This is a genomic window from Sporolituus thermophilus DSM 23256 (assembly GCF_900102435.1).
In the GTDB taxonomy this organism is placed as follows: Bacteria; Bacillota; Negativicutes; order Sporomusales; family Thermosinaceae; genus Thermosinus; species Thermosinus thermophilus.
This window is the reverse complement of the sequence record NZ_FNBU01000007.1, coordinates 1-57,671: the sequence shown is the minus strand read 5'-3', so window position 1 is coordinate 57,671 and position 57,671 is coordinate 1. Positions and strand designations below refer to the sequence as shown.

Sequence of the window (57,671 nt, the reverse complement as noted above, 5' to 3'; positions counted from 1 at the left end):
TGAAATACATCTACTACTTACTACTTTCCGCGTTCCGCTTACCACTATCAGGAGGTGACTGTATGGCCAAATTTAACGTCTATGTAACCCGCCGGATACCGGATAAGGCGCTGGAAATTTTACGCCAGCGCTGCCAGGTGGAAGTCAATCCCGAGGACCGCGTCCTGACGCGTGACGAGTTGTTAGCCAAGGTGGCCGGCCGGGATGCAGTACTATGTCTGCTTACCGATACGATCGATGACGCCGTACTGGCGGCGGCCGGCAAACAGTGCCGCATTTTTGCCAATTATGCCGTCGGGTACAATAACATTGACGTGGCGGCCGCCACCAAGCGGGGCATTTTTATCAGCAACACCCCTGATGTTCTTACCGCCGCCACAGCTGACATGGCCTGGGCGCTCCTCTTCGCCGTAGCGCGGCGGGTCGTGGAGGGCGACAAGTTTACCCGGGCCGGTAAATTCCACGGTTGGGGGCCGCTCTTGATGCTTGGGCAGGAGGTAACAGGCAAGACGGTGGGTATTATTGGCGCCGGCCGGATTGGCGCCGCCTTTGCCCGGCGGGCCAAAGGTTTTGACATGAAGATTTTGTACACCGGCCGCTCCCGCAAGCCGGACTTTGAACGGGAAACAGGCGCTACTTACGTTGACTTCGATACTCTGCTGCGGGAAGCCGATTTTATCTCGCTCCATGTGCCGCTTACGCCCGAGACGCACCATTTGATTGGCGAGCGGGAGCTCAAGCTGATGAAGTCTACGGCCATCCTCATTAATACGGCAAGGGGGCCGGTGGTCGACGAAAAAGCGCTGGTGGCGGCGCTGCGGCAAGGTGAGATTTGGGGAGCCGGTCTTGATGTCTTTGAAAACGAGCCTGCGTTGGCGGAGGGCCTGGCTGAGCTCGACAACGTCGTCATCCCGCCGCATTTAGGCAGTGCTACTCTAGAAACGCGCACCAAGATGGGGCTCGTCGCGGTGGAAAACATTCTTGCCGCTCTGGACGGCCGGATGCCGCCCAATTGTCTTAATCCCGAAGCAAGAAATTTCCAGTAAAAATTTTGTCCTTCGCCCTCTTGCATTTTTGACGGAGATGTCATATAATACATTATGTCGTTGTTCCTCGATAGCTCAATGGTAGAGCACTCGGCTGTTAACCGAGTGGTTGCAGGTTCGAGTCCTGCTCGAGGAGCCAATTAGGGCCCGTTGGTCAAGTGGTTAAGACACCGCCCTTTCACGGCGGTATCAGGGGTTCGAATCCCCTACGGGTCACCACTATATGGGCGATTAGCTCAGCTGGGAGAGCGCCTGCCTTACAAGCAGGATGTCGGCAGTTCGATCCTGTCATCGCCCACCAAAAAGAAAGCGCTGGACGTGTGTCCAGCGCTTTCTTTTTGGTAGACTTGCCTGCTGCAATGGGTAATGTCCCTCAGGGCATAATAAATACTATGTGCGAAAAAACGATTCATGGCAGGTAATTTGAGAATATTGGCGAAATATGTCAATTAAAGGAAGTGTTAACTGCCATGAATATCCGCTCCTGGGATTTTTGGGCTCGCATATTGACGATTGTGGTCGTCACCGCAATTATCGTTGGTCTAGGTGCCGCCTATTTTACCGCCAAGTACCGGGCGTTGGTGGCCGAGCAGCGCAGCAGCACGCGGCAGGTGGCGAATGATTTGGAACTCAACTTCAATGGCCGCTTGCTGGCGCTTAATTTATTGGCAACCGATCCCGACATCCGCAGCCTGGATCCGAACCGGGTTAGGCCCAAACTAGGTCAGGCCATGCAGGTTCTAGAATTTTGTCGTATGGGCCTAGCAGATTTGCATGGGAATGTGATAGTCGATGGGCGTGACGCCCCGATTCGCATCCCTGATCCGGTCAGTTTTTCTGCTGCTGCACAAGGTAGGCTCGTTATTTCTGACCGTATAACTGTTAATGGCTTAGAAGACGCGTTTGTCAGCTTGCGTGTCCCGGTTTTTGACGATAATGGCCACGTCATAGCAGTATTGCTGGCCGGTGTTGCGCTGGATGAAGTGGCGAAAATCGCGGGGATTGCGCCGGTTAAATCCCAACATTATATTTTTGTCATCGACAGTGCCGGGCGTTTTTTGTATCATCCCCGCATCAAAGAAATTTACCCGGAAAAACATGAATTAACCATTAGCGGCCAGCGTTTTTTTGTCCCGGGTGACGGTTATGTTGTTGCCAGTTCTTATTTGGATGATCTGGAAAAACTATTTGTGTTTACGACTGTCAAAAATACCGGTTGGCGCGTGGTGATGGCGACGCCGATTGCGGAGGTATATGCCATTCTTTTACGGGATTCCCTGCCGACCATAGGCGTATTGTGTCTGATCGGGGTGTCGCTGGGGCTGATTTACGGCCGCGTGCGCCAGGCGCGGCGCTACCGAGAACTGGTGGAAGCGATGCGGCTTGAGCGGCTAGCCAGTGTCGGCCAGCTTGCCGCCGGTATCGCCCATGAAATCCGCAATCCGCTTACATCGGTTAAGGGCTTTATCCAGTTAATTATGGTAAGGGGCGAACGGCCTGTTCCCCGCGAGCATCTGGAAATTATTCAGGTCGAGATTGAGCGCATCGAAAAGCTTATCCGAGAATTTCACCTATTGGCCCGCCCGCCGCAGGTGCCGCAATTTGCGGCAGTGAATTTACGGAGTGTTTTAAATAACGTGATACTGCTGATGGAAAGCCTGGCGTTGGGCAAGAATGTTGCCCTGGAGTTTATGCCCGGCGAGGATGTGGCGGTTTGCGGCGACGTCTCGCAGCTCAAGCAGGTATGGATAAATCTGGTGCGCAATGCTATCGAGGCGGCCCCTAAAGGCGGCAGCGTCTATATCGCCCTCCGCACTGACGGAGACCGGGCCGTCGTTAGTGTGACCGACAACGGTCCTGGTATCCCGGAAGATATTTTGCCGCATCTTGGCACTCCTTTTTTTACGACGAAAGCGGAGGGCACCGGTTTAGGCCTGTCGGTATGTTACTCTATCGTCCAACGCCACGGCGGGAGCATCCGGGTCGACAGCCGGCCGGGCGAAGGCGCTACTTTCACTGTGCAGCTGCCGCTTGCAAACAATACGGCCTGCATATGAGCCGCGACCGGCAGGGAATTTAAGGGCGGTGTGGCGAAATAAAAAACCGCACGGAAAGCGTGCGGTTTTTTCGCGCTTAGAACCCGAGCTCTTCGCCGATGATAACGATGTTGATGTCAGTGAGGCTTGGTTTTTTGCGCAGCACGGTAGTAATATTGCAGATGCGGGTCGGGCCTTGGCAGTCCATGCAAGTACCGGTTTGAACGCACGGATTGGGCCGGTTGAGACGTTTATTGTTAGGCGGAGCGGCGTAAAGTTTGATCCGGCTTTCCGCCTCTTGCACGTCGCGGACGATTTTGTTTACACCGGCGATGACGATGACTTTTTTAGGGCCAAACATCATGGCGGCTACGCGGTTGCCGGTGCCGTCCACATTGACGAGTTGGCCGTCCAGGGTCAGTGCATTGGTGCTGGTGAAGAAGACGTCGCATGTGAGTTCTTTCCGTCTGAGCTCTAGCGACACTTCCGGACTGAGACCGGGCTTATTATGATTATAGACGGTATGGCCGCGCTGTTCCAGCATGTCGTCGAGGCCCAATTCCCGGATTGTCCAGGAGCCGCCGATACCGACGGTAGCTTCGGCCGGCACGAGGGACAGAATGTAGTTGATGGCTTCCTGCCGGTTCGGAAAATAAACGGCATTGAAGTTATTCTTTTTGAGGGCTTCCACTACCCTGGCCGCCAGGGTGTCGTGATGCCAAGTTTTGAACTCTTTCATTCGGACTTACCTCCTTACTGTCTTGTATAATTCATTTTCTTCGACACAGACTAAATTTTACCTTTTTGCTAAGGATGAGGTGACGGCGATGGATGCAAAAACGCGGCGGGAAAAATTATTGACCATGCTAAAACAGGCGGCGGCGCCGGTGACGGGAACGGCTCTGTCCAGGGAACTTGGCGTTAGCCGGCAGGTAATCGTAGGGGATATTGCCATTTTACGCGCCGCGGGACAGGAAATTTATGCCACGCCGCAAGGCTATCTTGTTCCGGTGGCCAATCCGCGGTCGGCAGTGACGGCCAAACTGGCCTGCCGGCACGGCCGGGACAGCCTGGCGGAGGAACTGGCCATCATTATCGACCATGGCGGCAAGGTGCTGGATGTTATCGTCGAACATCCTTTGTATGGTGAGATTCGGGCGAATCTGATGCTGGCGTCGCGGCGTGATTTGGCGGAGTTTTTGCGGAAGTTGGAGGAAAGCGGCGCCAAGCCGCTGTCGGTGGTTACCGGCGGGGTGCATCTGCACACGGTCGAGGCGCCGTCGCCCCAGGTGTTGGCGGAGATTGAAGGCGCCCTCAGGCAGCAGGGAATATTGCTTAGTTAGGAAGGAGATTTGTCGTTTATGGAACTGGAAACAGGGACGGCGGCCGGCGGCGTCAGCCGGCGTATAGTAGCCGATCTGTCGCTGCTTTTTGTTACTTTGATCTGGGGAACTACTTTCGTGGTAGTAAAGAACGCGTTGGCCGATATTGGCCCTTTTTGGTTTGTAGGCATCCGGTTCGGCCTGGCTTTTTTGTTTTTGGCGGTACTGTATCACCGGCGGCTGCTGGCCGCCTGGCGGAGTCACGCCCGCCTCGCCGGTCTTATCGGTTTGGTTCTGTTTGGCGGCTTTGCGCTGCAGACGATCGGTCTAGAGTACACGACAGCAGCTAATTCAGGTTTTATCACCGGTCTTTCCGTTATCCTTGTTCCCGTTATTGGCCGCTTCTGGGGGCAAAAGGGCCCCGGACCGGCGACCGTGGCGGGGATTATCAGCGCTGTTTTAGGTTTGGGGCTGCTCACGCTCAGCAGCGATTTCCGGTTTAATGTCGGCGACGTCCTTACTTTGCTGGCCGCCGTGGCATTCGGCGCCCATATCGTCATGGTCGGGCAATATGCGCCGCGCGGGGACGCCGTTGTTTTGGCCATTCTCCAGATCGGCGCCGTTGCTGCCGCCGGGCTGGCCGGCGGTTTTGCTTTCGAGCCGGTCCCGGCCGTTTTCAGCCGCAAGGTATGGGTTGCCCTGGCGGTAACGGCCATTCCCGCTACGGCGGTGGCGCTCGTGGTGCAGAATACCATGCAGCGCTTTACCACCGCCACCCGGACGGCGATTATTTTTGCCATGGAGCCCGTTTTTGCCGGTTTGGCCGCCTATCTTCTGTTGGGGGAAATACTGACCGTGAAACAGATTATCGGCTGCGTTCTCATCGTAGCCGGCATGATTATCAGCGAATTAGGCTAGGCGGGTTAAGCGGGAGTAGCAGCGGGTTACGTGAATACAAGCTCTTTTGCCTGGGAAATAGGCCACCTCCTAATTTTTTACCAATATAGAAGTACTTTACTATAGCGTACCCCTCTTGTTACTTTACGGAATAAGGTTTATAATAATTACAACTGTCAAGACAGATGTAATTACAAATGGAGGGGTCACTGTGGATATTGTCAGCCGTCTCGAACAAGTGCCTGTTAGCAAGTTTCATTATAAGCTGCTGGTAGCGACCGGCCTCGGCTGGATGTTCGACGCCATGGATACCGGTCTTATCGCTTTTGTTTTGCCGGCGCTCGCTAAGGCCTGGGGGTTGTCGCCGGCCCAGATGGGTTATATCGGGAGCGCCGGGCTGGTTGGGATGGCCGTAGGGGCAGTGCTATCCGGCTTTGCCGCCGACCGGTACGGCCGCAAAAAAGTTTTTGCCGTGACACTGCTAATTTATAGCATTGCCACCGGGCTGTGCGGTCTGGCCTGGGATTTTACATCGCTGCTGGTTTTTCGTTTTTTGGTTGGTTTTGGTCTGGGCGGCGAATTGCCGGTGGCGGCGACGCTGATGACCGAATACTCGCCGCCGGCGGCGCGGGGTAAGTTCATCGTTTTGCTGGAAAGTTTCTGGGGACTGGGGTGGCTGGCGGCGGCGCTGATTGCTTATCTGTTTATTCCCTTTTACGGTTGGCAGGCTGCATTTTTCATCGGTGCCTTGCCCGCCTTGTATGTTTTTGTTATCCGTTTGGCCGTGCCGGAATCGGTGCGGTATCTCCTGGACAAGGGACGGCTGGACGAAGCTCATGCCATCGTCAGTGGCCTTGAAGCGGCGGCCGGCGTGACAACGGCCTTTGCCCCGACGGCGCCGAAAGCGCAGACGGTTCGGCAAGTAATGTTTGCCGAACTGTGGGCGCCGCCCTTCTTACGGCGTACTGCCATGCTTTGGCTGCTGTGGTTCGGTATTGTTTACTCATATTATGGCATTTTTACCTGGCTGCCATCGCTGATGACGGCCCAGGGATTTACCATTATCAAAAGTTTTGAGTATGTGCTGATAATGACCCTGGCCCAGCTGCCAGGCTATTTCAGCGCCGCTTATTTGGTGGATCGTATCGGCCGCAAGGCGACACTGGCGTTGTATTTGGCGGCCAGCGCCGCCGCCGCTTTTGGTTTTGGTTATGCCAATACTCCCTGGGCGCTCATTGTGTGGGGGAGCCTGATGTCTTTCTTCAATTTGGGCGCATGGGGAGTAGTATATACTTATACGCCGGAGCTTTATCCAACCCGCATTCGCGCGTTTGGCTCGGGCTGGGCGGCGGCCGTGGGCCGGTTTGGCGGTATCCTGGCACCCACCATTGTCGGTTATATGCTGGGAGGAGGCGCCGCTTTCGCCGGAGTGTTCACGATGTTCACGGCTACCATGCTGTTTATTGCCACTATTGTTTTAGTGTTGGGCGAAGAAACGCGCCGAAAATCGCTTGATGAAATTAGTGGTTAAAAACGTCAGAATTTGCATCTGTTATTAAGAACAAGTAATAAAATTAGGGATAAGTCCCAAATTTTTTTACTTGAAATTATCTTTAAATTCTGATAAAATGAAACCACAAACGACGTGAGAGGGTGGTGCAAAACATGAATGTTACGCTCAAAGATGTGGGGAGTTTGCTGATTTACAGTATCGGCACCGCCTTGGTGCTAACCCTGGCCGTTATGAGCCTGCACTAAAACAACGCTAGCTGCTGGCCGCGTCGCTGGACGTGGCTTTTCTATTGGGCCTTGTTTATTGATTTTGCTTGACTGGAAATGTTATAATATTAATGTATATACTCCGAAAGGAGCCGTTTGGGTGATTACGACTATTTCGTTTATCATTGGTTTTATTGCTGCTTATTGGGTGTATAACGACGCCAGAAGCCGCGGTCATGAATTAGGCACGGCCTTGTTGTGGTCCCTGGGAACGCTGGCTATGCTTATTGTCTTCCTCCCGTTATACCTGCTCATTGGCCGAAGGCAAGTCATGAAAACTACCAAGCGCCAAGAGCCGGTCATTGATGTGGAGGCTACACCGGTAAACGACCAGATCCATTGTCCGATGTGCGGCGCCAAGGTCAAGGAAGATTATAAGGTTTGTCCTTACTGCAGTTATACACTAAAGCCCAAGTGTGAGGCATGCGGCCGTGAACTCAGCCGTGAATGGCGCACTTGCCCCTATTGTCAGACTCCGGCTGCGCCTAAGTAATCTACTCCCAAAAGTTTACACAAAAAAGTTACAAAAAAACATTAGACAATACCGGTTATTTATGATATAATCATTTCTGTCGCTGAACACAACACCATGCGCCCGTAGCTCAGGGGATAGAGCGCCGGCCTCCGGAGCCGGGTGCGCAGGTTCGATTCCTGCCGGGCGCACCAGAAAGCGCATAAATACTGGGTTGGAAGGCATTCCAACCCAGTATTTTGTTTTTCTAGGCATTCAGCTTCTTTTCATTACTTTCGATAATCCATTGGTTAACTAATTGTATTGCATGTATATGTGTGTACATTGCAAATAAATACAAAAAGGTTGCTTGCAAATTACATAGGAAGTGGCAGGAGAACGTTTTCTTTCGGTTTGAATTAATGACTGGACTCCGGCAGTAGCTAAAAGCAGCGGCCAATCCGCATCAGCGCCAGGAAGCTTTTTTCCGACATTAGATAACGCACCTCGTTGTTCATAGTGACATTTTATCAAGATAATCTACAAGGTGACATATCACAAGATAATCACATTTTAATAATCCGGCTATTGACATTTGTTTCAATATATCCTATAATCTGCTCAATTACAAAAATATAAGGCATACACCTCTTATCCAGAGTGGTCGAGGGACTGGCCCGATGACGCCCGGCAACCGGCTTTTATAAGCAGTGGTGCTAATTCCAGCAGGAGAAATCCTGGAAGATGAGAGGAAAGGTGCGCGTGTACAAAACCCCCTTTCCTCTGGAAAGGGGGTTTTTGTATGCCGGTGAAAGGAGAAGAAGGAAATGCATTTGCCAGACAACCTGAAAATTGCCACTTTGGCCGTTCATGGCGGCCAGACTCCCGATCCCGCCACCGGGGCCCGGGCTGTGCCTATCTATCAGTCGACTTCTTACAATTTCCGCGACAGTGATCACGCCGCCGCTTTGTTTGCCTTGAAAGAAACGGGCAATATTTATACGCGGATAATGAACCCTACAACCGACGTATTGGAAAAGCGTATGGCCGCGTTGGAAGGCGGGGTGGGCGCGCTGGCTTTCGCCTCCGGTCATGCGGCGATCGCTGCCACTATTTTGAACATTGCTAAAGCCGGCGACGAAATTGTTAGTTCCTCCGCTCTTTACGGCGGAACGTATAACCTTTTTCTGTATACTCTGCCCAGGCTGGGTATAACTGTTAAATTGGTAGACCCTAGCGACCCGGAAAATTTCCGGAAAGCCATCACACCAAGGACTAAAGCTGTCTATGGGGAAATTATCGGCAATCCCGGGCTTGGGGTACTGGATATTGAAAAAGTCGCCGCTATAGCCCATGAGAATACCATACCGCTGATTATCGATAATACTTTTGCCACTCCTTATTTATGCCGGCCTTTCGATTTCGGTGCCGATATCGTAGTCCATTCGGCAACGAAATTTATCGGCGGTCATGGTACGACGATGGGCGGTATCGTCGTCGACGGCGGTAAGTTTAACTGGGCCGCAGGCAACTTTCCGTTATTGAATGAGCCTGATCCCAGTTATCATAACTTGCGCTATTCTCAGGAGTTTGGCCCCATGGCCTTTATTATTCGCCTGCGGGTGCAAGTTTTACGCGACCTTGGCGCCTGCATCAGCCCTTTTAACAGTTTTCTGCTGCTTCAGGGACTGGAAACGCTGCACTTACGGATGGCCCGTCACAGTGAGAATGCCCAGACTGTGGCAGAATACCTTGCCGCACATGATCAGGTAGCGTGGGTCAACTATCCCGGTCTTCCTAGCCACCCGCAGCATGACTTGGCGCAAAAGTACCTGGCAAAGGGTGCGGGAGCCATCCTGACGTTCGGCATAAAAGGCGGTCTTGCGGCCGGCAAAAAGTTTATTGACAGCCTTAAGTTGCTTTCCTTGCTCGCTAACGTTGGCGATGCCAAATCACTGGTTATTCATCCCGCCAGCACCACTCATTCGCAGCTTACATCAGAGCAGCGCGCCAGTGCGGGAGTGCCGGATGACATGATCCGTCTTTCCATAGGAATTGAAGATGTAAGCGACATAATTTACGACCTTGAGCAGGCCCTGGCGGCGGTCCAAGCGCTTTAGATGGGGAGAGTTTGCTCTATCCTTATAGTTGGCGGTAGGAGGTGGATGGTGTTTTGCGTCCATTTCTTAAGTATGCGAAAGTGGCTGACCCGGACAATCCTCTCGTACTGACCATGGGTGGAACACTAACCGATGTTACCGTGGCTTATGAAACTTACGGGACACTATCGCCCAACCGGGACAACGTAATTTTGGTGGCCCACGCCCTGACTGGCGACAGCCATGTGGCGGCCCACGACGACAAGGACGAAAAAGGTTGGTGGGACGCATTGGTAGGACCGGGACGGCCGATAGACACCAACCGTTTCTTCGTTATTTGTTCCAATGTTCTGGGTGGATGCCGGGGAACGACGGGGCCGTCCTCGCCGGACCCGGCGACCGGGCGGCCGTACGGCATGCGGTTTCCCGCCATTACCATACGGGACATGGTCCATGTCCAGAAACGGCTGTTAGAGCAACTTGACATTTACCGGCTGGCCTTGGTAATCGGAGGATCCATGGGCGGGATGCAGGCTTTGGAATGGGGGGTCACTTATCCCGGATTTATGGATGGTATAATAGCCATTGCGGCTCCCGGTTATTCTTCCGCCCAGTCCATAGCCTACAATAAAGTGGCGAGGGAAGCGGTGATGCTCGACCCGGCCTGGCGGCAGGGTGATTATTATGGTGGCGCCGGCCCGCAAATCGGCCTGTCGATCGCCCGCGCCCTGGGAATGATTACCTACCAAAGCGAGCCGTCAATGGCCGCTAAGTTTGGCAGGAGAATGCGCGGCGGTCAGTTCGAAGTGGAAAACTACCTTGACTACCAGGGGATTAGCCTGGTACGCCGGTTTGACGCCAACTCCTACCTTTATTTGCTAAGAGCCCTTGACCTTCATGACCTTGGTGCCGGTTATGCGTCTTATGAGGCAGCCCTGGCCAGGATTGAAGCTCGTGTCTTAATCGTAGGGGTAAGTTCCGACATTTTGTATCCGGCTTATCAGCAACAGGAGCTGGTTGAAGTCCTACGCCGCCTCGGCAAGGCTGCGCGGTATGCCCAGATTGACAGTCCCCATGGACATGACGGGTTTTTGATTGATTTTGACGCGTTAAGCCCAGTTTTGTCGGACTTTATCAATACGATAGCGCCGCCGGTCCGCTTGCCCTGGGCACAGTCTTTTTTCCGGGCATCAAGTCTGGCCTATTTTGGCGCCCGGCTGGTTCCCGAGTTTTAAATTCCTAAAAATTATAGAATTGCTTTAAACTGCTCGATTAATAATTCTATTCTTTTTTCAGTATTAAGAACAAGCGGCGACCATGCAAGACGTGGCTTCGGCCAGTAGCACTCTGGCGCAAATGGCGTAAGAATTGCAGCAAGCGGTACGGGTAAGATAGAAGACGGCAGATTGGTCGGCCCTGTAATCGGGGTTGGCCAATCTGCCGCTTTGCTTTGGGGTGCCCGGCAGGGATAAAAAACAGCCGTACCGGTAAGTACGGCCGCTGTTTACTGAATTGGGATGTTGCTCCTTCTTCTCTCGTTCTTGTCTTTCTTAGGCAGCGTAACGGTAAGGACACCGTCGGTAAATTTAGCGCTTATTTGGTCTTCAATTACATTATCGACATAGAAGCTCCGCTGGAGCTGGCCAAACCGTCGTTCTTTCCGCACATAGTTTTCTTCTTTTACTTCCTGGGTTTCATTGCGTTGGGCCGCGATGGTCAAATAATTATTTTCATAACGCAGGGTAATATCTTCCTTCTTAACCCCTGGTAAGTCCGCCTCGATGATGTATTCGTTTTCCGTTTCCCGAAGGTCGACGCGAAAAGAGCCTGTCAGGGCAGCAATGTTTTCAAAAGGCGCCAAAAAGTCATGGTCAAAGAAGCTCCGCATAATTTGATTAAAATAGTCGCGTGGGGCGGCAGGCAAATTGCCATTGCGATGCGGTAACCCAAACATAGCTTTATCCCCTTTCTTTAGAGTTTACTATTTTAAGGATGTACACCGGCCGGCAATTTTAAACATATTAATTATCTGTTCCGGCATAGGTATGGGAGGATGTCTGGCTGCGCCGGCGTGTAAATACGCCGAAAAAGTTGCCGATAAAAGGGTAAACCGGCACTAAGGGTAAAGAAAGTAGAAAAATAAAGTGTCAGAAATGGAGGTTAGTTTTGACAAAAAGACAAAAGAAAAGTACAATAAATTAGAGCATTACAGGCATGTTAAGAGCGCATGCCGCAAAACGCTTTTACGGTGATTGCCTTGGATAATGCGGAATGGGCGGCTCAGGTACGGCAGGTTAAGCGACGCCGCTGGATTATTTGGGCGCCGTTGGCATTGGCCTTTTTAATCGTATATTTTCACCGGGTGGCGACAGGCGTTGTTTCCGACAGCCTGATGCGCGATTTTAATATTGCCCGCGCATCAGAGCTGGGCGTGCTTTCGTCCATCTATTTTTATACTTATGCGGCACTGCAGGTACCGGCCGGAATTGCGGCGGACCGTTTCGGTCCACGCCGGACAATTACCATTTCGGCGGCGGTAATGGCTTGTGGCGCTTTTGCTTTTGGCTGGGCACCCGACCTGCCTTTTTTATATGTGGCCCGGTTTATTATCGGGTTAGGCGTTTCGTTTGTTTATATTAACATTGTAAAGTTTTACGCTGATTGGTTCCGGACTTGCGAGTTTGGCACCATGTCCGGGCTGTCGGCCTTTATCGGCATGGCCGGGTCGCTATTGGCAGCGACGCCGCTGGCCCTAATGGTGGAAGCGGTAGGATGGCGAACTTCCTTTTATATTATTGGCGCCGCTACCGCCGTAGTGGCGGTTTACTGCTGGATAGTGGTGCGGGATCGGCCTACGGAGCTGGGGTGGCCGTCGCTTGCCGAAATAGAAAGCCGTGAGGGCACTGTTACACCGGGGAATAACGCGCCGTGCGCCAGTGTTACTGAAAGTCTGCGGACGGTGTGGGTAAACTGGTATACTTGGCCGCCGTTTCTGGCTTCGGCCTGCATGTATGGCGTTTTTATGGCGCTGGCCGGCGTATGGGGCGTTCCTTATTTTATGCAAGTTTATGGCATGACGCGGGTCACAGCCGCCAATTATGCAGCAGCCCTGTCCTTGGGATACATGCTGACCGGACCGCTGCTTGGCTACCTGTCTGACCGCTGGCGTTGCCGCCGCTTGCCCTATGTGCTCGGCGCCGTCCTTATTTTTACCGGCTGCCTGGGTATCGCCGTCTGGAACGGTGGCCGCCCGCCCGGATGGGCTCTCTTTCCCATTCTGTTTATTATCGGCGCCGGCGCTTCCGCCGTCAGCCTGACTTTAGCCTGCGCCAAAGAAGTTAATCCGCCGGACATGACCGGGATGGCCACCGGCACGGCTAATGTCGGCGCCTTTGTCGGGGCGGCGCTGATTCAGCCGCTGTTCGGCTGGATGCTTGACCGTCGCTGGCAGGGAATTATCGAGGACGGCGTAAAAGTATATCCCCTCGAAGCTTACCAGGGCGCCTTCTGGCTTTGTGTTGCCATACTGGCTGCCGGTCTGGTCTTCGCGGTTTTAATTAAAGAAACGCACTGCGCCAATATTGCCCACCGGGTCATTGTCCGGCGCAGTGTTATATAGAAAGGAGATGAGTATGCGCATAGCGGTAGTGGACGGCATGGGCGGCGGCCTTGGCGTCCAGCTTGTCACGCACATCACATCCCAGCTGGGGGATAAAGCGGAAGTAATTGCCCTCGGCACCAATGCCCTGGCTACCAATAACATGGTACGGGCCGGCGCAGCCCGCGGGGCAACCGGCGAAAATGCGGTCAGGGTTACCTTGCGCAAGGCCGATATTGTCGTCGGCCCGATCGGGATTGTCATTCCCAATGCTCTTCTGGGGGAAATAACTCCCGGTATCGCCGAAGCGGTCGCGTCCTGCGATGCGCGCAAAATTTTAATTCCCGTTAGTCAAAACCACTTTGATATCGTCGGCCTGGAAAACCGTCCGCTGGTAACCCTGATTAAGGAAGCGGCGGCCAAGGTGTGCGAATTGGTACAGGAGAAAGAGGAAGTCTGATGGTCACGGTACGAGATAAGGTAAGGTTTGTGGAAACAGATATGATGGGAGTTGTCCACCACTCGAACTATTTCCGCTGGTTTGAGATGGGGCGGGTGGAATATCTGCGCCAGGTAGGCATTTACCTGCTCGACCTTATGGACCAAGGCATCCTGTTTCCAATTACCGATGTCAGTTGTCAATACCGCGCCTCGGCCCGGTTTGACGATTACATACTTGTTGAAACGGATCTCATTGAGGTTTCCCGTGTCAAGATGGTCTTTGCGTATCGGGTCGTGCGCGAAGCAGACGGGGTGCTGCTGGCGACTGGCCGTACGCAAAACGTTTTTACCGACCAAAACGGTAAAATTATCCGCTTGCCGCATTCGATTTACGCCAAGTTGGCGCAAGCGGCCCAGCGCTACATAGAATGATATAAATTGCGGAGAGAATATTGCTGATAGTGTAAGGAGGCGGCGCTATGGGAGACAATCGGCCGATTGGCGTATGTGATTCCGGAATTGGCGGGCTGACGGTAGTCAAAGAGTTATTGGAACTGATGCCTGACGAGCACTTTATCTATTTCGGCGATACGGCCCGCATACCCTACGGTGATCGTCCGCCGACGGAAATCTTGACCTTTATGCGGCAAATTTTGCGGTTCTTTACGGAACAAAAGGTAAAAATGGTGGTAGTAGCCTGCAATACTATGACCGCGGTTGGCCTCGATATGGCTCGGCGCGAGTTTCCCTTTCCGGTGGTGGGGGTCAATACCGGCATACGGTCGGCGTTAGCGGCCAGCCGGAGCGGACGGATCGGCGTCATCGCCACCCAGGCGACGGTGGCCAGCGGCCTGCACGAGCGGACGGCCAGGGCGATTGATGCGAAGGCCGTTGTCGCTCTTCAAGCCTGTCCCAAGCTGGTGCCGTTAATCGAACGGGAACAACTGGAAGGTCCGGCAGTGGAAGCGGCAGTGGCCGAGTATCTTCGGCCGCTCCGGGATGCAGGCGTGGATGCGCTTATTCTTGGCTGTACCCATTATCCGTTTATTAACCCTGTTATTAGCCGCTATCTGGGACCGGCGGTAACCATTGTCAACCCGGCCCGGGAAACGGCTTTGGACGCGGCCAGCTTGCTGGCCGGGCATGACCTTTGGGGTGAAGGGCCGGGTTCGGTGCGGTTTTGTTTTTCCGCTGACCTGGAGCGGGCCAAGCGGCTGACGGCCCGCATTATCCCCGGGCCGCTTCCTGCCTTTGAAAAAGTTGACATGACGAGCATGCCAGACGTCTAACGACGTCTGGCTGTGGCAACAATGGCAATGACCTTTTTGCTTGGCGCTTTGGCACCGGCGGGCGGCGGAGCGCAATATTGGAAGATGGAGGAGTGACAAGTGGAGTTTCTCACCTGGCTTTTGGTTATAGCCGGTATCGTTATCCTCGCCGTGTGGCTATACATTGTCCGGCAGGGCGATGCGGAGTTTGAGTTCCTCGTTGACCAGCGCACTGATTTTGTTTTGGACAAGCTTAGCACCGACAAGGCTATTTTTTCCTGCAAAGTTCCTTTTGTCAACAAAGGAACGCAGGACGGCACCATCATGGATGCGTATCCTCGGCATTTGCTGCCCTATGAGCAGTACGACCTGGCAGAAGTGCAATCGCGGCTGACCCTTGAGGCCAACCCTCGTACCGACGGTTACTGGGAAGCCGTTATCATTCCCAAAACGACCGGCGGCGCGATAATTCTCACCGTGCAGTTCACGGCCAAAAATGGCGATATCCGGGATGCCCTCAGGCAGATGGTAGACATGCCGATCGACATCGTTTACCAGGTAGTGGCCCGTTCTGACTGGTATATCCAGAAAACGCGTCTGGTGATGACGGCCGACGAAATTAAGCGGGCCCTGGCGGCAGGCGTGGCAGCATAGGAGGTAAACATTATGGCGGAGCTAAAGTTGGAGCCGGTGCGCACGCGCATTTTGACTCCCAAAGATAATATTGTGGATATCATTGAAGAATATGCTAAAGACCGGGTTGGACCGGGCGATGTTGTTTCCGTGGCCGAAAGCGTCGTCGCCATTACCCAAGGGCGGATTATCCGGCCGGAAGAACTTAAACCGGGCTTTTTGGCGCGGATTATGTGCCGGTTTGTGCCGCAGAAGGGAAGCCTGTCCAGTATTTATGGCATGCAGGCGGCCATGAACCATGAAGGGGAGTGGCGCATGTTTTTTGCCATGATTATCGGCATGCTGGCCAAACTGGTCGGCAAGAGCGGTGTTTTCTACGAGCTGGCCGGCGAGCAGGCGGCGCTGATTGATGATGTCACCGGTACCATGCCGCCCTTTGACAAACATATTGTGTATGGGCCGGCCAATCCGAGCGGGGTAGCGGAAGAGATTAAAAAGCGGCTGGGCTGCTATGGCGCGGCGGTCGCCGATGTCAACGACCTGAAACGAGCGGCCGTGCTGGGCGTTACCGAAGGGCTCGACCCCAAGCGCCTGGCGCAGATTCTTATTGATAATCCCTTTGGCAACGCGTCGGAACAGACGCCGATCGTGATTATCAAAAACTATGCCGAGGTAGAGGCCCGCACGCCGGCGGCAGGTTAAAGCCATCCACAGGAGGATAGACTACAACTATCCTCCTTTTTTGTCTGCGCCGGACTTTTTCGGACCGGTGGCCAAGCCCGCTGCCAAGCCGCTTTTTGCATGAGATTTCCAGGCGCTTAGGGAGGATTGCCTGGGCCTACGGTGAATATTGAAACAAGCGGAGCAAGCGGAAAGAAGGGATGATGTATGTTACTGGGGATCGATGTGGGCGGGACGTTTACGGACGCCGTTATCGTTGAGGGCGGCCAGGTCGTTGCCCAGGCCAAACGCCCTACTACCCACGGTGAGCTTCTGGCCGGAATTCTCGCCGCGATGGATGCCGCTTTGGCCGGACTTACGGCCGACAGCATCGAACGGGTGGCGCTGTCGACGACGATTGTTACCAACGCCCTGGTGGAAAATAAGACCGACCAAGTCGGCCTTATAATCATTCCCGGGCCGGGACTGGACATCACCGGTATGGTGCCGGAAGAACCGGTAGTGCTGTCCGGCTATATTGATCATCGGGGACGGGAAGTGGCGGCGCCCACCCAAGCGGAGGTAACCGCGGCCTGCCGCCGGTTTGCCGGCCGGCGCGTTTTTGCCGTTTCCGGTAAATTTGCCGTACGCAATCCGGCCCATGAGCTGACCGTGGCCCAGTGGGTCGAACAGGCGGCCCGGCCGGAACATATTACGCTGGCTTCTCAAGTTTGCGGGTCGCTCAATTTTTGGCGGCGGACCAATTCAGCCTACTATAACGCCGCCGTGTGGCGCCGGTTTGCCGCTTTTGCCGATGCGGTCGAACAGGCGTTGGCCGAGCGCGGCATTACCGCGCCGGTATATATTCTCAAAGCCGACGGCGGGACACTGCCCCTGCCGGCCGCCAGGCGCCAACCCGTGGAAGCCGTGTTCACCGGTCCGGCGGCCAGTGTCCTGGGCATCATGGCTTTGACCGACGTGGCCGATGAAGCTGTATCGCTGGATATTGGCGGCACCACTACCGACATTGCTTTATGGCAGAGCGGCGCGCCGCTTTTTGCCGCCCGGGGCGCCAGCATCAACGGCTATCCGACGGCAGTAAGGGCCTTTTGGCTTAAATCGGTAGGGGTTGGCGGCGACAGCTTTGTACGCCGGGAAGGAGACTCTATTGCCGTTGGCCCTGAGCGGCGCGGCCCGGCCATGGCCGCCGGCGGTCCTGTGCCGACGGTTGCGGATGCCATGATTGTTGCCGGCATAGCCAGTTTTGGCGACCGCGAACAGGCACTGGCGGCGATGCGCCAGCTCGACCCGGCTAGGCATGCGGAGGAAACGGCCCGCACCGTTTTGGACGCGGCCGCCGCGACGATTTGTCGGGCCATTGCCGCTATGTTGGCGGAACATCACAACCGGCCGGTTTATAAGGTGGATGACATTGTTCATAGCCTACAGTTTACTCCCCGCCGCATCGTTGCCGTCGGCGGCGCCGCCGCCCTGGCGACGGTAGTGGCAACTAAATTGGGCCTGCCGGTGCACGTTCCTGATCGGGCGGTAGTGGCTAATGCCATCGGTGCGGCTGTTGCCCGGCCGACGCTTACCGTAACGGTACGGGCTGATACGGCCCAGGGGTATTATACGGTCGCAGAACAGTCCTTACGCGCACCGCTCGCGCGGCGGCAGCTCCGGCTGGCGGACATGCGCGACTTGGCCGGCCGTCACTTGGCCGAGCGGGCGGCGCAGCTTGGCATTCCGGTCGGTGAAGCGGAAACGGTTTATGAGGAAGAGTTCAATCTGGTACGCGGTTTTAGTACGACCGGCAAAATTTTAACTTGTCAGCAGCAAATTCGGCCAGGGGTTGTTACCGCCTGGCGTGAAGGGAGGGGCAGCGATGCCAGGTAAACCGCTCGGTTTAGTCTTTTTTCCGGCTTTTGACTGGGCAATTACCCCGACCCATCCCGAACGGGAGGAACGGCTACTTTATACCCGCGACCAAATTGTCGAGGAAGGCATCCTTGATCTGGCTAATATCCGCGAGTATAAACCACGCCTGGCGGCGCTGCATGATGTCGAGGCCGTCCACATTGGCGTGCCCGATATCGCTTCCCTGATTACCGATGCCCATCTTGTTTCGGCCGGCGGCGCTATGACGGCCGCCGACGCCGTTATGACCGGGGAAGTGGCGCGGGCCTTTGCACTTGTGCGGCCTCCCGGACATCATGCCATGCGTGTTGTTCATGGGACCAGGGGCTTTTGCACTATCAATATCGAGGCCATTATGGTAGAATATTTGCGCCGCCGCTATGGAGTGGGCCGGGTGGCTATTGTCGATACCGATGTGCATCACGGCGACGGTACGCAGGATATTTTTTACCATGACCCCGACACCTTGTTTATTTCTTTTCACCAAGACGGGCGCACCCTGTATCCTGGCACCGGGTTTACGGACGAGACGGGCAGCCCGGGAGCGTTTGCCACCACGATAAATCTGCCGCTGCCGCCGGGGACGACCGACGAAGGGCTGCACTATGTGCTGGACAACTTAATTTTGCCGGTTTTGGAAGAGTTTCGGCCCGACATCGTGATCAACTCGGCCGGACAGGATAATCATTATAGCGACCCGCTGGCCAATATGGCGATTACCGCCCAGGGCTACGCCCGGCTGGCGGACAAACTAAAGGCCAATATTGCCGTCCTGGAAGGCGGCTATTCAATTGAGGACGCATTGCCCTATGTCAATACCGGCATTATTTTGGCAATGGCCGGGCTAGACTACAGCAAGGTGGTAGAGCCCGATTTCGACCAGTCTGTCCGCCACCAATCAGCGGCGACTACGGCCTATATCCGCCGCTTGGTGCAGGATTGGCGGGAAACATGGGCGCGGCGGGATGAACTGCGCCGCCGGGCGGTGGCGCAGGCCGGCGATTTCTGGCAGCGCCGGCGGGGGATTTATTATGATGACAGTGGCATCCGTGAGCACCAGGTGGAAACAGTGCGGCAGTGCCCGTGCTGTCACGGCTACATAACCATCGCGACCGAAGCCGAAGGGTACGGGTTCGGCTACAAGTCGGCCTTTATCGGTATCATTCCCCGGAATAGCTGCCCACGCTGCCGGCAGGGGGCGGTCGAAGCTGTACAGGCCGCCGCCAAGCAAGGTAAGTTCCAGCATTATTTCTTGCAAGACCAGGAGCAGTATACTTTAACCAGAGTTTAGGAGGCGTTTGCATGAGAATTGACGGCCGGCAGGCTGCTGATCTGCGTCCCATTTCTATTACCCGCCATTATTTAAAGCATGCCGAAGGTTCGGTTTTGATTGAAGTAGGCGACACCAAAGTCATTTGCGCCGCCACGATCGAAGAGAAGGTGCCGCCCTTTCTCAAAGGCACCGGCGAGGGCTGGATTACGGCCGAATATTCGCTGCTGCCCCGCTCTACCCAGACGCGTAATATCCGGGAAGCGGCCAAAGGCCGCCTGACCGGCCGGACCCACGAAATTCAGCGGCTCATCGGGCGGGCGCTGCGCAGTGTTGTAGACCTTAAAGCCCTGGGTGAACGAACGGTTTGGATCGACTGCGACGTCATCCAGGCTGACGGCGGCACCCGCACCGCTTCTATTACCGGGGCGTTCGTCGCCCTGGTAGACGCCGTCAACACCATTTATACCGACCCCGAAAAGCCCTTTCCGATTAAAGATTTTCTCGCTGCCGTCAGCGTGGGGGTCGTTGACGGGACAGCCGTCCTCGACTTGTGTTACGCCGAGGATTCAGCCGCCATCGTGGATATGAATATCGTTATGACCGGCAACGGCGATTTGGTGGAAGTGCAGGGCACCGGGGAAAAACACCCCTTTACCAAGGCGCAGCTCGCCGAGATGTTGACTCTTGGCGAACGGGGCATTGCCGAACTGATTGACTATCAAAAAGAAGTATTGGGTGAATTGTCGTGGAAAGTGGGGCGGGTGCCGTGAAAGAGATTGTCGTAGCTACTCGCAATGCCGGCAAAGTTGCGGAAATTGCCGCCGCCCTGGCCGATTTGCCTGTTAATTTGCGGTCGCTGCGCGATTTCGGTGCTATCCCCGATGCCGTGGAAGACGGCGATACTTTTGCGGCCAATGCTGTATTAAAGGCGAAACATTATGCCCGCTATACCGGTATGGCCTGTTTAGCCGACGATTCGGGGCTGGAAGTAGATGCTTTGGGCGGTGCACCTGGCGTTTTTTCTGCCCGCTATGCCGGGGAGGGAGCGGGCGATGCGGCCAACAACGCCAAGCTGCTGTGCGAACTGGCCGGCGTACCGATTCAGCGGCGATCGGCGCGTTTCCGCTGCGTCCTCGCCTTTCTTGATGAAGACGGTACACTGCTGGTAACCGAAGGCGCCTGCGAGGGAATTATTTTAGAGCAGCCGCGCGGGACTGGCGGCTTTGGCTATGACCCCCTCCTCTATCTACCTGAGCTGGGGAAGACGGTGGCCGAACTGACTATTACCGAAAAAAACGCGGTCAGCCATCGGGGCAAGGCTTTACGGCAAATGGCTGCGATGCTTGCGGAGCGGCAGCGATGAGGATTGGCGTTATCAGCGATACCCATGGCGATGCGGCCGCCATCCGGCGGGCCATTTTTGCCGGCGGACCGGTAGACTTGTGGCTTCACGCCGGTGACTACAGTCAGGACGCTAATTTGCTTGCCGAACTCAGCGGGCTCAAGGTGATTGCCGCCGCCGGCAACTGCGACGGCTTGACTGCGGCCAAAATCGACGAATTTGTTGATGCTGGCGGCAAGAAAATCTGGCTGACTCACGGCCATCGCTACCAGGCCCGCGTAAGGTTTAACGAGCTGGTGTGGTGGGGCGAAAAGTACGAGGTGGATATTGTGGTATTTGGTCATACGCATGTTCCGTATCTCGCCCGCCACGGCAGGCTCATTATTTTCAATCCCGGCAGCGCGGCCCGTCCCCGCGGCGGTAGCAGGCCCAGTATTGGCATCTTGACCATTACGGCTGACGGGCAGGTTGAGGCGGAATTTATCGATATTGCCGGGAAATAACTTAATGGAGATTGATGGCTTGGCTTCAACGAACAAGCCGAGGTAAGGGTGAGCCTGATGTTTTTGCAGCGAGTAGGCATCCCGATTTATTTGCAAGTGAAAAACTTCATCCTGGAAAAAATAAAAAGCGGCGAGTACAAGCCGGGGGACAAACTGCCGACCGAACGTGAACTATCCGCCGAACTCGGCATAAGTCGCAATACGGTTAGCGCCGCCTACAAGGAGCTGCTGCTGGAGGGCATTCTGGAAGCGCGCCAGGGTCGGGGCACGTTTGTCCGTGCGGCCGAAACTCAAAGCGACGATTTTGACGTTATTGCCGGCAGCCGGCGGGAACGGCTATTGCGCATCATTGACGATGCCATGGCCAAAGTGCTGGACTTAGGCTTTACGGTCGAACAGTTTGCCGCCTTTGTCGCCATTCGCGCCAAAGAAAAAGCCGAGGCGGTACGCCAGCTGCGGGTTGCCGTCGTAGAATGTACCGTCGAATTTACCCGCCGTTTTATCCGGCAGATTGACCAAGTTGCCAACGTTCATTTTGAAACAGTGCTGCTTGACGAACTGGAAAGCGGGAAGGTGCCGGTTCAGCTTCTTCACGCCTGCGACTTAGTGGTGACAACAATGGAGCATCAGGCGGTCGTCAGCAAACTTATGGGGCCAAGTCCGAAACTGATCGCCGCGGCCACGGTGCCCAGCCTGGAGGCTGTTATAAGGCTGGCACGGTTGCCGGCTGGCAACAGTATTGGCGTGATCGCCCTGACCGACCGGTTTGTGGAAGCCCTTAAACGGCTACTGGTGCGGGTTAACATTACCGGCGTGGATTTGGATGTAACTCTTTCCGGCGACCGGGATGAACTGCGGCGGTTTATTGCCACCCACCGTGTTCTCCTGGTCTGTGAGGAGCGGGAGCACCTGGTACGGCATTTGGCGATGGATAGCCAGGAGATAATCGTTTTTTACTATGAAATTGACCAGGGGTCACTGCACCAAATTGTCGCCAAACTGGTGGCCCAGACGCTATAACTGTAGGTATTATAAATATATGCTTGCCGGCCATGACGGCCGAAATAATCGACCTGTAGGACGGTTTTAGTCCTACAGGTTTTTGTCTTTTTCTTTACAAGTAATCCGTAGTAGTTTAAGCTTAAAATGACGGTAATTTTCGAAAAATCGAAAAAGGGGGGGCGCCGTTTTGCTGGTTAAAGAGCTTGCTTGGCAGTTTCGGCCGTTTCTCTGTGTTGATATGGATACGGACGCTGCGCTTAAGGTATTTGCCCAAGTCCCGTATGCGGCATTGCCTGTAGTCGGCAAAAACAATACATACTTGGGGATCGTGCGGCTGCGGGATCTGATTGGGCAAAATGCGGCCGCATTGGAGGGATATATAGTAAAGACTGTCTTGCTCGGTGAGGATGACGAACTGGATGAGGCTTTATTAGCTGCTTTTGAAGACATTTTGGTGGTGGGAAACAAACAAAGGGGCTGTTTGCGAGGGTTTATCGCCAAAAATGATATTTTAAAGTTCTTAGCGGCAGAAAACAAGGAGCTTAGGCAGGCCAAAATGTTGGCCAACGAATTTGAAGCGATTTTTGAGTCATCTTATGACGGACTGTATATTTGTGACCATAATGCGCGGATCATCAGGGTCAATTCGTCATGGGAAAGAATTTGCGGATTTTCCCGCGAGGAGGTACGGGGCAGGACACCCTACGAACTGGTAGCTGCCGGTTTATATAGCAATTCGGCGGCTATTGAAGCAATAACTAAAAAACAGTCGTGCACTGTAATGCTGGAAATCACTCAAGGGCCGAAAAAAGGGACAAAAATAATGGCTACCGGTACACCGGTTTTGGGAGACAATGGGCAAATAAGGTTAGTGGTAGTCAACGTTCGAGACATAACCGTGCTGATGAAGCTTAAAGAAGAGTTGAAAACTACGGTTGAAATTAAAAAACGTTATGAAGATGAAATCCGGCGGCAACAGCTGGCTAGCCATGACATCGTGGCGCAAAGTCCGACGATGCAGCGGATTTTGGAACTGGCAAGCCGGGTGGCGCAGGTGGACTCGACCGTGTTAATTACCGGCGAATCTGGGGTGGGAAAAGAAGTAGTAGCCTCAAAAATTCATTATCTCAGTTCGCGGTGTGACAAACCGTTAATAAAAATTAATTGTGGTGCCATACCGGAGAACTTGCTCGAGTCTGAATTGTTTGGATACCAAGGAGGGGCTTTTACCGGGGCCAAGCGCGAAGGCAAGCCGGGAATGTTCGAATTGGCTGCCAGCGGTACGTTGTTTTTGGACGAAATCGGCGAGCTGCCTGTCAACCTGCAGGTCAAACTACTCAGGGCTATTCAGGACAAAGAAATTACCAGGGTGGGCGGCGTTAAGCCAATCCCGGTTGATGTGCGGATTATTGCCGCTACCAACCGGGACCTGGCCATGATGGTAAAAAAAGGCGAGTTTCGTGACGATTTGTTTTACCGCCTGAATGTCATAAATATAGAAATTCCCCCCTTGCGGGAACGGCGGGAAGACTTGCCGGCTTTGCTGCACTTTTTTTTGCAAAAGTTTAATCGCAAACACGGTAAAACAAAAGCGCTTGCCCCCGAGGTCGTTGAGCAGTTGATGCGCTACGATTGGCCCGGCAATGTCCGCGAGGTAGAAAATATTATTGAACGTCTGATAGTCCTGGTCAATGAACCGATAATTGAAATGCGACACCTGCCGGATTTTTTGCAGGATGAGCTTCGTTGTCCCGCCCAAGCAGTTAAGCTCAATACCATTGTGCCTTGGCGGCAGGCAATTTCGCAGCTTGAACGCCAGCTGATCTGCCGGGCGATGGCTAAGTACGGCACAACCCGCAAGGCGGCCCAGGCCTTAGGGGTGAACCAATCGACAATTGTCCGCAAACTTAAAGAATACCGGACAACACTGAGTGATGATTCGGTGCATCAACACGATGCATGGGAGCATCGCGTGCACATATAATATAAACAATATAGTTAAAATCATTCGCCAAAATACTTGATGCTTTACCGCATCAAGTATTTTTTTTGGGCCGCAGATTTTTGTTGATTTTTAATCTTGTGAATTTTGGCACGAAAATTGCAACATAGAAGAGAGGAACCGTAAGACCGGTCGTGGTTTTTAAAAGTGCGAGGGGGTGGATAAGTTGAACAAAGTAATGACCGCAGAAGAGGCGGTCCGACTGATAAAGCCGGGCGATACGGTAGCTATAAGCGGCTTTATCGGCATGGGACATCCGGAAGAAATTTCCAAAGCGGTAGAAGCAAGTTTTTTGAAGACAGGTACGCCGCACAGTCTCACGCTGGCGTACGGCGCTTCGCAAAACGACGGCAAGTCCAACTGGGGACTTAACCGGTGGTGCAAAGAAGGGCTGATCAAACGGATTATTGCCGGACATTTTAATCTCCAACCGGACATGGTGCGGCTGATTAATGAGGAAAAAGTCGAAGCCTATGCCGTGCCGCAGGGAGTAATGATGCACCTTTTCCGCGCCATTGCGGGGAAAAAGCCGGGCGTTATTACCCATGTGGGGCTCAAGACTTTTGCCGATCCGCGGGAAACGGGCGGGCGCCTGAACAGTATCTCCAAGGCGGAAATCGTTAAGCTGATTGAACTGGAAGGGCAGGAATATCTTTGGTATAAGGCTTTCCCGATTAACGTCGCCATAATCCGGGGGACGACGGCTGATCTAAAAGGCAACGTTACTATCGAAAAGGAGGCCATCCGGCTGGAATTTCTTGCCTTAGCCATGGCGGCCAAAAACTCGGGAGGCAAGGTTATCGTGCAGGTCGAGCGCCTGGCGCAAACCGGCACGTTAGACCCGCGGATGGTGGTCGTGCCCGGCATATTGGTGGATGCCATTGTGGTCGCCAAACCGGAAAATCATTGGCAAAGCATGGTCGAGCAGTACAATCCGGCTTTGACCGGTGAAATAAAGGCGCCGCTAAGCAGCATCGAGCCGATACCGCTGGATGACCGAAAGATCATCTGCCGCCGGGCGGCTATGGAGCTTAGCCCGGACAGTGTGATCAACTTGGGCATCGGCATGCCGGAAGGCGTGTCGGCGGTAGCGGCCGAGGAAGGTATCATTGATCTTTTAACAGCAACCATTGAGCCCGGTCTCATCGGTGGGGTTCCGACCTCGGGCCTAAGGTTTGGCTGTTCGATTAATCCGGAAGCCATCCTTGACCATCCCAGTCAGTTCGATTTCTACGACGGCGGCGGTTTGGACCTGGCCTGTCTCGGGATGGCCGAACTTGATGTTTACGGTAATGTCAATGTCAGCAAATTCGGGCCGCGGATTGCCGGTCCCGGCGGCTTTGTCAACATTACCCAGAACGCCAAAAAGGTAGTATTCTGCGGCACCATGACTGCCGGCGGCTTGAAAGTGGCGACCGGCAACGGCAAATTGACGATCGTTGAGGAAGGAAAAGCTAAAAAACTGGTGCCCAAAGTGGGACACATCACATTTAGCGGCGAGTACGCCCGCGAAAAAGGGCAAAAGGTGCTTTACGTCACCGAGCGGGCGGTCTTTGAGATGCGGCCGGAAGGGCTGACCTTAACGGAAGTTGCGCCTGGCGTAGACCTGGAAAAAGATATTTTCGGCCAGATGTTGTTTAAACCGCACGTGGCCAGCGACCTTAAGCTGATGGACCGGCGGATTTTTACAGACAAACCGATGGGCCTCAAAGACGAAATCCTGTCCAAAAAAGCTTAACAACCATGCTGGTTGTAAGGCTTTAGTTATACCAAACTATTTGAAAAGGAGTGGTCAGTATGTTGATGAACGGCGAACAGTACAAAGAAAGTCTGAGAAAGCTGCGTCCCAACATTTATAAATGGGGTGAACTCATCGAGGACGTAACGAGTCATCCCGCGACCCGGCTTCATGTCCAATCGGTGGCGCAGTCTTACGACGCGGCCTTCGATCCGGAAAAGGCACCGATCTTTACCGCCAAGTCCCATTTGACCGGCGAAACGGCCCACCGCTGGAATACCCTGATGAACAGTGCCGAGGCGGTCATGGGCAATTCGCTGATGAAGCGCGCGCAATACCGGGTTACCGGGACCTGCCAGGGCGCAACCTGCGCCGGCTGGACCGGGATCAACGTGCTGTGGGCGGTTACTTATGAAATGGATAAAGAACTGGGGACCAACTATCATGAACGGGTGAAGAAGTATTTCCGTTACGTTGAAGACAATGCGTTTGCCCTGGCCGGCGCGATTACCGACGCCAAAGGCAACCGCAGCCTCAAACCTTCCCAGCAGCCGAACAAAGACAGCAACTTGCACGTCAAAGAAGTCCGGCCGGACGGCATCGTTATTCGCGGTTACAAGGCGCAAATCTGCGGGGTCGCTGCTGCCCATGAGATTATTATCCTGCCGGGCAGCGGTTACGGCGAATCGGAGAAAGACTTCTGCGTGGCCGCCGCCGTGCCGCGTGACGCCGAAGGCTTGACCATCGTGGAAACCCGTCGTCCCAGCGACACCCGTGATGAGGAAGAGGGTTGGGATGCGCCGAAGGCCGGCAACATTACGCAAGCCTTCCTGATTTTCGACGATGTTTTTGTGCCGAACGACCGGGTATTTTTGTGCGGTGAGTTCAAATACACCGGCAAGATTATCAGCTACTTCACGGCGATTTACCGCGCTGCTATCGGCGCCTGCGTCGCCGGGCAAGGGGACATTATGATCGGCGCCGCCATGAATATGGCCCGCGCTAACGGCTTGTCCTCGAAAGTTTTCCAAGAAAAGCTAAATCAAATGGCGATTAATAACGAAATTACTTATGGGTTGGGCCTGGGCGCCATGATGGCCGGCAAGGCACACCCGTCCGGTCTCTGGATTCCTGACCTCTTACTGGCCCATGTTAATAAGACCCAGGTCGCTAAGCTGCCATACGAAACAAAGGTTATTGCTCAGGATATCAGCGGCGGCATTGCTGAGACCGGCTGTTTCCCGTCCTACAAAGACTTCCAGTCGCCGCTGTATGGGGAAACGCTGTATAAGATGCTGGCGGCCGGTTCTGACGGTGAAACCCGTGCCCGTGCTGCCCGTCTGGTAGAATGGCTGACGGTCGGCGGCGGCATACCGGGCTGCATGCACGGCGGCGGTTCGCCTGACGGCGCCCGGTTGGTCGTAAGAGCGATGGAGCCGTGGGAAAAATTTGCGGCTGATGCCAAGCGCATCGCCGGTATTACCGCTGATTTGGCTGATCCGGCGCCGGCTAAGAAATAGAAGGTCTGAAAGGTCTTTTGGCGGCCCCCTACCCGTTGTTGGTTATTGCTTGTTGGGAGGGGGACCGCCCTTATATAAAGATGCAAGGCTATGGTCGTTTTAGGGCAAAATCCGAATTTTACCGATGGAGGTGCATGTGAATGAATTTTACGCTTACCCCTGAGCAAGAAGACATTCGCAAAATGGTGCGGGAGTTTGCGGAGAAAGTGATTGCCCCCAGCGCAGCCGAGCGGGATGAAAAAGAAATTTTCCCGCGGGAAATTTTCGACGAAATGGGCAAGTTGGGGATTATGGGTTTGCCTTATCCGGAAAAGTATGGCGGTGCCGGAAGCGATTTTGTCGCTTACGCCATTGCGGTTGAAGAAATTTCCCGGGTGTGCGCGTCTACCGGTATTGGTCTGTCCGTCCATGTATCGCTCTGTTCCTGGCCGATTTACAAATACGGCACGGAAGAGCAAAAACAAAAATTCCTCCGTCCGTTGGCCGAAGGGGTAAAACTGGGCGCGTTTGGCCTCACCGAGCCCAATGCCGGCACCGATGCCGCGGCCGGCTCGACCACGGCCGTGCGCGACGGCGATTACTACATTCTTAACGGCACGAAAGTATTCAATACCAATGGCGGGGAAGCGGAAATCGAGGTTATCTTTGCCGCTACCGATAAAGCCGCCGGTCCTAAGGGAATGAGCGCCTTTATTGTGGAAAAAGGCACCCCGGGACTGTCGTTCGGCAAAAAAGAAATTAAGATGGGGATCCGGTCATCGGTGCAGCGCGAGGTTATTCTCGACAACTGCCGCGTGCCTGCTGCCAACCTGCTCGGCAAGGAAGGCGAGGGCTTCAAGATTGCCATGACGACCCTTGACGGCGGCCGCATCGGCGTTGCCGCCCAGTCGGTAGGCATTGCCCAGGCGGCATTGGAGGCGGCTATCAAGTACTCGAAAGAACGGGTACAATTCGGCAAGCCGATTGCCAATAACCAGGCAATCAGCTTCATGCTGGCGGATATGGCGACCAAGGTGGAGGCGGCCCGGCTCTTGACCTACCGGGCGGCGTACAATAAATCCAACAACCTGCCCTATGCCAAAGAAGCGGCAATGGCCAAGATGTTTGCTTCCGACGCCGCGATGGCGGTTACGACCGATGCCGTCCAGATCTTCGGCGGTTACGGCTACAGCCGCGAGTATCCCGTTGAGCGTTTCATGCGCGACGCCAAGATCACGCAGATTTACGAAGGGACCAACCAGGCGCAGCGCATGGTCATTGCCGGTAATATCTTACGGTAAATTGGAGCGGGTCTTACCGTCAAAACCGTTCAAGGTTTTGACGGTTTTTTCTTTTTTTATATTGCGAAATTTGTTGAACTTTAGACAAACTTATGCCATAATATTAAACAGGACTAGATTTGGATTAATGGATTAATCCAATTTAAAAGGAGTGATTACATACTGCGGCGCCGCCGGGGAATTTTTATTTTGCTAAGTGAAAAATTACATAATGAACAAAATAAGAGTGGCTGATTGCCGCCGCGCAGCTGTTGCCAACCCAACGGAGCTGTCAGGTATTAGCCGCAAATTGGCAAGATTAACGGTCATAACCATCTAAGTTGGCTGCAGGCCAAAACACGTTAGAAAAGGAGTAAGGGGACATGCAAAAAGACAAAGTGAAAATTATTTTAGGTGTCATTGGCGCCGACTGCCATGCGGTGGGCAATAAAATTCTCGATCATGCCCTTACCGCCGCCGGCTTCGACGTTGTTAATCTCGGCGTGTTGGTACCGCAGAAAGACTTTGTCAACGCCGCCATTGAGACCGATGCCAAAGCGATTCTGGTGGCGTCGCTCTACGGGCACGGCGAAATCGACTGCCGCGGCCTGCGTGATATGTGCCGTGAAGCGGGGATTGGTGACATCCTGCTCTATGTAGGCGGCAACCTTGTTGTCGGCAAGACCGACTTTGCCGCCGTTGAAGCCAAATTCAAGGAAATGGGGTACGATCGCGTGTATGCGCCCGGCACCCTGCCGGATAAGGTCATTGCCGACCTAAAGCATGATTTGGCGCAAAGGGGCCTTCTCCATGGCTAATGTGTTGCTGATCGATTTTGGCAGCACCTATACCAAGATTACAGCAATAGACGTGGAGCGGGAGGTTATCTTAGGCACCGCTCGCGGGATTACTACCGTCGAAACCGACATAATGGAAGGCCTCAACCAGGCGTTGGACAAGCTTTTTGCCACAACGGGGCGCCTTGAGTTTGCCAAGGTGCTCGGCTGCTCCAGCGCCGCCGGCGGACTGAAGATGGTGGCCATTGGGCTGGTGCCGGAGCTTACGGCCGAGGCGGCCAAACGGGCGGCGCTCGGCGCCGGCGCCAAGGTACTGGGCGTGTACTGTCATGAACTCAGCGACTATGAACTTGAGGAAATCGTTGGGCTAAAACCGGAAATTATCTTGCTGGCCGGCGGCACTGACGGCGGCAATAAGGAGGTAATTCTCCACAACGCCAAGATGCTGGCCGCATCTGGCCTGAACGTGCCGGTCGTGGTCGCCGGCAATAAATCGGTCGCGCCGGCGGTGGTCAAGATGCTGGCCGCGACCATGACGGACGTCTATCATACCGAAAATGTCATGCCCCGCTTAAATGAACTTAATATTGAACCGGCCCGGGCCACCATCCGCGATGTGTTCTTGAAACGCATCGTTGAGGCCAAGGGCCTGAATAAGGCCAATAAGTTTGTCGACCGCATGGTAATGCCGACGCCGGCAGCCGTGCTGCGGGCGGCCGAACTGTTAAGCCGCGGCACGGACAATGAGCCTGGCCTGGGTGATCTCATGGTCGTCGACATTGGCGGCGCTACTACCGACGTCTATTCCATCGGCAAAGGCGAACCGTCCAAACCGGCCGTAGCCTTGCGTGGCTTGCCCGAACCGTTTGCCAAACGGACGGTAGAAGGCGATTTGGGCATGCGTTACAGCGCCGGGGCGCTTTTAAAAGCGGCAGGGGCGCGCTTGATCGGTAGCTATGCGGAGACCAGCGAGGAAGCAGTGGTTGCCTATGTGGCCAAAGTAGAGGCCAATATTGAATACTTGCCGCAAACGGCGGAAGAAGAGCGCATCGAAATCGCCATGGGCCGCGCGTGTACCAAACTAAGCGCCGACCGGCATGTCGGCCAGCTCGAAACTTATTTTACCCCCTTCGGCTCGACCTTTGTCCAGACCGGTAAAGATTTGACCGGCGTAACCACCGTCGTCGGCACCGGCGGCGTCATCATCAACAATCCGCACCCGGAAGCCATACTCCGGGGAATTGTATTTGAAGAAGCCAATCCCCATATTCTCAAACCGCAGCAACCGGAGTTTCTGATCGACCGGCAGTACATCATGGCGGCCATGGGGCTGCTGGGGGAAGACTATCCTGATACGGCTGTGCGCATGCTGAAAAAATACATTGTTCGGAGGGACAGTCATGGAACTGAAAAATAAGAAATGGACGCATGACGAATTTTATGCCGTCCGGGCCGAAGTGCTCAAGCAATGGCCTACCGGCCAGGACGTGGACTTTGACGAGGCGATAAAGTACCACGAAAATATTCCGGCCAACCGGCAGTTTGCCAAGCGGCTGGTCAAGGCCAAACAGAACGGCGAAACGTTGACCCAGCCCCGCGCCGGTGTTGCCCTGATCGACGACCATATCGAACTCTTGAATTTCCTCAAAAAAGAGGGGGAAGCCGACCTCCTGCCGACCACTATCGACAGCTATACCCGCCAGAACCAGTATAAGGAAGCGCAACACGGTATCGAGGAAAGCCTGCGGGCTGGCCGTTCCCTCCTTAATGGCTTTCCGGCCGTTAACCACGGCGTGGCCGGAGTGCGCAAAGTGGTGGAAAACGTGGATGCCCCCCTGCAGGTACGGCATGGCACGCCTGATGCCCGCCTCCTTGCCGAAATTACGCTGGCCGGCGGCTTTACTTCCTACGAAGGCGGCGGCATTTCGTACAATATCCCCTATGCCAAAAGCGTTTCCCTGGAAAAAACCATTCTTGACTGGCAGTACTGCGACCGCCTGGTCGGCATTTATGCGGAACACGGCATCGAAATCAACCGCGAACCCTTCGGTCCCCTGACCGGTACGCTTGTTCCGCCCAGTATTTCCCACGCGGTGGCCATTATTGAAGGCATCCTCGCGGCCGAGCAGGGCGTTAAAAATATTACCCTCGGCTACGGCCAGTGCGGCAACCTTATCCAGGACGTGGCCGCAATCAAAGCCCTCGAAGCCCTGGCTGAGGAGTATTTTGCCAAGCACGGCTATACCGATTGCGTGCTGACAACGGTATTCCATCAATGGATGGGCGGTTTCCCGCAGGATGAGGCCAAAGCTTTTGCCGTTATCTCCTGGGGCGCTGCGGCCGCTGCGCTGGCCAAGGCGACCAAAGTTATCGTCAAGACGCCGCACGAGGCGCTGGGCATCCCGACCAAGGAAGCTAACGCCCAGGGCCTCAGGGCAACCAAACAAATGATTAACATGCTGCGGGACCAGCCCTTCCCCCTGACCAAGGAAGTGGAGGCCGAGATAGAGATCATTAAGGCCGAGACGCGCTGCCTGCTGGACAAAGTCTTTGAACTGGGCGGCGGCGACTACGCCGTCGGCACGGTGCGGGCCTTTGCCGCCGGCGTCCTGGACGTTCCGTTTGCCCCCAGCAAGTTCAATCTTAACAAAATCCTGCCGGCTCGCGACAACAACGGCGCCGTTCGCCTCTTTGACGTAGGCAACCTGCCCTTTACCCAGGACATTATCGACTTCCACCGCGCTAAAATTGAGGAGCGGGGCAAGGCCGAAGGCCGCAGCCCGAGCTTCCAGATGGTGATTGACGATATCTACGCCATTTCCAATGGCCGCCTGGTCGGCAGACCGCGCTAAATCGTAAACTGAAAAAACATGAACGGAGAGGTAGCTTATGAAAATAATCGACGTAGTGTGCGCTAAAGGGATGACAGGCTTCTATTTTGACGACCAGCGGGCGATTAAAGCCGGCGCCGCCCATGACGGCTTTACCTATTTGGGCGATCCTATCACTCCCGGCTTTACCGCAGTACGCCAGGCCGGAGAGGCAGTTTCGGTTATGCTGGTCCTGGAAGACGGTCAGGTTGCCTACGGCGACTGTGCCGCGGTGCAGTACAGCGGCGCCGGCGGCCGTGATCCCCTGTTCCTCGCCAACGACTTTATTCCCCTGATTGAAGAGTACATCAAGCCCCGGCTGGTGGGCCGCGAACTCACCTCTTTCAAGGCCCTGGCCGAGGAAATCGACAGCTTAAGCGACCCCGCTACCGGCAAACGGATTCACACCGCCCTGCGCTATGGCGTTACCCAGGCCATCCTCGACGCCGTGGCCAAAGCGAAGAAAAAATTGATGTGCGAAGTCATCGCCGAGGAATACAATACCCAGGTCAGCGACCAGGAAATCCCAATCTTCACCCAGTCGGGCGATGACCGCTATGACAACGCCGACAAAATGATTATTAAGCAGGCGCAAGTTTTACCCCATGGCCTTATTAATAATGTGAAGGAAAAACTGGGGGAGAACGGCGAAAAACTCTTAGAGTATGTCCAGTGGCTGAAAAACCGGGTTATGAAACTGCGCACCCGCGACGATTATAACCCGGTGCTGCACATCGACACCTACGGCACTATTGGCCTGGCGTTCAACAATGACCTGGACAAAATCGTCGAATACTTCGGCCGGCTGGAAAAGGCGGCCGCCCCGCTCAAACTGCGCATCGAGGGCCCGATTGACATTGAGGACCGCGACAAACAGATCGACATTCTGGCCGACCTGACCGCCCGCCTGCATGCGGCCGGCATCGGCGTGGAAGTAGTGGCCGACGAGTGGTGCAACACTTATGAGGACATCAAACTGTTCGCCGACCGTCGTGCCGGTGACATGCTACAGATTAAGACCCCCGATCTTGGCGGCATCAATAATATCATCGAGTCCATCCTCTATTGCAAACAAAAAGGGGTCGGCGCTTACCAGGGCGGCACCTGCAATGAGACCGACCGCTCCGCCCAGGTGTGCGTGCACATCGCCATGGCCACCCAGCCGGCGCAGATGCTGGCTAAGCCGGGCATGGGCGTGGACGAAGGCTATATGATTGTTTATAACGAAATGCAGCGCATCCTGGCCCTCCGCCGGGCGCGCAAGCAGTAAACCATTGCCGTGTAACAAACGGGAGGCAGTTTATGAAGTCGCTGATTGGCGAGCAGCTCATGTATGCCAGCTATTTTGCCCCGCGGGGCCGCAACCGGATGTATATTCTGGGTGAACAACTCGGCGAGCGTTATCTGTCGCCATTGGACCGGCTGATCGGTATCATCGGTGATGCCGGGGCAGGCAAGTCATCCCTGGTGAAAGGCATGTTTCCCGGCCTGGAACTGACGAATGACGACGACGGCGTCAATATCCGGCCGTTGCCGCTCCTCAAAAACGTTGACAAAGGCTTTTTTTCCAGCCATACTTATCACGTCGACATACGGTTTGAAATGGCCTTTACACAGCTGCATGTCCTGGCGGAGGCGGTGCAAAAGGCCCTGGCCCATGGCAAGCGGGTAATCGTTGAGCATTTTGACCTATTATATCCGCTGCTCGAGCGCAACGCCGACGTGCTGATCGGTGTCGGCGGCGAAGTTATTGTTGTGCGGCCCACCGTCTTTGGACCTTTTCCTAAAGAAATTTTTAATGTCGTCACCAAAACGCTACGGTACCGTAAGATGGCCCATACGGCGGAAGATTTGACAACCCGGGTACTGGTCAATGATTATGGCGCCATTCTGGAGTTCGGGCACCGCGACGTCCACCACGGCTTTGTGTTGGAGTACCCGATGCTGCTTGACGTGGACTTGCGCGAAGTGGAAAAGAAGGTCAAGGCCATTATTGCCGAAGGGTTGGACGTTTGTTACAGCGACGAGGGGCATATTCGCATCGGTAGCGACATATGGGTTTGCTCCGGACCACGGACGCATGTGCGCAATACCCAAGAGATTGAAGGGTTCCGTTTGTTACACGAATATAAATACGATCCCAAGTCGAAAACCTATCTAATAATTGGCGTCGTCGGCCCTCATACCGACAACCTGGACGGTTTTGCCGGGTTTTGTTTGGCCACGACCTAAAGAGTAACGGCTGCCTTCTTTCAAAGAAGGCAGCATCCTTATATTAAGGAGGGAATAATATATGGTACAGGTTGTAAAGACCGGCCAGGCCGGCACGCTGGAGTCAAGCGACATTATAGTCGCCGTCGCTCCCGCTGCGCCGGGCAGCGGTATTACCATTGAACTGGAAAGCATTGTCTTAGCCCAATATGGTGACGCCATCCGCCATACAATTGCCAGTGTAGTGCGGGAAGCGGGCGTGACCGATGCTTACATTAAAGCCATTGACCGCGGGGCCTTGGACTATACCATCCGGGCGCGCACGTTGGCGGCGCTGGTCCGCGCGGGCGTAGGGCTACGGGAGGAGATGGTATGATGCAGCTGCGGCGAACGATGCTGTTTATTCCCGGGAATAATCCCGGTATGCTGCAAAACGGCGGCGTTTTTGGCGCCGATGCGGTCATTCTTGACCTGGAGGACGCGGTCGCGCCCCAAGAGAAAGATGCGGCCCGGCTGCTGGTGGCGCATGCGCTCAAATATGTGGACTACGCGGGCAGTGAACGGGTGGTCCGGATTAACACCCTTGACACCTTCGGTTTGGCCGACATCCGGGCGATTGTGCCCTGCGGCCCCGATGCTTTGTTGGTGCCCAAGGTGCAGTGCGCGGCCGACATTGAGGCTGCGGCTAAAGCGGTGGCGCTAGCCGAACGGCCGGGGCAGAAACCGGTCAACTTAATCGCGTTGATTGAAACGCCGCGCGGGCTGGCCGAAGCGTATGCAATCGCCACGGCCGATAAGCGCGTCGTCGCTCTGGCACTGGGGGCCGAGGACTATACGGCCGCCATCGGTGCGCAGCGCACGCCGGAAGGCAGTGAAATTCTAACCGCCCGCACCCTGCTCGTCAATGCCGCGGCGGCCGCCGGCATCCAGGCCATCGACACTCCCTATACCGACGCGAATGATGAAGCCGGCCTGGAGCGCGACACCGCCTTTGCCAAACACCTTGGTTTTCGTGGCAAACTGACGATCAACCCCCGCCAGATCGACATTATTCACCGTGTCTTCAATCCCAGTACTAAAGAAATAGACTGGGCCCGGCGCGTCGTTGAGGCTATCCGCCAGGCTGAGGCTGAAGGCTCGGGGGTGGCGTCGCTGGACGGCAAGATGGTAGATGCCCCTATCGTCAACCGGGCCGAACGCATTCTGCAGCTGGCCAAGTTGCTTGGGCTGAGGGAGGAGGAAGGACAATGATCAATGCAATCGGACGGGAAATTCCCGAAACTATCGATGGTTATGGTCCGGTCAAACCCTTCGCCGGCGCCTTTAAGGCCGTGCCGGATATGTGCCGCAGGGCGCCGCGGGTAAAGACCGTGCGGCCCGGCGAGTCGAAGGTGCTGCCCAGTCTGGAAGAGGCCTTCCGCCGCGCCGGCGTTCGTGACGGCATGACCTTATCTTTCCACCACCATTTTCGTAACGGTGACGGTGTCGTCAACATGGTGCTGGCGACGGCGGCGAAATTGGGGTTAAAAAATTTAAAAGTAGCCTTAAGCTCCGTTTTTCCCGTCCACGCTCCCATGATCGAACACTTTAAGAGCGGCGTCGTAACCGCCCTCGATACTAACTATATGTCAGGGCCCGTTGCCCAGGCCATTTCCCGCGGCGTACTGGCGCAGCCCGTTATTCTCCGTACCCACGGCGGGCGGGCCCGGGCCATTGAGTGCGGTGAGCTGAAAATTGACGTGGCCTTCATCGCCGCGCCGGCTGCCGACGACTACGGCAATATTAGCGGCGTCCTGGGACCGGCTGCCTGCGGCTCGCTTGGCTACGCTTTTCCTGATGCCGAATATGCCGATTGCGTTGTGGCGGTAACAGATCATCTGGTGGAATATCCGCTTGCGCCGGTGTCGATACCGCAGACACGGGTAGATTATGTAGTAAAAGTGGACAGTGTTGGCGACCCGAAAGGGATTGTTTCCGGGACGACCCGCATTACGAAAGACCCGGTAGGCCTAAAAATGGCCGAAACGGCAGCCCGCGTCATCGAAGCGGCCGGACTTATCAAAGACGGATTCGCTTTCCAGACGGGCGCCGGCGGGGCGACACTGGCAACTGCCCACTTCGTGCGGCAAAAGATGCTTCAGGCCGGCGTTACCGGCAGTTTCGTGCTCGGCGGTATTACCGCTTATCTGGTCGATATGCTGGAGAAGGGGCTGTTTAAAAAGATAATTGACGTGCAGGGGTTCGACCTGGAGGCCGTGCGTTCCATCGCCACCAACCCCAACCATCTGGAGGTGGGCGCTAACTTTTATGCTAATCCTTTTAACGCCGGCTGCGCGGTAAATAAATTGGATGCCGTAATCCTGGGAGCGACCGAGATCGACACCGACTTCAACGTCAATGTTGTCACCGGATCGGACGGTATGATCATGGGCGGTTCCGGCGGCCACAGCGACGCCGCCGCCGGGGCGAAAGTAACCATTGTCGTCGCCAACCTGCTGCGGGGGCGCTTGCCGATCATTGTCGACAAAGTGCTCACCGCTACGACGCCGGGCGAGACGGTTGACGTCCTGGTAACCGAACGGGGCGTGGCCGTTAATCCGCGGCGGACTGATTTGCGCGATAAACTCTTAGCCGCCGGCCTGCCGGTGAAAGAGATTGACGAACTGAAGGCGCTGGCCGAAAAAATTGCGGGTATTCCGACGAAAATCAAGACCGGTGAGCGGATTGTCGCCGTCGTTGAGTACCGTGATGGCACCATCATTGATGTGGTGCGGCAAGTGGAGGGGTGAGCATGCTGTGGGCTGATGCGGAGCTACGGGTCGTCAACTTGGCAAACTTGCGCGAAGTGGCCGAAGTGCGCGATTTTCTGGCGCGATTTGACTTAACCTTTGATGAGACCGTGGAATATACAGTCGGGCTCTACCGTCAAGACCGGTTGGTGGCAACCGGCTCGCTGGCCGGGGAAGTGCTGCGCAACTTTGCCGTTGATGAGGCGCTGCAGGGCGAGGGTCTGGCGGCCACCGTCGTCAGCCACTTGATGCAGGAAGCCGCGCGGCGCGGCCGGTTCCACTATTTTGTCTTCACCCGCCCCAACAAAGCTCATTTATTCGCTTCCTTAGGCTTTAAGGAAATTGCCCGGGCCGAGCCGTATGCCGCCCTGCTCGAAGCCGGCATCGGCTCCATTGACGGTTACTGCCGGGAACTGGCCCAGGCAGCGGCTGCCTTGCCGGCAGGGCCGCGGGCGGCCTTGGTGGTTAACTGTAACCCCTTTACTTTAGGCCATAAGGCGGTCATTACCAAAGCGGCCCGGGAAAATGCTGCCGTCGTTGTACTGGTCGTGAGCGAGGATCGCTCCCTTTTCCCTTTCGATGTACGGTTGCGTTTGGTGCGGGAGGGCTTGGCCGACTACCATAATATCCTTGTGCTGCCAGGGGGCAAATATATTGTCTCGGCGGCGACCTTCCCCGGCTACTTTACCCGCGGCGAAGAGACGGTAGCCGCCCAGACGCGGCTGGATGCCACCGTTTTTGCCCGGTACATCGCTCCGGCCCTGGGGGTAACAGTCCGCTATGTGGGCGATGAGCCTTACTGTCCGGTTACCCGCGCCTATAACGAGGCAATGGCGGAAATTTTGCCGCTGTATGGCATCGACCTAAAGATTATGTCACGCATTACCGCTGACGGCGAGATCGTCTCTGCCTCGCGGGTGCGCGAACTTATACGCCGGGATAACTGGGACGAGATCAGGAAGCTGGTGCCGGAGACTACTTACCGATATTTGCTGTCACCGGAAGCGGCGCCGGTAATTGCGCGGATCAGAAGCAGCCATTCCCGTCATTAATTTAGGTGTTGTCTTAACAGGGTAAGCTGTCTTACAATGGTAGTGGTATCCAATTTTTTTACTATGCTGTATTAATGAGGGGGATTGAAATTATGAATGTCCGCGAAGAAGCGATGAAACTCCACCGGGAATACCAGGGCAAGCTGGGCGTGGCCAGCAAGGTGCCGCTCCGCGACAAGCGCGATTTGAGCATCGCCTATACCCCTGGCGTCGCCGAGCCGTGTAAAGAGATTAAGGGAAACAAGGACTTGTCCTTCGAACTGACCTGCCGGGGCAATATGGTGGCCGTGGTTACCGACGGCACCCGCGTCCTGGGCTTGGGTGACATCGGTCCGGAAGCGGCCATGCCGGTCATGGAAGGAAAATGCGTTCTGTTCAAGGTCTTCGGCGACGTGGACGCCGTACCAATTTGTCTGGACACCAAAGACCCGGACAAAATCATTGAGACGGTAAAACTGCTGCAGCCCAGTTTCGCCGGGATCAACCTGGAGGATCTTTCGTCGCCGAAGTGTTACGACATCGAAGATAAACTGAAAGAACAGCTAGACATCCCCGTTTTTCATGACGACCAGCATGGCACGGCCATTGCCGCCTTGTCCGCGCTTATCGGCGCGTTGCGTTTTGTGAAAAAAGACCTGAAAACAGCCAAAATCGTCGTTAACGGTGTAGGCGCCGCCGGCAGCGCCATCGGCCGCCTGCTTGTCAACGCCGGCGCCGAAAACGTGATTATGGTGGATGTGAATGGCGCGCTGTATGACGGGATGCCGGGTCTGAACCGCATCCAGCAGCAGCTTGCCCGTACGACGAATAAGCAGGGCCTGCGCGGCAATTTGGCCGAAGTGGCCAAAGGTGCCGATGCGCTGATCGGCGTGTCCGCTCCCGGCGCCTTTACTCCAGAGATCATTCAGAGCATGGCGAAAGACCCGATCGTTTTTGCCATGGCTAACCCGGTGCCGGAAATTATGTACGACGAGGCCAAGGCGGCCGGCGCGAAAGTGGCCGGGACCGGCCGGTCGGACGCTCCCAACCAGGTTAACAACGTGACCGTCTTTCCCGGTATTTTCCGCGGCGCTCTCGACGTGCGCGCCCGTCAGATCAACGAAGAGATGAAGATCGCCGCCGCCTACGCTATTGCCGACCTGATTAGCGAAGATGAACTGCGGGAAGATTATGTTGTTCCTGACGCTTTCGATCCGCGGGTCGCTCCGGCCGTTGCCGCCGCTGTTGCCCGCGTCGCAATGGAGACTGGGGTGGCCCGCGTTAAAGTCGACCCCGAAGAAGTGCGGGCCAAGACGGCCGCCCGGGTTAAATTGGGGAAATAACTAAGGAGGAGTATCATTGCGCACCATTGAGGCTGCCCAGATCACCGCGGCGGTAGCCAAACTCGCCGTGGAAGCCAACTATAACTTGTCGCCGGATATTTATGACGCTTTGGTAGCAGGGCGCGAAAAAGAAGAATCGCCGTTGGGCAAAGAAATTCTCGGTCAGCTGGTGACCAACGCCTGTATCGCCCGGGAAGAGGCCATGCCGATTTGCCAGGATACGGGCATGGCGGTCGTGTTCGTCGAACTGGGCCAGGATGTCCACATCACCGGCGGCAGTCTGGCCGATGCGGTCAATGCCGGTGTAGCCAAAGGGTATACTGAAGGGTATCTGCGCAAATCAGTAGTGGACGATCCGCTGTTTGACCGCAAGAATACGCAGGATAACACGCCGGCCATACTGCATGTTGAACTGGTACCGGGCGACAAGCTGAAAATTATGCTCGCGCCGAAGGGATTTGGCAGCGAAAACATGAGCGCGCTCAAAATGTTCAAGCCTGCCGAAGGCGTGGCCGGCGTGAAAAAGTTTGTTGTCGACACCGTTTTTAACGCCGGTTCTAATCCGTGCCCGCCCATTGTCGTCGGGGTGGGCATCGGCGGTACCATGGAAAAAGCGGCGCTGCTGGCGAAAAAAGCGCTGCTCAGGCCCATAAATCGGCGTAATGCCAATCCGGTTTACGCTAAATTTGAGGAAGAACTCCTTGAACTTATTAACGAAACAGGCGTAGGGCCCCAGGGGCTTGGCGGGCGGGTGACCGCGCTGGCCGTCAATATTGAATATTTCCCCACCCATATCGCCGGCCTGCCGGTGGCCATTAACATTAATTGTCACGCTACCCGGCACGCCGAAATTGAACTATAGGGGGGAAGGCTAATGACAGAGCCAATTCGTATCACCACGCCGTTGACCGAAGAAAAGGCCCGCAGCCTGAAAGCCGGTGACAGTGTTTTGATCAGCGGGATCATCTATACCGCCCGCGACGCCGCCCATAAACGAATGGTAGAAGCCCTCGACCGCGGGGAATCACTCCCGGTCGATTTGCGGGACCAAATCATCTACTATGTTGGTCCCACACCGGCCAAACCCGGCTACCCGATCGGTTCGGCCGGACCAACCACCAGCGGCCGCATGGACGCCTATACGCCCCGGATGCTTGAGCAGGGCCTAAGGGGCATGATTGGCAAAGGGTATCGCCAGAGCGAAGTGGTGGAAGCAATGAAGAAATACGGCGCCGTCTATTTCGCCGCTACCGGCGGCGCTGCGGCGCTTATCGCCAAGACCATTAAAAAATATGAAGTAGTGGCCTATGAAGACCTCGGGACCGAGGCGATCGCGCGGCTGACGGTTGAGGATTTTCCAGCCATTGTGGTCATTGACAGCGAAGGCCGCAACTTCTATTTGGAAGGCCAAAAGCAGTACCGGAAATATCAGGGATAGGATTGGCAGCAGCTGGAGCGCATTGCCGCTCCGGCTGCTGCGCTTGTCTCGGGATAGCCAGGGGCGTACCGCTCTTGACAGGATAGAGCGAGCTGGTGTATAATATCTGTTGTTACTGACGGGGCGTGGCTCAGCTTGGTAGAGCGCTGCGCTTGGGACGCAGAGGTCGCAGGTTCAAATCCTGCCGCTCCGACCAAATAGATGCGGGTGTAGCTCAATGGTAGAGCCCCAGCCTTCCAAGCTGGTTGCGTGGGTTCGATTCCCATCACCCGCTCCATTTTTTATCCGGAATAAAAAGCGACTCATCGCGGAAGATGAGTCGCTTTTCTGCTATTTGATGATTTTAGCTCAGGCCAAGCGCTTTGCGCTTCTTCATAATATGGGCTTCAATACCGTTGGCGGCTTCAACCGGGTCGTCGGTAACAGCAACCTTGCCGCCGGTCAGTTCTTCCACATCTTCGGTTAGCAGCTTAACAAGACGCGGCGCGCCGGTGATACTGGGCGGCGGCGCCAGGTGAGTGTAAGCGCCATAAGCTATGGCGAAAATGCCGTCGATGGTCGCCTTTTGCTCCAGCCACTGCGGCGCCGTAACGGCGATGGGCAGCTGCGGCACATCCACATCGAGATGATCGGCCAGCGCAGTTACGAGCATGCTGATGCGGCCCGTATCGGTGCAGGTGCCGAAGGGCAGAACAGGCGGGATACCGAGAGCGCGGCCCACTTCCTGCAAGCCGCTGCCTGCCAGGGAAAGGGCGTCAGGGTTGGCCAAACCGGCCACTTCCAGAGCGTGACAGCCGCAGCCGCCGGCTACGATCAGGATATCGCGCTTAATCAGCTCTTTTGCCAAGTTGACCGTTACATAGTCCTGCGGGCCGTTCTTAAGGGAGGTGCAGTTGACGAGGGCAACGACACCCTTGATCTTACCGGCGGCAATGACGTCCACCAGCGGATCGAGTTTACCGCCGAGCGCTTTCAGCACTGCTTCGGTAGAAAAGCCGGCAATGGCTTTCTGCTTATATTTGGGCACAGTGGGCTGCACTTTTTGCCGACGGTGTTTGAAGTTATCAATGCCAAGTTCGATTAATTTCTGAGCAATGAAGGCCGCTTCCGGCGGCTTGTAGTCAAAGGCGAATTTAAGGTCAGGAATACGGACAATGTCATTAACGCTGACCAGTGTAACCTGATACTTTTCCGCATAGGGAGCCAGATTAGGTGGACAGCAGTTTTCGTCCATGGCAAATACGTCGACCGTACCGGTAGCCAAAAGCGGCTCGATATGCAGCCAGTTGCCGGTCAGGCCGCCAAAGACTTCACTCATTTCCGCGCGCTGAAGGAGTTCCTGGCCGGTTTCGATAGAACCGATGACTTTGATGCCTTTGGCGCCGGCCGCCTTGGCAGCGTTTTTCCATTTTTCTTCACTCGCCAGTTTCATGGTTGCAAAACCGGTCCACGGCTGGTGGCCGTTGAAAACGATATTGACATAGTCAGGATCCATGATGCCCAGGTCAACTTCGACTTCATGCGGCATGGGCGTACCGTACAGGATATCCTGTACCATTTCCAGCCCGATTTGGGAAGTGTAAATGGTCGCGATGCCAAGACGGAGCGCTTTCTTCGCCAAAGAAACGTAGTCACCGTCGACGTTGGTCAGGCAGCTGGCGGTGGCATCGGAAATTTCGTAGAGCACGCCGGCGGGGAATATGGCCAGTTCTTGCCAGACTTTCTTGCGGTGTTTGGGAGCGAAGGCCTGAATCATCTTACTGGGTTCGTCATAATCGTGGTGCAGTTCGGCGATGAGAGCATCAGCCAGCTTATAGGCCATTTCGCTGACCGAAGTATCAGTAGGGATGCCTAACTTGCTGCACATGAACTTGAGCTTGTCTACGTCCTTGATCTCAAAGGGCGTTTTACCTTCAGCAGTGGACTTGAGTGTGCGGAAAGCCTGATAGGCATGGTGGGTATAGGTGGCGCTGCCCATAACGTTTAAGAGCAGCATGGCCCGCATGGCCATTGCGTCTCGGTCGATGCCGCATACGCCCAAAATGGCGCCTGCTTTGTCTGAAATGCGGCACGGGCCGTGCGAGCACAGCTGGCAACTGTTGCCTTGGAGACAAAAGTTACAGCGGATTTTTTCCTGCGGCGGATAGCGGTCAAAGACGTTGCTAATGCCGTCGGCATGAATTTTTTCGTACATTTCCAACACCGACGGATGGATGCTGATACGCTGTTGGGTAGAATGGTACTGTTCGGTCATGGTATGCTCCTTTCGGTATTTTTACTAATAGCTTGTTTAAATACCAAATATTTTATGTGATAAAATGAATAAGAGTAAATGTGATTACTGTTATTGTCAGCGCTTTATTCTAGGTTGTCCAGGTTGGTGGGTGAAGAAAGGGGGGAGGAAGGATGATCCAGAGCTTACGGAAATTGTCAGCGGTTTAACTATTGACATCTTATTATGTCCGGTGTATAATTTTTCAAGTGAAAAACAGATAACATGCGCCTGTAGCTCAGGGGATAGAGCAACCGCCTTCTAAGCGGTTGGCCGCACGTTCGAATCGTGCCAGGCGCGCCAGTAAAATCAAGCCTTCCGGGGTTTTTACCCGGAAGGCTTTTTTGCTTTGCGGACCATTTTGCGGACCGATTGCGGACTGAATCGTTTTTAGCATTTAACCTAAAACAAAAAAATTTTTTAAAAAAATAAACTGAATCAGCTTTTTAATTAAAACGTATTTACTAATGTTATAGATTTTGCGCGGTAAAAGTATATAAATTTTAACTTAAAAGTAAATAACAAATAAATTTTTATAGGTTTTTTACGTATAAAAAACCTATTTTTTATATGTAAAAAATTAGATAAAATTATATTATACCACGAAATGGTGGTGTATAACAATATGAAAGATTGACGTTCGCGAAAAAATCGCTGTAAAATGATAACAGACAAACAAAAAAGCAAAAAAAACAGAAAGGCGGGAAAGCAAATGAAAAAAGAAACGCAAAGCGACAAGAAGAGACTAATCACTGTGAATGAAGCGCTAGAATCAATACCCCTTGGCAAAACTGCGTTTTACGCTGCGATAAGGCGTGGCGATGTGCCGGGGGTCGTGCGAATTGGTCGCAAAATTTTCATCAAAACAGAAGCTCTAGAACAAATGCTTACTCACTCAGGGACGTGACGGGAAATGCAATGACAAATTCGGAGTAGTTTAGTGATGAAATATGACTAACAAACAATATTTGCTTGACGAATATCCGCTGGTTGTTTTGCCGTCTCTCGCTCAAAAACTGGGCATAAATGAAGCAATAGTTTTGCAACAGATACACTTTTGGCTTCAAAAAAATGGCAAACAGCGCGATGCCAAAAAGTGGGTGTATAACAGCCTAGAAGCGTGGCACCAGCAATTTCCATTTTTTAGCATGTCTACCTTAAAACGCACCTTCAATTCTCTGGAAAAATTAGGAATTTTAATCACGGGGCACTACAACAAAAAAGCGTACGATCGCACCAAATGGTATTCTATCGACTACAATAAGCTAGATACATACTTTGCAAGTGCCGCGAACCCGCGAAAATGCTCATTAGCTCAAATTGAGCTAATGGATGAGGTCAAAATGAACAAATGCATCAGTTCAAAATGCACTAATGCATCAGTTCAAAATGAGCAGATGATACCACATATAACAACAAATACATCTACAGATACAACAACAAATAGCGCTGTTGTTGAATTGGAAAAACTTGGTATAACAAAAGCTGGGGTACGCGAAATCACGACAGCGTTCGATGAAAGCACAATTCAAAAACTGATTACATACGCGAAAAAACACAAACTAGGTCCAGCTTGGCTAGTCGCGGCAGCAAAAGATAAATCAAAATTGCCGCCGCCTGGGCTGCTTGAAGCTGAAGTCGCATGCGCTGAAGTCGCAGCATCTACATACGAAATACCCAGTCCTGAACCCGTTTTTGCTGAAGAAGAGTATGAACGCGCAAAACAACGCTTTTTTGCACAAATGCAATCTTTGACAAACATAAATAATCATAATTAACAAAAAAGAGCACAAAAGGAGGAGAAAAGAACATGTCTGATCATTCTGAACACGAAGAAGTAATTCATTTCCGCCCGCAGCTCGGGGGCGGCGCAGCGGCCGAACCGCCGCCGCCCAGCGTGCCCATTCCGCCGTCACCGTCACCGGCCCCGGCGACGGCGGCGATTCCGAATCCGAAAAATCCCAATGACCCGCTTAATTACTGTAGCGCGGATGAATATGCACGCGCGATGCGCGAGCGATACCCACACATTCACGCAGTCGCGGGATGGGAAAGCGCTTGGCACGTCGCCCATGCCCGCGCCGCCGCGGCCCGGGCGGAGGCGCGTTCAGAATTCGAAGCTCACGCGAGAGAACACATGGCCGCGATTGCTAAATTTCCCATTGCGCTCGCGCCCACAGGCCCGAAATTTTGCAAATAGGGGGGAGAAAAAATGCGTGAAAAAATCGATGAAATCATAGCGGAATTCACGCTAACTTCACTATATGCAGATGCTGAAAATCGTTACGTTGCCGCGCTTGCTCACGTTGACAAAAACATCGCTGACGAAATCGAACACGCTCACGCAGACATGGCGGTGGAACTGATGGCCGCCGCGTACGCGCGCGGCGCGGCGGACGCGCGAAAAATTCTTCGCGCGGGAATCATGTACGCAGCGAACGATTTGCCCGAGTCCGATTTGCCCGCTATCGTCGAAGCGTTTTTGAGCCAACCGTTGGCGATCGAATCTTTTCCTCTCGAAATTAATGAAGAACTTGGCGCGATTGCGATTCCGATTTCACACGAAAGGGGTTTTGAAAAATGAACATTCACTGTCCGTTTTTTGTCGCCAGTGCTAGCGATTGGTCTGTAGATACACTCTGCCTGCGTGAAAAATGTGGTTTTTACGAAACTCAAAAAGGCGTTTGCGCTATTGTTGCCATCGCTGCTGAACTTGCTCACTTACGCGAAAATATCGAGGAAATGAAGAAATACATCTGAAAAAATTTACGAAATGCCTATTTGAAAAGTTTTAAAATCTTTGACTTAGAAAATAGGCATTTCATTTTTAAAAAAAACAAGGTACGCTAAGTCACTTTAATGCTTTCGTCCTTACGACCTTCCTTCGGTCGGTCATAAGTCCTGAAAGCATTCACACCTGACGCAATCTTAACAGGATTGCGTCAGGTGGCACAAACCCGCGCCGTTACTGGCTTCGTGGCGTCTGACGCGGTCGGACAAGCGTCTGACAAAATGTCGGACAAAATAATCAAACACGTTTATAATATAAGTTTTCCTGCGTCTGACAAAACGTCAGACCAAAAAATAGAAAAGCGAGGTTTTAAAATGGAAGAAAAAGTTAGTTTTCGAGTTACAGCGGAGCAAAAAAATCGGCTCATGCGATTAGCCGATCTTACCAACAAGTCACTCTCAGATTATGCGCGAGATGCCGCTCTTTCATTTTCCACCAATTGCGATTCCGATTTCGCCAAAATCGAAAAAATTACTAACGACATTTTGGCCGACATTATATACATCAAAAAATTCCAATACGTCGTCACGCGTCTTGCATTGTTCATCGTGAATGAGTATACAAAAGACTCGAAAAAAACGATGGAATATTTCCACGAAATTTTGGCAGATGCTAACGAAAAATTCGATGAAAAAGGGGAATAAAAATGCCGCGAGGGTATGAAACTCACGAAACTTTCTGGTCTGACCTGAAAATGTATTCCCAACTGTTTTTGCGTGCGGTTTTGGTTGGCCTGTTTTTGCAAGTTTTGTTGATGTGTTTTGTGATTTTCCAAAGCGAAAAAACCTTCTCATTTATCGATGCCGACGGGCGGGAAATTCATATCCCGCCCACGGCATGGTTTCGGTATCATACCGGGTTTGTCGGTATCAATTTTGCGAACGAAGTGCAAATTGAAAAAGAAATATTGCCGTATGCCCGGGGCTGGCGACAGCTACCGATAGATCAGTATCGCCATTTTTTAGACTGGCTCACAGACGGTGCGTATTTTTTGCAAAAGCAGGAGTATGGCAAGTGGTTCAATCTATCGTGGTTTAGCTACGCATTTTCTGTGCTGTATATTATATTTTTTGTTACGTCATCAAAAAAAATGTCCGACGAAAAATTTGTGCGCGGCGCACAGCTCACGCCACTGTCTGAACTCAACAAAAAACTTGCCGCCGCCGCCCGAAACAACCCGCTTGCGCTCAAAATCGGCGAAACAACTATGCCATACGAAATGGAGTCAAAGCATATTTTGGTTTTAGGTACTTCCGGCTCGGGAAAAAGCGTTCTGCTCAACCAGTTAGCCGCACAAATCACCAAGCGGAAACAGGATTTCAAAACCGCCGACCGCATGATTTTTTATGACATAAAAGGTGAATTTTTGTCGAAACAATTTCAAAAGGGCGACCTAATTTTTTTCCCGTTTGATGCCCGCTCGATCGGATGGAACATTTTCAACGAAATCGAAATCGCACCCGATCTGGATGTCCTTTGCCGCAGCCTGTTTTCCGCGCCTGATGCCAAAGACTCTTACTGGTACAATTGCGCCAGCGACGTATTCCGTACCGGTCTGGTCTATCTAGCATTGAGTAACAAAACGCGCAACAGCGACATCTGGAACTTCTTCTCGCAACCGCTTGCGGCGATCAAAGCTGCATTTCAAACCTTGCCACCATCCGAGCAAGGCGCCCTGAAGCACATCGACCAGCAGGACAGCCCGGCATCGGCCTCGATCATCTCTATATTGCAAGAGCGAATCCAGTTTTTCCGTTATCTTGTCGATCTTGACGGCGACTTTTCTTTTCGCCAGTACGTTCGCGGGGGACAGGCAGGCCGCCAGGGGAACCTGTTTATCTTGAACATCGAACAGTACGCAGATATTTTCCGCCCGCTCATGTCGCTTGTTATCGACACAATGGTTCGCGAAATATTGTCGCTGCCGGATGATGCCCACCGCCGCGTTTTCTTTGTTCTGGATGAGCTTGGTACCCTGAACCGAATGGACTCAATACTCCAGCTGCTCACCGTTGGCCGGTCAAAAGGCGGCTGCTTAGTGACCGCATCGCAAGACCTGGGCCGAATCGAAGAGCGTTACGGTCGCGCTAATTTAAAAACGTTTTTCAATAACTTCAACACTACATTTACTTTCCGCATTCGCGAACCTGAAACCGCTGAATTTTTGAGCCGGGCGATCGGCGAACAGCAGCTGATCAAGACAAATTTGTCGCGGCAAATGTCACCGGGCGATGTTGGCGATAGAAAGAGTATCAGTGAACAGGAAAAGACAGAACGCCTAATTATGCCAGCTGAATTTCAGTCGTTGCCAGATTTGACAGCTATCGTCAACATTGCCGGATTCGGTGTTTCAAGAATTACAATTCCCCGCGTTTTTTACAAAGAACGTCACCCTGGTTTCGTGATGCGGCAATTTGCTGAGCTAAAAGCACCAGCACCAGAAGCGTCAGACGACATAACAGTTAAAGACGCGCAAAACGATGAGCAAGCCGCACAACCAGCGCCAGTGCAGCCAAAAGTTGTTAATGATCTAAAATTCTAGGAGGTGCAAAATGTTATCAATCAGTAACATTAGCGCCAACCAGGCCGCAAGCTACTACGACCGGGACGGGTACTATGCGCGTATGGATAATACTGGCGGCGACCAGTGGCAGGGCAAGCTCAAAGACGAGCTTGCCCTGCCAGATAACGTAAAACCGGAGGACTTTAACAAACTTGTTAACGAGCGTAAAGAGCGGGCGGGCTATGACCTCACCTTCTCCGCTCCCAAATCCGTATCTGTCGCCATGTGCCTAGGTGAAGAGCACCGGCAAAACATGATTGAAGCGCATCATGTTGCAGTTCAGAAGACGCTGGAGCTCATCGAACAGCGCGAGATCGGCGCGCGTGTCACAAAGGACGGAGTCACCGAACACATTAAAACAGGCAATATGCTATGCGCCAAATTCGACCACTTCGTCAACCGGAACCATGACCCGCAGCTGCATACCCATGCCGTTATTCTCAACAAGACGCAGTATCAGGGCAAATGGTACGCTGTGGATAATTCTGACCTTTACAAAAACAAAATCCTGTACGGCCAGATTTACCGCAACGCCTTAGCCCAAGAGCTCATGAAAAAGGGTTATGAAATTGCCGTAACCGACCCGGAAAAGGGCTTTTTCGAGCTCAAAGGCATTGATCAGCGTACTATTGACGAATTTTCGAGTCGCCGCCAGGAAATTCTCGAAAAGCTCAAAGAATGGGGTACTAACACCCCGGAAGCGGCGGCAAAGGCAGTCATCCTAACCCGAAAAGCGAAAGAAAATAGGGACATGAACGTACTCATGGAATCGTGGAAAGAAACGATCAGCGAGCTGGGCGGAGCCACGCTCACAAAGTCCTTCGCCCCTATTGTCCCGGGCAAAGAACAGCAAAAAGAAGCGTTTGACCAGGCCGTTAGCCGCCTTTCCCGCAAGTCCTTCGCCTTTAGCGAACGCGAACTAAAACGAGCGGTTCTGGCCGCCGGTGTGGGGTCCGGCATGACTGAGGACCAATACGCCGAACTGCTCAAGGCTGAAACCGGCAAAAACCTTGTCGCCCTGGGCGGCCGCCGGGACAAAGAAGACGGCGAAACATACTACACAACAAGGAAAAATCTTGAAATCGAAAAAGAGATATTCCGTGAAGTTGCCCGGACCAGGAACACCATGCCTGGGCTAACCAGGCAAAAAGCGAGTGACATACTGTCGCAAGCATTGGCCAAAGACAACGCTTCTTTGTCCAAGCAGCAAAGGAATGCTGTTTTGGACATAACCACCACAAAGGACCAATATTACGCCGTACAAGGCCTCGCCGGAACAGGCAAGACGCATATGTTAAACTATGCCCGGCAAGTACTGGAGAATGAGGGCTACACCGTTTTGGGGGCCTGCTTCACGGGCAAAGCAGCTTCCGGCTTGCAAGAGGATGCGAAGATACCATCCAGCACTATCCACTCTTTTTTAAACCGCCTGGAGCGCGAGGCGGGCAACCAAAAACTGGGCGAGGATATGCAGAATAAAACCGAGTGGGACCTAACAGGACTGAAACCTGGCGGCAGAAAAGAAGCTTGGATAATTGACGAAGCATCAATGGTTGACAACAACACCATGCATTACCTCATGCAGGCTGCCCGCGCCAAAGGCGCGAAAGTCGTTTTCGTTGGCGACCGGCAGCAACTGCTGCCGGTGGGCATCGGCAATGCCTTTTCTGTGCTAACAGAAACCGGTAAAATTGGCACTGTCACGCTGGATGAAATCCGGCGGCAAAAAAACCATGAGCTGCTGCAAGCGGTCCGAGAGGCCGTGCAAGGCGACCTGGCAAAAGCCTTGGAAATCCTCGAAAAGGATATGCAGGTCATTGCCGAGCATAAGGACCGGATGAACGCGATTGTAGCAGAGTACACGGCCATGACGCCGGAAAAACAGAAAGGTACAGTCATTTTGACGGCGGGCAACAAGGACCGGCGTTACCTGAACGAAGCTATCCGCGCTGAACTGAAAAGGCAGGGGCAGTTAAGCCCAGGCATCGAGTTTAAAGTCCAAGACGCTTCCGGAAAAACGTTCAAACGTGAATTTGCCGCAGGCGACAAGATAATTTTTCTGCAAAACGACAACAAGCTAGATGTGCGGAACGGACAAACAGGCATTGTAACCAAGATCGACGGCACTGTCTTAACCGTTCAATCTGGCAGCAAGACGATCGCTGTAGACCTAGAGCAGTACAAAAAAATTGACCACGGCTACGCCATGACCGCACATAAGGCCCAAGGCATCACCACCGACCGGGTATTAATCAACTTAGATTCCAGCCAGAAACACCTTAACAGCCGTAATGCCTTTTATGTTGACATTTCCCGCGCCCGGCACGAAGTTAAAGTATTTACTGATAACAAGGAAAAAGTCGCCGACCAGGTACGGGAATGGGCTAAAAAGCTGACATCAGACGATTTCTTGATAACCGAGCGAGCAAAGCCTACTCTCAGAAAAAGGCTTGATACGGCAATGGAGAACACATTCAAGGCAATTGCAAAAATTCGGGAACTTTCTAACAAACTGCCGGAACCGGCGATTAAAATTAAAAACAGCCTGAAGTTGAAGTTTTGACAGATGTCATAATAAACTAAAATCGCTCCAAAACGCCGGAAATGGCCATAGAAACGTTTTTCTTGAAATAGTATAGGTTTTCTATCGCGTAAAGAATAAAAACGGTTATAACGAAAATTTGAAGGCCGTCAAAGCGAAAAAAACCGGTCCATCATTGCATCCAGTCGTCAATTCTCCTTTGTGGACGCAAACATGGACCGGGGGGAACAGGAGAGGCATCGCGAAGAGGTTATTCTAACCTCTCGCCATGCCTCGCCATGCCCGGAGGACGGCTTTTTTGTTTTGTCATTATACCATGCCCCCGCCTTCCGGCAAGGGCATCCAAAATTTTTTGCCCTTCGGGTTCGCTTCGCCAAAAAATTTTAGACCCTCCCTTGCCTCCAGGCTAAAGGCATGGAGCTTTTGCATCAACAAAAAAGCCGCTGCAGCTTGGCGGCAACGAGGGGACTGGAATGTATGAAAATCATGCAATTAGAATGCTGTCAACGGTTGCAGGCGTGGCGATCGGAAGCAGCCGGTGAACCAAAGCTTGGCGAAACTGTCTGGTGCGTGTGGTGCCAGGCATGGGGGAAGATAATAAAAATACTGTGACACGAGAAGCGGCCATTTGCCTGTCAATGGCTCAGATAAAAATTTTCGGGCGCAGCCGAACCCGCCAGGGCGAAAAATTTTATCTGACCGGAGGCTTGGCCATTGACAGGCGGGAAAAGGGTATAATTGTCCAAAGGGGATGTTAAAAACATCCCCTTGGCCATCAAAAACCCTCAAATGCCCGTAAAACGCTCTAGCGTGCCCTAGGAGCGTTTTTTTTGGCTTAGCAAAGGGTTTCTGCCGTGGAATAAAATTGAGCGGCCTTCCTGGGCGTTCTAGGCGCTCAGGAAGGCCGATTGGGTTGGGCAAGCCCTGAACTTGCCCGAAAATGAATAGTGGAGGTGATACGTATGTTCTATCTCGAAACCCGATGGTTTAAGGTTTAGTTCGAGTTTTTCGCAAAAATTCCTGCTTATGTTGTGGTGTTAATTGCGAGTTTTGGCGTCTCGGTTTCTCGCAATAGTGTCTCAACTTCTCGCAATAACGTCTCAATCTCTCGCAATAAGCAGTCTCAACTTCTCGTAATATGTCTCAATTTCTCGCAATTCGTGTCTCAACTTCTCGTAATTCGTGCCCGCAAACCCGCGTTGCTCCTGGCTTCGCGGCTTGTCTTAAAATATATATGTTAAAATATATGTATGTATATAAAAACATCATCATATAAAGAGATCTCATAGTTAAAGAGAAAGAGAGAAAAAAAGGTGATGATTATATATGCAAGTTTCGGATTATATATGCAAGTTTCGCATAAGCTCTCGTTGGGCTTCGTCTACTCGTTCTGCAATGAATTGGGTAAATCTGTCCGGGTTTGTCCATGCTTTTTCAAGGGACTGTATGTATTCATGTCTTACTACCGGGGGTATAACTACTATTGGGTAGCCGTCTTGTCGAAGGGCTAGGTTCATTGCCAGGCGGGCCGTGCGGCCGTTACCATCTTCAAAGGGGTGTAATTGCACAATTGCCAAATGAAGGTTGGCTGCATACTCTACCGGGTGCAGGTTAGGGCGGCTGTTATTTAAACTGCTGAGTTTTACGTCTATTGTTTTTGCCAGGTCAGCAGGGGAAGGTATTTTATCGTTGTGGTCAGTACCGGAAATAAAAATGGGTTTATCACGGTAAATACCGGCTATCTCGGGCCTTTCGCGCTTCATACAGTAGGCGTGAAGGGTTTTTATGATTTCTTCAGTTATAGGTCTATGGGTGCCGGCCAAGTTCCACATATAATCAAAAGCCTCGCTGTGCCCTAAAACTGCCAGGTGATCTTTTAGCGGTTTGCCGTTTATTGTGATACCGTCTTCCAAAACTACTTTTGTTTCGGAAAGCGTCAGGGTATTGCCTTCTAGTGCCGTAGACGTATATGTTAATCCGATTCGATAATATTCTTTTAATTGCAAGACTTGGCTTTTGTCGAAAGGCCGCGCATCGTCAATTAATTTTTGTTGGCGGTCAATTTTTTTTAGTAACGCAATATATGTTGACATTGTAAATTACACTCCCTACCGGTCTAATCTATCGTCAAGATACTCTTTATGCCCGTCCGGGTATAGCCGATAAATACCTCGCTTGTCTGCGTGGGTTGTCGGCCGGCCGGCAGCATGATGTTTTTTTATCTCCTCTTGAACGGCTTTGCAAAATATGGCTTCTTTTTCCTCTTTTGTGAGCTTACGAATGTCTTTATCCATGACAAACTCCTTTGTTTTGTATATATTTTTTTATCACAATTGTATCATGAACCGCAAACGCCATGGAATTGGAAGATTATAAGCCCGGCTTACGCTCGCGTCAAGGAACACCGTTCCGGCGCCTTCGGCGTCCTTGACGCTATCGCCGCCGGGCTGTTTGTTTTACCCAAGATGGCGTTTGCTGTTTTGAGGTGCGTCGATTGCAAAAAATAGCCGTTTTGCTGCCTGGCGTGCCTCAGGAGCGTTTTTTTTGAACTTGTGAAGGGTTTCTATCGTGCGACAAAATTAAACCGCCTTAAAAGTCAAAGTAATTCATTGTCAACTTATTTATGTAAAGTATAAATGCCATGCCCGGCATCCGTTTCCGCATTTACGTCTGGCTTGCTCCTGCCGGTCGGCGCGTCCGTGGTTTGCGTCTTGTTTCATCTCATTCCCCCTCGAAAAAAGAGAGAAGCCGCCGCGTTTGCGACGACTTCTCTAGTACCCCTGAGAGTATTTTATCAAATCGTCGCAAAAATCGCAATATTCACCAGACCACCTGCTCGGCAAATCCCCGACTGTGTTGCGCGAGAATTCGCGTGTAGATGAGCGTATTGAGAATGTTTGCGTGGCCCAGCCATTCCTGCACCACCGTGACCGGTACGCCCTGGGCGAGGTTTACGATTGCGAACGTATGCCGGCAGGTATGCGGATGCGCCCGGTCGTCGTTGATGCCGGCTTCGCGGCAGAGGTTTCGAATGTAAAGATACGCGGTAACTCTTTTAAACTTAAACAGCTTACTTTCGCGCGTTAGCCCTTCGCGCGCAATATATTCCCCGATTGCACCAATGAAATCATCTTTGATTGGGACGCTGCGGACTGGATTGCCCGGGCGCTTCATCGTCGGTATTGAAATTACCTTGTTCCCAAAATCTATATCGGTCACTCGAACTTTGAGTGCTTCTGACACACGCGCTCCCGTTCGCACGAGAAAGAGAAACAAAAACCAAGCGCGATAGTTTTTTTCTTTATGAAGCGGGCTTAAAATTTGCCGAACTTCGTCGAGCGAAAAATATTTCGGCACTTTTTGGTTTATCGCTATAGCTAGTGCTTTTTTACTTGTCGCAACTGGCAGCATTTCTATCCCCTCTCTCTTTTTTATTATACCATTATTTCAACAAATTGTATCATTTTGTTTAAAAAACTTCGACGTATGCCGAAGTTTTTTCGTTTTTTTGTAGAAATTTTTTCATTTTTTTGCTATAATTTAAACAGAATAGTATTGTAATGTTTAAAAAGGAGGAATGAATAAGTGAAAAAAATCAGCAAAGACGACAGGTATGAAAAAGTTAAATTTTACCTTTACCAACCGCGCGATTTTAAAAATGAATTTACCGTTTATGCTACAAACGATCCCGACATCGAAAAAGAACTTTGCCAAATTTTAGACAAAAAAATAGGCTATTATGAAGAAATCGACCGATATACGGCAATAGAAAAAGGGCTTGAATGGCCGATTTGGGAAATTGAGAACGAGAACCAGTGTTTCGGCAGTTTTAAATTTCCGTTTCCTATCGAACTGGCGGAAATGAAAGAAATGCTTAGGACCGACCCTTTTAAAGCTGTTGAGCTTGCGATTGAAGGTACGACATTTTTTGTAAGAAAAGAACGCAAAAGAAAAATGCGAGAAATGTATCAAGAAATGCACGAACAATAAGCAGAATACTAGCCACGCTAGGCGACCAAAAACCCGCCTAGCGTGGCTCAGATTAATTTTTAAAATCATAGTACGGAAACCCTTTACGCAATTTTTGACCCGTCTTGTAGGCTAAAATAATTCGTGTTAATTTATTATGTAAAAAAACAACAAAAAGCACAACCAATTTTGCCGAAAAGTCGATAACCTGGCAAACAGCCAGGTTATTTTTTCGCTTGAACATAAGCACAAAATATATTATGCTTATAATATAATCATAAAAGGGGTATAATTATGTATATTGAAAAACGCAAAAACGCTTATTTTTTAAAACGATCCTACTGGGATAAAGAAGCCAAGCGGGTAAGAAATACAAGTATATACTTGGCCAGCGATGCCGAAACTGCCAAGGCTGAATTACCTAATCACATTTCGGATTATGATGAAATAAAAAAATTGGCAGCGAAAATCGACGAGCTGGACCGACCGAAAGCGGAAGAGGTAAAAAAAGACGTCATCGCATACCTTGAACATGCCGAGACCCTGGCGGTGCTGGCCGGGGATACCGGCCTGGCGGATGCCATCGCCAGCGCTAACGAATTGATAAAAAAATATAAGCATAAGAAAAAAATGTGATTAATATTTACGGGAAAAATCTGTAGTGTCAACAGGTTTATGTAGTGTCAATGTTTAAAACTGACAAATAAAGCATGTTTGGAGGGAAGAATAATGGCTCAGGCCAAAGGGGATGGAACGGCAAACTATGATATAAAGCGTGGCTGCTGGTTTGTCAGGGTGACATATGTGGATCCAAAAACCGGAGAAACGAAACGGAAAAAGCTCAAAGGAGCCGAAGAAAAATCGCCAACCCCCAAAGGGAAATCAATTTCTCTAAAAATTGGACAAAAATGGCTGGAAAATCTAGAGAACGGGCTGCTGCCGGACGCAGATACAATTACTTTATGGGAATGGTTAGAGCGCTGGCTTAATGACTATGCTAAACCTAAGGTTAGGACAAAAACTTTTGATAAGTACGAGTCGTACATGCGGCTTTACATTAAGCCTGCACTAGGGAATGTTCCTTTGAAGCGGTTAACGACGCCGGATATTCAGCGAGTGTTAAACAGATTGCTTATCGATGGCGGCAAGGAGCGGCAGCCTTTGTCAAGCGGCACGGTACGCTCAACACGGCGATACTTAATACAAGCATTAAACCAAGCTGTAGTTGATGGATTAATTTTGAAAAATGTTGCCAAGGGTACGACCCCACCAAAACTGGTCAAAAAAGAAATTCGACCGCTAACACCGGAAGAGGCTGAAAAACTAGTTATAGCGGCTAAAGAAGCTGTTGGGAATTTGGTTGTCGGAAAAACAGTCAGGCAAAATGAGAAAATTAACAAAGAAATGACAGCCAGAATTGTGCGAGATGCCGCATATATCGCTATTCTGCTTGCATTAGCGACAGGGATGCGCTTAGGTGAAGTTTTTGGCCTAAAGTGGGACTGCGTTGATCTTGAAAAAGGAATTGTGTATGTAAAGCGCAGTTTAATTACCAATCGCAAAGGTATGCAGTTTCAAGAGCCGAAAACCCCGAAATCGCGTCGACAAATACCATTACCGGCCGACGTGGCAGCAGAACTACGCAAATACAAGAAGCGCCAAAACTGGCATAAACACTTATTGGGTGATTTGTGGGAAGAACATGACTTGGTTATTACTGGTCAATTCGGGCGAGTACTTGACACATCACATTTTACTAATCGCTATTTTAAACCTCTTTTAAAGACAGCAGGCATACCGGAAACTGTAACATACCACGATCTGCGCCATACTCACGCAACAATGTTGCTGCTGAAAGGAATTCCCGTTAAAGTCGTTTCTGAACGGCTCGGGCACAGTACAATTGCAATGACACTTGATACGTATAGTCATGTATTGCCAGCAATGCAGGATGCAGCTGTTAAAGCTTTGGAAGGTGTTTTCACTGGAAAAAGCAGCAATTTATAAGCGTTGCAGAACGTTTTTTGCGGACCATTTTGCGGACCAATTCTATTTGATACCACCTAATTTTAAACGAACAGAATGATACATAAATTTCACAAAACCCTTGATTTTGCTGAACTTGAAGATACTAGAAGATACTAGCCAAACTGTATAAAACAAGTATTTTTCTGCTTCTAAGCGGTTGGCCGCACGTTCGAATCGTGCCAGGCGCGCCAGTAAAATCAAGCCTTCCGGGACATGCGTCCCGGATTTTTTGTTGCCAGGC

Annotated in this window: 54 protein-coding genes, 7 tRNA genes and 1 riboswitch; of the genes, 54 read left to right on the top strand and 7 right to left on the bottom strand. The window is 52.7% G+C overall.

Annotation, left to right across the window (positions count from 1 at the left end; genetic code table 11):
- Positions 1–62 precede the first annotated feature (62 nt).
- From BLQ99_RS05845 to BLQ99_RS05825, 5 genes are all read left to right on the top strand, one after another.
- Positions 63–1,046: a 2-hydroxyacid dehydrogenase gene (locus tag BLQ99_RS05845; RefSeq protein ID WP_093689057.1), complete on the top strand. Its 984-nt coding sequence runs from the start codon at positions 63–65 to the stop codon at positions 1,044–1,046.
- A 64-nt stretch (positions 1,047–1,110) separates the two neighbouring features.
- Positions 1,111–1,185: transfer RNA gene (locus BLQ99_RS05840), tRNA-Asn, on the top strand.
- 5 nt (positions 1,186–1,190) lie between these two features.
- A tRNA-Glu gene (locus tag BLQ99_RS05835) sits at positions 1,191–1,265 on the top strand.
- A gap of 6 nt (positions 1,266–1,271) precedes the next feature.
- A tRNA-Val gene (locus tag BLQ99_RS05830) sits at positions 1,272–1,347 on the top strand.
- Positions 1,348–1,516: 169 nt separating this feature from the next.
- Positions 1,517–3,103, top strand: a complete 1,587-nt coding sequence (locus BLQ99_RS05825) for a sensor histidine kinase (protein ID WP_093689055.1) — start codon at positions 1,517–1,519, stop codon at positions 3,101–3,103.
- 76 nt (positions 3,104–3,179) lie between these two features.
- Here the strand turns inward: BLQ99_RS05825 and BLQ99_RS05820 are convergent, their stop codons facing one another.
- Positions 3,180–3,821: a lactate utilization protein gene (locus BLQ99_RS05820; RefSeq protein WP_093689053.1), complete on the bottom strand. Its 642-nt coding sequence runs from the start codon at positions 3,819–3,821 to the stop codon at positions 3,180–3,182.
- 88 nt (positions 3,822–3,909) lie between these two features.
- Between BLQ99_RS05820 and BLQ99_RS05815 the strand changes: the two genes are divergently transcribed.
- The 7 genes from BLQ99_RS05815 to metX all read left to right on the top strand — a co-directional run bounded on the left by BLQ99_RS05815 (position 3,910) and on the right by metX (position 10,865).
- Positions 3,910–4,425, top strand: a complete 516-nt coding sequence (locus BLQ99_RS05815; protein WP_093689051.1) for a transcription repressor NadR — start codon at positions 3,910–3,912, stop codon at positions 4,423–4,425.
- Between the two features lie 18 nt (positions 4,426–4,443).
- Complete coding sequence (locus BLQ99_RS05810; protein WP_093689049.1) at positions 4,444–5,322, top strand: DMT family transporter; 879 nt, start codon at positions 4,444–4,446, stop codon at positions 5,320–5,322.
- Between the two features lie 190 nt (positions 5,323–5,512).
- Complete coding sequence (locus BLQ99_RS05805; RefSeq protein WP_093689047.1) at positions 5,513–6,832, top strand: MFS transporter; 1,320 nt, start codon at positions 5,513–5,515, stop codon at positions 6,830–6,832.
- 348 nt (positions 6,833–7,180) lie between these two features.
- Positions 7,181–7,573 carry a zinc ribbon domain-containing protein gene (locus BLQ99_RS05800; RefSeq protein ID WP_093689045.1) on the top strand — a complete coding sequence of 131 codons (393 nt, stop codon included), beginning with the start codon at positions 7,181–7,183 and terminating at the stop codon, positions 7,571–7,573.
- Positions 7,574–7,671: 98 nt separating this feature from the next.
- Positions 7,672–7,746 (top strand) — tRNA-Arg (locus tag BLQ99_RS05795).
- A gap of 433 nt (positions 7,747–8,179) precedes the next feature.
- Positions 8,180–8,282: riboswitch (SAM riboswitch) on the top strand.
- 76 nt (positions 8,283–8,358) lie between these two features.
- Positions 8,359–9,651 carry a homocysteine synthase gene (locus BLQ99_RS05790; protein ID WP_093689043.1) on the top strand — a complete coding sequence of 431 codons (1,293 nt, stop codon included), beginning with the start codon at positions 8,359–8,361 and terminating at the stop codon, positions 9,649–9,651.
- Positions 9,652–9,704: 53 nt separating this feature from the next.
- Positions 9,705–10,865 (top strand): homoserine O-acetyltransferase MetX, encoded by a 1,161-nt coding sequence (metX, locus tag BLQ99_RS05785; protein WP_093689041.1) that lies wholly within the window; start codon positions 9,705–9,707, stop codon positions 10,863–10,865.
- 269 nt (positions 10,866–11,134) lie between these two features.
- On the opposite strand, the gene BLQ99_RS05780 is transcribed toward metX, so the two are convergent.
- A complete protein-coding gene (locus BLQ99_RS05780; protein ID WP_093689039.1) occupies positions 11,135–11,584 on the bottom strand; it encodes an Hsp20/alpha crystallin family protein in 450 nt (149 codons plus the stop codon).
- A gap of 273 nt (positions 11,585–11,857) precedes the next feature.
- Here BLQ99_RS05780 and BLQ99_RS05775 point away from each other — a divergent pair, with 273 nt between their 5' ends.
- From BLQ99_RS05775 to BLQ99_RS05630, 30 genes are all read left to right on the top strand, one after another.
- Positions 11,858–13,249 carry an MFS transporter gene (locus BLQ99_RS05775; protein ID WP_093689037.1) on the top strand — a complete coding sequence of 464 codons (1,392 nt, stop codon included), beginning with the start codon at positions 11,858–11,860 and terminating at the stop codon, positions 13,247–13,249.
- Between the two features lie 13 nt (positions 13,250–13,262).
- Positions 13,263–13,688, top strand: coding sequence for a DUF3842 family protein (locus BLQ99_RS05770; RefSeq protein WP_093689035.1), 426 nt, complete (start codon positions 13,263–13,265; stop codon positions 13,686–13,688).
- A complete protein-coding gene (locus tag BLQ99_RS05765; RefSeq protein ID WP_093689033.1) occupies positions 13,688–14,101 on the top strand; it encodes an acyl-CoA thioesterase in 414 nt (137 codons plus the stop codon). The genes BLQ99_RS05770 and BLQ99_RS05765 overlap by 1 nt, the downstream gene beginning before the upstream one ends.
- A gap of 47 nt (positions 14,102–14,148) precedes the next feature.
- Entirely contained in the window at positions 14,149–14,958 is an 810-nt protein-coding gene (gene murI, locus BLQ99_RS05760) for a glutamate racemase (protein WP_093689031.1), read from the top strand.
- A 99-nt stretch (positions 14,959–15,057) separates the two neighbouring features.
- The gene (locus BLQ99_RS05755) at positions 15,058–15,591 is read left to right on the top strand and encodes a hypothetical protein (RefSeq protein WP_093689029.1); all 534 of its coding nucleotides are present in this window, start codon (positions 15,058–15,060) and stop codon (positions 15,589–15,591) included.
- A gap of 12 nt (positions 15,592–15,603) precedes the next feature.
- Positions 15,604–16,272, top strand: a complete 669-nt coding sequence (locus tag BLQ99_RS05750) for a coenzyme F420-0:L-glutamate ligase (RefSeq protein WP_093689027.1) — start codon at positions 15,604–15,606, stop codon at positions 16,270–16,272.
- A gap of 186 nt (positions 16,273–16,458) precedes the next feature.
- Complete coding sequence (locus tag BLQ99_RS05745; protein ID WP_093689025.1) at positions 16,459–18,126, top strand: hydantoinase/oxoprolinase family protein; 1,668 nt, start codon at positions 16,459–16,461, stop codon at positions 18,124–18,126.
- On the top strand, positions 18,116–19,438 hold the full coding sequence (locus BLQ99_RS05740; protein ID WP_093689023.1) for a histone deacetylase family protein: 1,323 nt from the start codon (positions 18,116–18,118) through the stop codon (positions 19,436–19,438). Before BLQ99_RS05745 ends, BLQ99_RS05740 begins: the two co-directional genes overlap by 11 nt.
- Before the next feature lie 11 nt (positions 19,439–19,449).
- The gene (gene rph, locus BLQ99_RS05735; protein ID WP_093689021.1) at positions 19,450–20,190 is read left to right on the top strand and encodes a ribonuclease PH; all 741 of its coding nucleotides are present in this window, start codon (positions 19,450–19,452) and stop codon (positions 20,188–20,190) included.
- Entirely contained in the window at positions 20,187–20,783 is a 597-nt protein-coding gene (locus BLQ99_RS05730; protein ID WP_093689019.1) for an XTP/dITP diphosphatase, read from the top strand. Before rph ends, BLQ99_RS05730 begins: the two co-directional genes overlap by 4 nt.
- Positions 20,780–21,265 carry a metallophosphoesterase gene (locus tag BLQ99_RS05725; RefSeq protein WP_093689017.1) on the top strand — a complete coding sequence of 162 codons (486 nt, stop codon included), beginning with the start codon at positions 20,780–20,782 and terminating at the stop codon, positions 21,263–21,265. Before BLQ99_RS05730 ends, BLQ99_RS05725 begins: the two co-directional genes overlap by 4 nt.
- 57 nt (positions 21,266–21,322) lie before the next feature.
- Positions 21,323–22,285, top strand: a complete 963-nt coding sequence (locus BLQ99_RS05720) for a GntR family transcriptional regulator (RefSeq protein WP_093689015.1) — start codon at positions 21,323–21,325, stop codon at positions 22,283–22,285.
- A 169-nt stretch (positions 22,286–22,454) separates the two neighbouring features.
- Complete coding sequence (locus BLQ99_RS05715) at positions 22,455–24,251, top strand: sigma 54-interacting transcriptional regulator (protein WP_093689013.1); 1,797 nt, start codon at positions 22,455–22,457, stop codon at positions 24,249–24,251.
- 184 nt (positions 24,252–24,435) lie between these two features.
- The gene (locus tag BLQ99_RS05710) at positions 24,436–26,007 is read left to right on the top strand and encodes an acyl CoA:acetate/3-ketoacid CoA transferase (protein ID WP_093689011.1); all 1,572 of its coding nucleotides are present in this window, start codon (positions 24,436–24,438) and stop codon (positions 26,005–26,007) included.
- A 59-nt stretch (positions 26,008–26,066) separates the two neighbouring features.
- Positions 26,067–27,527: a 4-hydroxyphenylacetate 3-hydroxylase N-terminal domain-containing protein gene (locus BLQ99_RS05705; protein WP_093689009.1), complete on the top strand. Its 1,461-nt coding sequence runs from the start codon at positions 26,067–26,069 to the stop codon at positions 27,525–27,527.
- Between the two features lie 140 nt (positions 27,528–27,667).
- The gene (locus BLQ99_RS05700) at positions 27,668–28,807 is read left to right on the top strand and encodes an acyl-CoA dehydrogenase (protein WP_093689007.1); all 1,140 of its coding nucleotides are present in this window, start codon (positions 27,668–27,670) and stop codon (positions 28,805–28,807) included.
- 362 nt (positions 28,808–29,169) lie between these two features.
- Positions 29,170–29,604, top strand: a complete 435-nt coding sequence (gene glmS / locus BLQ99_RS05695; RefSeq protein WP_093689005.1) for a methylaspartate mutase subunit S — start codon at positions 29,170–29,172, stop codon at positions 29,602–29,604.
- Positions 29,597–31,000: a methylaspartate mutase accessory protein GlmL gene (gene glmL / locus BLQ99_RS05690; RefSeq protein ID WP_093689003.1), complete on the top strand. Its 1,404-nt coding sequence runs from the start codon at positions 29,597–29,599 to the stop codon at positions 30,998–31,000. The genes glmS and glmL overlap by 8 nt, the downstream gene beginning before the upstream one ends.
- Positions 30,984–32,435 carry a methylaspartate mutase subunit E gene (locus BLQ99_RS05685; RefSeq protein ID WP_093689001.1) on the top strand — a complete coding sequence of 484 codons (1,452 nt, stop codon included), beginning with the start codon at positions 30,984–30,986 and terminating at the stop codon, positions 32,433–32,435. Before glmL ends, BLQ99_RS05685 begins: the two co-directional genes overlap by 17 nt.
- Before the next feature lie 37 nt (positions 32,436–32,472).
- Entirely contained in the window at positions 32,473–33,723 is a 1,251-nt protein-coding gene (locus BLQ99_RS05680) for a methylaspartate ammonia-lyase (protein ID WP_093688999.1), read from the top strand.
- A gap of 32 nt (positions 33,724–33,755) precedes the next feature.
- Positions 33,756–34,685 carry an alanyl-tRNA editing protein gene (locus tag BLQ99_RS05675; protein WP_245690288.1) on the top strand — a complete coding sequence of 310 codons (930 nt, stop codon included), beginning with the start codon at positions 33,756–33,758 and terminating at the stop codon, positions 34,683–34,685.
- Positions 34,686–34,746: 61 nt separating this feature from the next.
- On the top strand, positions 34,747–35,040 hold the full coding sequence (gene citD, locus BLQ99_RS05670; protein ID WP_093688997.1) for a citrate lyase acyl carrier protein: 294 nt from the start codon (positions 34,747–34,749) through the stop codon (positions 35,038–35,040).
- Positions 35,040–35,915, top strand: coding sequence for an HpcH/HpaI aldolase/citrate lyase family protein (locus BLQ99_RS05665; RefSeq protein WP_093689170.1), 876 nt, complete (start codon positions 35,040–35,042; stop codon positions 35,913–35,915). The genes citD and BLQ99_RS05665 overlap by 1 nt, the downstream gene beginning before the upstream one ends.
- Positions 35,912–37,453: a citrate lyase subunit alpha gene (gene citF / locus BLQ99_RS05660; protein WP_093688995.1), complete on the top strand. Its 1,542-nt coding sequence runs from the start codon at positions 35,912–35,914 to the stop codon at positions 37,451–37,453. The genes BLQ99_RS05665 and citF overlap by 4 nt, the downstream gene beginning before the upstream one ends.
- Positions 37,454–37,455: 2 nt before the next feature.
- Positions 37,456–38,505, top strand: coding sequence for a [citrate (pro-3S)-lyase] ligase (citC, locus tag BLQ99_RS05655; RefSeq protein WP_093688993.1), 1,050 nt, complete (start codon positions 37,456–37,458; stop codon positions 38,503–38,505).
- 92 nt (positions 38,506–38,597) lie between these two features.
- Positions 38,598–39,827 carry an NAD(P)-dependent malic enzyme gene (locus BLQ99_RS05650; protein WP_093688991.1) on the top strand — a complete coding sequence of 410 codons (1,230 nt, stop codon included), beginning with the start codon at positions 38,598–38,600 and terminating at the stop codon, positions 39,825–39,827.
- A 16-nt stretch (positions 39,828–39,843) separates the two neighbouring features.
- Positions 39,844–40,689, top strand: coding sequence for a fumarate hydratase (locus tag BLQ99_RS05645; protein WP_093688989.1), 846 nt, complete (start codon positions 39,844–39,846; stop codon positions 40,687–40,689).
- Positions 40,690–40,701: 12 nt separating this feature from the next.
- Positions 40,702–41,265 carry a Fe-S-containing hydro-lyase gene (locus BLQ99_RS05640; protein ID WP_093688987.1) on the top strand — a complete coding sequence of 188 codons (564 nt, stop codon included), beginning with the start codon at positions 40,702–40,704 and terminating at the stop codon, positions 41,263–41,265.
- Between the two features lie 119 nt (positions 41,266–41,384).
- A tRNA-Pro gene (locus BLQ99_RS05635) sits at positions 41,385–41,461 on the top strand.
- 7 nt (positions 41,462–41,468) lie between these two features.
- A tRNA-Gly gene (locus tag BLQ99_RS05630) sits at positions 41,469–41,542 on the top strand.
- Between the two features lie 66 nt (positions 41,543–41,608).
- On the opposite strand, the gene cooS is transcribed toward BLQ99_RS05630, so the two are convergent.
- Complete coding sequence (cooS, locus tag BLQ99_RS05625) at positions 41,609–43,519, bottom strand: anaerobic carbon-monoxide dehydrogenase catalytic subunit (RefSeq protein WP_093688985.1); 1,911 nt, start codon at positions 43,517–43,519, stop codon at positions 41,609–41,611.
- A gap of 245 nt (positions 43,520–43,764) precedes the next feature.
- On the opposite strand from cooS, the gene BLQ99_RS05620 reads away from it, so the two are divergent.
- The 9 genes from BLQ99_RS05620 (at position 43,765) to mobF (ending at position 51,454) form a co-directional block, all read left to right on the top strand.
- Positions 43,765–43,840, top strand: a tRNA-Arg gene (locus BLQ99_RS05620).
- Between the two features lie 409 nt (positions 43,841–44,249).
- Entirely contained in the window at positions 44,250–44,444 is a 195-nt protein-coding gene (locus BLQ99_RS05615) for a helix-turn-helix transcriptional regulator (protein ID WP_093688983.1), read from the top strand.
- Positions 44,445–44,487: 43 nt separating this feature from the next.
- Positions 44,488–45,315: a hypothetical protein gene (locus BLQ99_RS05610; protein WP_093688981.1), complete on the top strand. Its 828-nt coding sequence runs from the start codon at positions 44,488–44,490 to the stop codon at positions 45,313–45,315.
- Positions 45,316–45,347: 32 nt separating this feature from the next.
- Positions 45,348–45,737: a hypothetical protein gene (locus tag BLQ99_RS05605; RefSeq protein WP_093688979.1), complete on the top strand. Its 390-nt coding sequence runs from the start codon at positions 45,348–45,350 to the stop codon at positions 45,735–45,737.
- 12 nt (positions 45,738–45,749) lie between these two features.
- Positions 45,750–46,121, top strand: coding sequence for a hypothetical protein (locus BLQ99_RS05600; RefSeq protein WP_093688977.1), 372 nt, complete (start codon positions 45,750–45,752; stop codon positions 46,119–46,121).
- The gene (locus tag BLQ99_RS05595) at positions 46,118–46,297 is read left to right on the top strand and encodes a hypothetical protein (RefSeq protein ID WP_093688975.1); all 180 of its coding nucleotides are present in this window, start codon (positions 46,118–46,120) and stop codon (positions 46,295–46,297) included. The genes BLQ99_RS05600 and BLQ99_RS05595 overlap by 4 nt, the downstream gene beginning before the upstream one ends.
- A 186-nt stretch (positions 46,298–46,483) precedes the next feature.
- A complete protein-coding gene (locus BLQ99_RS05590) occupies positions 46,484–46,972 on the top strand; it encodes a plasmid mobilization protein (protein WP_093688973.1) in 489 nt (162 codons plus the stop codon).
- A gap of 2 nt (positions 46,973–46,974) precedes the next feature.
- Positions 46,975–48,870 carry a type IV secretion system DNA-binding domain-containing protein gene (locus BLQ99_RS05585; protein ID WP_093688971.1) on the top strand — a complete coding sequence of 632 codons (1,896 nt, stop codon included), beginning with the start codon at positions 46,975–46,977 and terminating at the stop codon, positions 48,868–48,870.
- 10 nt (positions 48,871–48,880) lie between these two features.
- Positions 48,881–51,454, top strand: coding sequence for a MobF family relaxase (mobF, locus tag BLQ99_RS05580; RefSeq protein ID WP_093688969.1), 2,574 nt, complete (start codon positions 48,881–48,883; stop codon positions 51,452–51,454).
- Positions 51,455–52,773: 1,319 nt separating this feature from the next.
- Here the strand turns inward: mobF and BLQ99_RS05575 are convergent.
- From BLQ99_RS05575 to BLQ99_RS05565, 3 genes are all read right to left on the bottom strand, one after another.
- Positions 52,774–53,526: a Fic family protein gene (locus BLQ99_RS05575; RefSeq protein WP_093688967.1), complete on the bottom strand. Its 753-nt coding sequence runs from the start codon at positions 53,524–53,526 to the stop codon at positions 52,774–52,776.
- Between the two features lie 15 nt (positions 53,527–53,541).
- Positions 53,542–53,727 (bottom strand): hypothetical protein, encoded by a 186-nt coding sequence (locus BLQ99_RS14760; protein ID WP_143005876.1) that lies wholly within the window; start codon positions 53,725–53,727, stop codon positions 53,542–53,544.
- Between the two features lie 526 nt (positions 53,728–54,253).
- Positions 54,254–54,844, bottom strand: coding sequence for a tyrosine-type recombinase/integrase (locus BLQ99_RS05565; RefSeq protein WP_093688963.1), 591 nt, complete (start codon positions 54,842–54,844; stop codon positions 54,254–54,256).
- Positions 54,845–55,018: 174 nt separating this feature from the next.
- Here BLQ99_RS05565 and BLQ99_RS05560 point away from each other — a divergent pair, with 174 nt between their 5' ends.
- The 3 genes from BLQ99_RS05560 (at position 55,019) to BLQ99_RS05550 (ending at position 57,409) form a co-directional block, all read left to right on the top strand.
- Positions 55,019–55,423, top strand: a complete 405-nt coding sequence (locus BLQ99_RS05560) for a hypothetical protein (RefSeq protein WP_093688961.1) — start codon at positions 55,019–55,021, stop codon at positions 55,421–55,423.
- Positions 55,424–55,696: 273 nt separating this feature from the next.
- On the top strand, positions 55,697–56,038 hold the full coding sequence (locus tag BLQ99_RS05555) for a hypothetical protein (protein ID WP_093688960.1): 342 nt from the start codon (positions 55,697–55,699) through the stop codon (positions 56,036–56,038).
- 93 nt (positions 56,039–56,131) lie between these two features.
- The gene (locus tag BLQ99_RS05550) at positions 56,132–57,409 is read left to right on the top strand and encodes a tyrosine-type recombinase/integrase (protein WP_093688959.1); all 1,278 of its coding nucleotides are present in this window, start codon (positions 56,132–56,134) and stop codon (positions 57,407–57,409) included.
- A gap of 42 nt (positions 57,410–57,451) precedes the next feature.
- Here the strand turns inward: BLQ99_RS05550 and BLQ99_RS14905 are convergent.
- A partial coding sequence (locus BLQ99_RS14905) for a hypothetical protein (RefSeq protein ID WP_171904605.1) occupies positions 57,452–57,671 on the bottom strand: 220 nt, incomplete at its 5' end.

What these genes read in the sequence shown, in the direction of transcription:
- BLQ99_RS05640 (WP_093688987.1), top strand. Translation starts at nt 40,702, where the DNA reads ATGACAGAGCCAATTCGTATCACCACGCCGTTGACCGAAGAAAAGGCC.
- BLQ99_RS05820 (WP_093689053.1), bottom strand. Translation starts at nt 3,821, where the DNA reads ATGAAAGAGTTCAAAACTTGGCATCACGACACCCTGGCGGCCAGGGTA.
- BLQ99_RS05725 (WP_093689017.1), top strand. Translation starts at nt 20,780, where the DNA reads ATGAGGATTGGCGTTATCAGCGATACCCATGGCGATGCGGCCGCCATC.
- BLQ99_RS05740 (WP_093689023.1), top strand. Translation starts at nt 18,116, where the DNA reads ATGCCAGGTAAACCGCTCGGTTTAGTCTTTTTTCCGGCTTTTGACTGG.
- BLQ99_RS05665 (WP_093689170.1), top strand. Translation starts at nt 35,040, where the DNA reads ATGCAGCTGCGGCGAACGATGCTGTTTATTCCCGGGAATAATCCCGGT.
- glmL (WP_093689003.1), top strand. Translation starts at nt 29,597, where the DNA reads ATGGCTAATGTGTTGCTGATCGATTTTGGCAGCACCTATACCAAGATT.
- citD (WP_093688997.1), top strand. Translation starts at nt 34,747, where the DNA reads ATGGTACAGGTTGTAAAGACCGGCCAGGCCGGCACGCTGGAGTCAAGC.
- BLQ99_RS05705 (WP_093689009.1), top strand. Translation starts at nt 26,067, where the DNA reads ATGTTGATGAACGGCGAACAGTACAAAGAAAGTCTGAGAAAGCTGCGT.
- BLQ99_RS05565 (WP_093688963.1), bottom strand. Translation starts at nt 54,844, where the DNA reads ATGCTGCCAGTTGCGACAAGTAAAAAAGCACTAGCTATAGCGATAAAC.
- BLQ99_RS05810 (WP_093689049.1), top strand. Translation starts at nt 4,444, where the DNA reads ATGGAACTGGAAACAGGGACGGCGGCCGGCGGCGTCAGCCGGCGTATA.
- BLQ99_RS05575 (WP_093688967.1), bottom strand. Translation starts at nt 53,526, where the DNA reads ATGTCAACATATATTGCGTTACTAAAAAAAATTGACCGCCAACAAAAA.
- BLQ99_RS05700 (WP_093689007.1), top strand. Translation starts at nt 27,668, where the DNA reads ATGAATTTTACGCTTACCCCTGAGCAAGAAGACATTCGCAAAATGGTG.
- cooS (WP_093688985.1), bottom strand. Translation starts at nt 43,519, where the DNA reads ATGACCGAACAGTACCATTCTACCCAACAGCGTATCAGCATCCATCCG.
- murI (WP_093689031.1), top strand. Translation starts at nt 14,149, where the DNA reads ATGGGAGACAATCGGCCGATTGGCGTATGTGATTCCGGAATTGGCGGG.
- BLQ99_RS14760 (WP_143005876.1), bottom strand. Translation starts at nt 53,727, where the DNA reads ATGGATAAAGACATTCGTAAGCTCACAAAAGAGGAAAAAGAAGCCATA.
- BLQ99_RS05790 (WP_093689043.1), top strand. Translation starts at nt 8,359, where the DNA reads ATGCATTTGCCAGACAACCTGAAAATTGCCACTTTGGCCGTTCATGGC.
- BLQ99_RS05770 (WP_093689035.1), top strand. Translation starts at nt 13,263, where the DNA reads ATGCGCATAGCGGTAGTGGACGGCATGGGCGGCGGCCTTGGCGTCCAG.
- BLQ99_RS05610 (WP_093688981.1), top strand. Translation starts at nt 44,488, where the DNA reads ATGACTAACAAACAATATTTGCTTGACGAATATCCGCTGGTTGTTTTG.
- BLQ99_RS05780 (WP_093689039.1), bottom strand. Translation starts at nt 11,584, where the DNA reads ATGTTTGGGTTACCGCATCGCAATGGCAATTTGCCTGCCGCCCCACGC.
- rph (WP_093689021.1), top strand. Translation starts at nt 19,450, where the DNA reads ATGAGAATTGACGGCCGGCAGGCTGCTGATCTGCGTCCCATTTCTATT.
- BLQ99_RS05815 (WP_093689051.1), top strand. Translation starts at nt 3,910, where the DNA reads ATGGATGCAAAAACGCGGCGGGAAAAATTATTGACCATGCTAAAACAG.
- BLQ99_RS05595 (WP_093688975.1), top strand. Translation starts at nt 46,118, where the DNA reads ATGAACATTCACTGTCCGTTTTTTGTCGCCAGTGCTAGCGATTGGTCT.
- BLQ99_RS05745 (WP_093689025.1), top strand. Translation starts at nt 16,459, where the DNA reads ATGTTACTGGGGATCGATGTGGGCGGGACGTTTACGGACGCCGTTATC.
- BLQ99_RS05605 (WP_093688979.1), top strand. Translation starts at nt 45,348, where the DNA reads ATGTCTGATCATTCTGAACACGAAGAAGTAATTCATTTCCGCCCGCAG.
- BLQ99_RS05775 (WP_093689037.1), top strand. Translation starts at nt 11,858, where the DNA reads ATGCCGCAAAACGCTTTTACGGTGATTGCCTTGGATAATGCGGAATGG.
- citC (WP_093688993.1), top strand. Translation starts at nt 37,456, where the DNA reads ATGCTGTGGGCTGATGCGGAGCTACGGGTCGTCAACTTGGCAAACTTG.
- BLQ99_RS05650 (WP_093688991.1), top strand. Translation starts at nt 38,598, where the DNA reads ATGAATGTCCGCGAAGAAGCGATGAAACTCCACCGGGAATACCAGGGC.
- citF (WP_093688995.1), top strand. Translation starts at nt 35,912, where the DNA reads ATGATCAATGCAATCGGACGGGAAATTCCCGAAACTATCGATGGTTAT.
- BLQ99_RS05845 (WP_093689057.1), top strand. Translation starts at nt 63, where the DNA reads ATGGCCAAATTTAACGTCTATGTAACCCGCCGGATACCGGATAAGGCG.
- BLQ99_RS05675 (WP_245690288.1), top strand. Translation starts at nt 33,756, where the DNA reads ATGAAGTCGCTGATTGGCGAGCAGCTCATGTATGCCAGCTATTTTGCC.
- BLQ99_RS05720 (WP_093689015.1), top strand. Translation starts at nt 21,323, where the DNA reads ATGTTTTTGCAGCGAGTAGGCATCCCGATTTATTTGCAAGTGAAAAAC.
- BLQ99_RS05585 (WP_093688971.1), top strand. Translation starts at nt 46,975, where the DNA reads ATGCCGCGAGGGTATGAAACTCACGAAACTTTCTGGTCTGACCTGAAA.
- BLQ99_RS05680 (WP_093688999.1), top strand. Translation starts at nt 32,473, where the DNA reads ATGAAAATAATCGACGTAGTGTGCGCTAAAGGGATGACAGGCTTCTAT.
- BLQ99_RS05550 (WP_093688959.1), top strand. Translation starts at nt 56,132, where the DNA reads ATGGCTCAGGCCAAAGGGGATGGAACGGCAAACTATGATATAAAGCGT.
- BLQ99_RS05600 (WP_093688977.1), top strand. Translation starts at nt 45,750, where the DNA reads ATGCGTGAAAAAATCGATGAAATCATAGCGGAATTCACGCTAACTTCA.
- BLQ99_RS05825 (WP_093689055.1), top strand. Translation starts at nt 1,517, where the DNA reads ATGAATATCCGCTCCTGGGATTTTTGGGCTCGCATATTGACGATTGTG.
- BLQ99_RS05555 (WP_093688960.1), top strand. Translation starts at nt 55,697, where the DNA reads ATGTATATTGAAAAACGCAAAAACGCTTATTTTTTAAAACGATCCTAC.
- BLQ99_RS05615 (WP_093688983.1), top strand. Translation starts at nt 44,250, where the DNA reads ATGAAAAAAGAAACGCAAAGCGACAAGAAGAGACTAATCACTGTGAAT.
- glmS (WP_093689005.1), top strand. Translation starts at nt 29,170, where the DNA reads ATGCAAAAAGACAAAGTGAAAATTATTTTAGGTGTCATTGGCGCCGAC.
- BLQ99_RS05765 (WP_093689033.1), top strand. Translation starts at nt 13,688, where the DNA reads ATGGTCACGGTACGAGATAAGGTAAGGTTTGTGGAAACAGATATGATG.
- BLQ99_RS05685 (WP_093689001.1), top strand. Translation starts at nt 30,984, where the DNA reads ATGGAACTGAAAAATAAGAAATGGACGCATGACGAATTTTATGCCGTC.
- BLQ99_RS05750 (WP_093689027.1), top strand. Translation starts at nt 15,604, where the DNA reads ATGGCGGAGCTAAAGTTGGAGCCGGTGCGCACGCGCATTTTGACTCCC.
- mobF (WP_093688969.1), top strand. Translation starts at nt 48,881, where the DNA reads ATGTTATCAATCAGTAACATTAGCGCCAACCAGGCCGCAAGCTACTAC.